This is a genomic window from Arthrobacter sp. SO5, from assembly GCF_020532805.1.
Classification (GTDB): domain Bacteria; phylum Actinomycetota; class Actinomycetes; order Actinomycetales; family Micrococcaceae; genus Arthrobacter.
Window position 1 is genome coordinate 1 of record NZ_MQTQ01000053.1, and the last position, 57671, is coordinate 57671.

A 57671-nucleotide genomic window follows, 5' to 3' on the forward strand; every position below is an offset into this window, starting at 1 on the left:
GACTGAACCGATCCCCTCCGCCCCGGGCTCCACCTCCGGGGGAACCCCCGAACGAACCCCCGCTAGCGCACCCCCGCCCCTCATGGGCGCCTCCGACATCCGCAGGCTGGCGGAGGAACTCGGAGTCCGCCCCACCAAGACCCTGGGCCAGAACTTTGTCATCGACGGCAACACCATCCGGCGGATCGTGGCCGCCGCGGACATTCATCCCGGCGAGACGGTGCTGGAGGTCGGCCCGGGGCTCGGCTCACTGACCCTGGGGTTGCTGGATGCCGCCCGAACGGTCGTCGCCGTCGAGATCGATCCTCTGCTGGCGGAGAAACTCCCCGCCACGGTGGCCCAATGGCGCCCTGACGCCGCAGAGAACTTCCACCTCGTCCTGGCCGACGCCATGCGGGTCACGGAACTCCCGGTGGAGCCCACCGCGCTCGTGGCCAATCTCCCGTACAACGTCGCCGTTCCGGTGGTCCTGCACCTGCTGCAGCATTTCCCGAGCCTGCGGCACGGCCTCGTGATGGTCCAGGATGAGGTGGCGGACAGGCTCGCGGCCGGCCCGGGGTCCAAGACCTACGGCGTCCCCTCCGTCAAGGGGGCCTGGTACAGCAGTATGCGCAAGGCCGGCGTGATCGGCATGAACGTCTTCTGGCCCGCACCCAAGATCCACTCCGGCCTGGTCGCCTTCACCCGAAGGGAACCGCCCGTCACCACCGCCACGCGGGAACAGGTTTTCGCCGTCATCGATGCCGCCTTCGCCCAGCGGCGCAAGACGCTTCGCGCCGCGCTGGCCGGCTGGGCCGGCAGTGCTGCGGAGGCCGAACGCTGCCTGCGTGCCGCCGGCGTCGACCCCACCGCCCGCGGTGAAGTGATCGACATCGCCGCGTTTTCCCGGATCGCGGAAGCGCACGCGCAGCCGGGCACGTGAACCCGGCGGCGGCCCGGGGACGATGACGACGCCGCGCGGGCAGTGCTTGGAGCCTGACCCCGCCATGCCATAGCGTGGAGCCATGAACGCAGTGAGAGGGCGCTTTGCCGCGAGGACTGTCCGGGTCAAGGCTCCCGGCAAAGTAAACGTCTCACTTGACGTCGGACCCCTGCGCGCGGACGGTTACCACTCCGTCGCCAGCGTCTACCTCGCGGTGTCACTCTACGAAGAGGTAGCGGCCACCAGCACCGACACCGGCGAGATCACGGTGAGCATGAGTCCCGCAAGCACACTTGACCTTGACGCCGTCGACATTCCCCTCGATGAACGCAACCTGGCCTATAAGGCGGCCGCCATCATGAGGGACGTCTCCGAGCACTCCACGGGTGTCCATCTCGAAATCACGAAGCGTGTGCCGGTCGCCGGCGGGATGGGCGGGGGATCGGCCGACGCCGCCGCGACCCTGCTGGCGTGCGACGCGCTGTGGAACAGCGGACTCTCCCGCGACGAGCTGGCGCATCTGGCCGCCGAACTCGGCGCCGACGTGCCGTTCTCGCTGCTCGGCGGAACCGCCGTCGGACTGGGCGTGGGCGACGAGCTCTCGCCTGCCCTTGTCAAAGCCCAGACCGACTGGGTCCTCGTCACCGCGGACTTCGGCCTCTCCACCCCGGAAGTCTTCCGGACCCTGGACGGGTTGCGCTCGGCCGAGGGCATTGAGATCGAGGAACCTGCCGCGGTGGACCCCCGGATCCTGACGGCCCTGCGGAGCGGCGATGCTGATGCCCTGAGCAGGGTCCTTGTCAATGACCTCCAGCGCGCCGCGATCGAGCTCGTGCCCGGGCTCCGGGACACTCTGGGACTCGGCGAATCCTGCGGGGCGATTGCGGGCCTGGTCTCCGGTTCCGGCCCCACCGTCGCGCTCCTGGCCCACAGCCCGGCCTCGGCCGAAGGCCTGGCTGAGGAGCTCCGACACCACGGCCTCGACGCCCTGGCGGTGCACGGCCCGGTTCACGGGGCACGCATCATCTCCGATACGCTCCTTTAATAGCTTCGGCAGCATTCGCATGACCTTTGTTGCTGCATCATCTTTTTTCTAGGAAAGCAGTTCCCAGTGGCACACCTGCTCGGCGGCGAGAACCTTACAGTCTCGTACGCAACCCGTACCGTCCTCGATGGCATCACCCTCGGCCTTGAAGAGGGCGACCGGATCGGCATGGTAGGCCGCAACGGAGACGGCAAGTCCACCCTCATGCGGCTGCTGGCAATGCGCTCCACCCCGGACTCCGGCCGGGTGACCAAGCGCAGCGAGGTCAACATCGGCTACCTGGACCAGAGCGACGTGCTCGACGGCGATCTCACCGTCGGTGCGGCGATCGTAGGGGATCAGGCCGACCATGAATGGGCCCGCAATCCGCAGATCCGCGAAGTCATGGGCGGACTCGTGTCCGACGTCGACTGGCACGCCAACGTCCACGCGCTCTCGGGCGGGCAGAAGCGGCGTGTGGCGCTGGCCAAGCTGCTGATCGAGGACCACGACGTCATCATGCTCGATGAACCCACGAACCACCTCGACGTCGAAGGCGTCGCGTGGCTGTCCCGGCACCTGAAGACCCGCTGGCGGGCCAACCAGGGCGCCTTCCTCGTGGTCACCCACGACCGCTGGTTCCTCGATGAAGTCTGCAACAAGACCTGGGAAATCCACGACGGCATCATGGACCCGTTCGACGGCGGCTATGCCGCCTATGTGCTGGCCCGCGCTGAACGTGACCGCTCAGCCTCCGTGGTGGAGACCAAACGGCAGCAGCTCGTCAAGAAGGAGCTCGCCTGGCTGCGCCGCGGCGCCCCGGCCCGGACCGCCAAGCCCAAATTCCGGATCGAGGCAGCCAACGCCCTGATCGCCGACGTCCCCGAGCCGCGCGACTCCACTGCCCTGAGCAAGATGGCCACCGCCCGGCTCGGCAAGGACGTCCTGGACCTCGAGAACGTCACTCTGGATTTCCTCGGCGGGGATCCCGGCCAGAAGCTCTTCGACAACATCACGCTGCGGCTTGCCCCGGGTGAACGGCTGGGCCTCGTGGGCGTTAACGGCGCCGGCAAAACCACGCTGCTCAAGCTCCTCAACGGCGAGATCCAGCCCACCTCGGGCAACGTCAAGCGCGGCAAGACGGTGGTCACCGCCGTGCTGACCCAGGAGGTCAAGGAACTCGACGACGTCTCGGACCTGCGCGTGATCGAAGTGATCGAGCGCGAAAAACGCTCCTTCAACGTGGGCGGCAAGGAATTCACCGCCGGTCAGCTCGTGGAGCAGCTTGGTTTCACCAACGAGAAGCAGTGGACCCCGGTCAAGGACCTCTCCGGCGGCGAACGGCGGCGGCTGCAGCTCCTGCGGCTGCTCGTGGGGGAGCCGAACGTGCTGATGCTCGACGAGCCCACCAACGACCTCGACACCGACACGCTCGCCGCCGTCGAGGACGTACTCGACGGCTGGCCGGGCACGCTTGTGGTGGTCAGCCACGACCGCTACCTGCTGGAGCGCGTCACGGACCACCAGATGGCGCTCCTGGGCGACGGCAAGATCCGCGCCCTGCCGCGCGGCGTGGACCAGTACCTCGAACTGCGCGAATCGGCTCTGGCCGGCTCCACCATCACCGGCGGCGGCAACCCCGTGACCGCCGCCAGCGGCAGTTCCACCCCGGCCGCGGCCGGCCCCTCGGAAGCCGAAAAGCGCGACGCCCGAAAGGCCAAGAACCGGATCGACCGCCAGCTGGGCAAGCTCAAGCAGCAGGAAGACAAGCTCCACGCCCAGATGACCACCGCGGCCGCCGATGCCTCGGCAGTGGGCCAGCTCGCCGGGCTCAACAAGAAGCTCAAGGACCTCGCGGTCGAACGCGAAGCCCTCGAGCTCGAATGGCTGGGAGCCCTTGAGGTGCTGGGGGAGTAAAAGCCTGGCCCCCCTGGGACATGCTCAGTGCGTTTCCGCACCGGTGGACATGTCCCTCTGAGCGATGGATACGCCCCCTCCGAACACTGAAGACCCTCCGGACATGTCCCTTGGCGCGGGCTAGGGATGGACATGCCCCTCTGAGCACTGAACTTCCTGGGGACATGTCCCGCGGTCGGGGCTCAGGATGGGCATATTGGCGATATGTCCAGTCCCTGGGACTCGAGGAGGGCATGTCCCGCGGAGCACCCCCACGCCATGACCTCGGCCCAGGCCCAGGCCCAGGACCATGACCTCGGACCAGGACCAGGACCATGACCTCCGCCCAGGCCCAGGCCCATGACCTCGGCCCAGGCCCAGGCCGGGGAGCATGCAATGTGCTTGGGAAAATGTCCCGTGGTTCAGGGCCGGGATGGACATGTCCCTCGGAGAGGTGCAATCCCGAGGGGCATGTCCATCGGTCCGGGCTTCGGGTGGACATGTTGGTGCTATGTCCATTCCTCGGTCCCGGAGGAGGGCATGTCCCTCGGAGGGCGCAAGTGCCTCACGGCGGTGGGAAAAATATGGCGCTCGCATGCCCCGGACGCAGTGTTGGCTGCTGGACTCCGTGCTGGCTCCGGACCCCGGACCCAGTGTTGGCTGCTGGACCCTCGCGCACTTTGCGGACCCGGGACCCAAGTCCGGCTCCGGACCGCGGCGCTCAGTCCTCGCTGCGGAGGCCGGGGTCCTTTTGCAGGCCGGTCAGCCCGTTCCAGGCCAGGTTGACCAGATGCGCGGCCACATCGCGCTTGTCCGGGGTGCGGCTGTCCTGCCACCACTGGCCTGTCATCGCGACCATCCCGACGAGCATCTGCGCATACATGGCGCCGTCGGCGGAGGTGAAGCCGCGGCGGGCGAATTCGTCGGCCAGGATGTACTCCACCCGGGCCGTGACGTGGGAGAGCAAGGTGGAGAACGCGCCTTCCGGCTGCGTCGGCGGGGCGTCACGCATGAGGATTCGGAAGCCGTCGGTGCGGTCCTCGATGTAGGTCAGGAGTGCCAGGGCCGCCCGCTCCACCAGTACGCGCGGCTTGGCCTCCTGGGACAAGGCTTCGTTGATGGACGTGAGCAGGATCCGGAACTCGTACTCGACAACCTGCGTGTACAGGCCTTCCTTGGAACCGAAGTGCTCGTAGATCACCGGCTTGGAGACACCGGCGGCCGCCGCGATCTCCTCGATGGTGGTTCCGTCCAGGCCGCGGAGGGCAAAGAGCCCTCGGCCGATGCCGATCAGCTGGCTGCGCCGTTGGGGACCCGTCATGCGCGGCCGGGGTACGTAGTCGGCGGCCCTCGTCGGCCTGCCGATCCGCCCCTCCGCCCCGCCGGATATCCCTGCGCTCTTGCTCACAGCTCCATCATGCACTATGTGGGGCGCAGCGGGACCCCGCACCCGGGGCCGGCGCAGTATGGCAGAATTGACTCTCGTGCCACGGGCTCAGCGCCCAGGCATGGTCCGCCCTGGTGTAATGGCAGCACCCCGGCCTTTGGAGCCGTGGAGTATAGGTTCGAGTCCTATGGGCGGAACAGTTGCGCGTCGAAGGGGCCGGGAACGGTTCCCGGCAGTCGCGGCGCGGAACACGTCCAGTAGGATGAATCTGGCGCCGTGACCGGATTCTGGTCCGCCACGCCGTGCGGATCCGCCCACCGAGGTGCACCACCCGGCCCCCAGCCGCGGGGCACCCAGATTCACCGAGCAGAGGCATGAGCTAAGCCTCTGAGCAAGGAGAGCCCGTACGTGAGCCCCGAGAATACCGGCCCAGCCGCCGTCATCGTCCTAGCTGCAGGTGCCGGTACCCGGATGAAGTCCCGTACCCCCAAGATCCTCCACGAGATCGGCGGCCGCTCCCTCGTGGGACACGCCCTTCAGGCGGCCCGGACCGTCCGGCCGCAGGAACTGGCACTCGTGGTCCGGCACGAACGCGACCTCGTCGCCGCCCACGTCGCCGCGATTGACCCTGGTGCCTTGATCGTCGACCAGGACGAGGTGCCCGGCACGGGCCGTGCCGTCGAAGCCGCCCTTGAGGCGCTGGACGCGCAGGACCCCGGGGGCTTGCTCATCGGCACCGTCGTCGTCACCTACGGAGACGTCCCCCTCCTCACCGGAGAACTGCTGGCCGAACTGGTGGCCACCCACGAGTCCGACAGCAACGCCGTCACCGTCCTCACCGCCGTCCTGGACGACGCCGCCGGCTATGGCCGCATCCTGCGGGCAGGGGACGGAACCGTCCTGGGTATCCGGGAGCACAAGGACGCCACGGAGGCGGAACGCGGCATCCGGGAGATCAACTCCGGCATTTACGCCTTCGACGCCGCGGTCCTGCGCGACTCGCTGGCCCATGTCACCACCGACAACGCCCAGGGCGAGAAATACCTCACCGACGTGCTCGGCCTGGCCCGCGCCGCCGGCGGCCGCGTCGCCGCCGTCGTCACCGAAGACCGCTGGCAGGTCGAAGGAGCCAACGACCGGGTGCAGCTCTCGGCCCTCGGCGCCGAGCACAACCGGCGCACGGTCGAGACCTGGATGCGCGCCGGAGTCACCGTCGTGGATCCGGCCACCACCTGGATCGACTCCACGGTCACCCTGGCCGAAGACGTCCGCCTGCTGCCCAATACCCAGCTCCACGGCGGCACTACGGTGGCGCGCGACGCCGTCGTCGGCCCCGACACGACCCTGACCGACGTCATCGTCGGACCGGGCGCGAAGGTGCTCCGCACGCACGGGGCCGGCTCCACGATCGGCGCGAACGCCAGCGTCGGCCCGTTCACCTACCTGCGACCCGGCACCGTCCTGGGCGAAACCGGCAAGATCGGCGCGTTCTACGAGACCAAGAACGTCACGATCGGCCGCGGTTCCAAGCTTTCCCACCTCGGCTACGCCGGTGACGCCGAGATCGGCGAGGACACCAACATCGGCTGCGGCAACATCACGGCGAACTACGACGGCGAGAAGAAGCACCGGACGGTGATCGGCTCCGGCGTGCGCACCGGTTCCAACACCGTCTTCATCGCCCCGGTGCAGGTGGGCGACGGCGCGTACAGCGGCGCCGGCGCCATCATCCGGCGCGACGTCCCGGCCGGGGCGCTGGCCCTGACCGTCGCCGCGCAGCGGAACGCCGAGGGCTGGGTCCTCACGAACCGCCCGGGCTCGATCTCCGCCGGGCTGGCCGAGGCCGCCGGCGCCACAAAATCTTCCTCCAGTACTCCGGCATCTACAGAAGAGGGCTAGCAATAATGAGCGAAATTACGGCACGCGGCGAGAAGAAGCTGGTGCTTGCCGCTGGGCGCGCGCATCCCGAGTTGGCGAAGGAGATCGCCAAGGAGCTCGGAACCGAACTGCTGCCCCTGGATGCCTACGACTTCGCGAACGGCGAGATTTACGTCCGGGCCGGCGAGAGCGTCCGCGGCACCGACGCCTTCGTCATCCAGGCCCACCCGGCGCCGCTGAACAACTGGCTGATGGAACAGCTGATCATGATCGACTCGCTCAAGCGGGCCTCCGCGAAGCGGATCACCGTCGTTTCGCCGTTCTACCCGTATGCACGCCAGGACAAGAAGGGCCGCGGCCGCGAACCCATTTCCGCGCGCCTCATCGCTGACCTGTACAAAACCGCCGGCGCGGACCGCATCATGAGCGTGGACCTGCATACCTCGCAGATCCAGGGCTTCTTCGACGGCCCCGTGGACCACCTCATGGCCATCCCGCTGCTGGCTGACTACATCCGCACCAAGGTCGGCTCGGACAACGTCACGGTTGTTTCCCCGGACACGGGCCGCGTCCGGGTCGCCGAGCAGTGGGCCGAGCGCCTCGGCGGCGCTCCGCTGGCGTTCGTGCACAAGAGCCGGGACCTTACCGTCCCGAACCAGGCCGTCTCCAAGACCGTCGTGGGCCAGGTCGAGGGCCGCACGTGCGTCCTGATCGACGACATGATCGACACCGGCGGAACCATTTCCGGCGCCGTCCAGGTGCTCAAGAACGCCGGCGCCAAGGACGTCATCATCGCGGCAACACACGCCGTCTTCTCCGATCCTGCGGCCCAGCGCCTCTCCGAATCCGGTGCCCGCGAGGTCGTCGTCACCAATACCCTGCCGATCACCGCGGACAAGCACTTCCCGCAGCTCACTGTGCTGTCCATCGCGCCGCTGATCGCCCGCGCCATCCGCGAAGTGTTCGACGACGGCTCCGTCACCAGCCTGTTCGACGGCAACGCCTGACCAGCCCGCGCGGGCACGTTTTCATGAATCCGTGCCCGCGCTGGTAGCCTAGTATCGAAACCTTGGCGAGGGAGAGCGCCGGTCATCCGTATTCACGGCTAGCCGGACTGCCTGTCTCCGTGATCGACTGGGTCTGAATCTCCCTTCGGAAGGGCGGCCGCAAGGCCACCTGGCGTTGAAGGTCGCAAACAGACCTCCGCCCTTGCTGAACACCGCTAGTCCACTAGGAGATACCCATGTCTGAGCAGAAGCTCGCAGCAGAAGTCCGCACCGAATTCGGCAAAGGCTTCGCCCGCCGCGCCCGCATGGCCAACCTGATCCCCGCCGTCATCTACGGCCACGGCGCCGAACCCATCCACATCACCCTGCCGGCCAAGGCCACCACCCTGGCCGTCCGCAAGGCCAACGCCCTGCTGACCCTGGACATCAACGGCGAAAAGCACCTCGCCCTCGTCAAGGACATCCAGCGCGACCCGATCAAGCAGATCATCGAGCACCTCGACCTCCTGACCGTCCGCACGGGCGAAAAGGTTACCGTGGACGTTCCCGTGCACCTGACCGGCGAGCTTGCGCCCGGCAACGTTTTCAACCAGGAAATGACCACCGTCTCCCTTGAGGCCGAGGCAACCCACCTGCCGACCGCCATTGAGGTCAGCATCGAGGGCCGCGCCGCCGGCGAGCACATCCACGCTTCCGACCTGGTTCTGCCGAAGGGCTCCGTCCTGCTGGCCGACGCCGAGGCTCTCGTCGTTCACGTCTCCGAGGCCACCGAGGTCTCCGAGGAAGAAGCATCCGCCGACACCACCGAAGGTTCTTCGGTCTCAGTCGACGCCGAGTAGTTCCGGAGATTTTCGGTGGCCGGGTCCCTTTGGGGCCCGGCCACCGTCGTCTCCACAGCCTGCCCCACAAAAGGACTGATCCATGACTGACAACTGGCTGATCGTAGGCCTCGGTAACCCCGGCGCGGAGTATACGCACAACCGGCACAACGTCGGCCAGATGGTCCTCGACGAACTCGCCGCGCGCGTCGGCGGAGGCTTCAAGTCCCACAAGTCCCGCGCCCAGGTCCTGGAGGGACGGCTGGGCATCGGCGGGCCCCGGATGGTCCTGGCCAAGCCAATGTCCTACATGAACGTCTCCGGCGGCCCGGTCTCGGCACTGGCAAGGTTCTACGGGATCGACCCCGGCCACCTCATCGCCGTCCATGACGAGATCGACATCCCTTTTAATACGGTAAAACTGAAGATCGGCGGCGGCGAAGGCGGCCACAACGGGTTGCGGGACATCTCCAAAGCCCTCGCCACGAAGGACTATTTCCGGGTGCGTGTCGGCGTCGGACGGCCGCCCGGCAGGATGGATACCGCGGATTATGTCCTCCGGGACTTCTCCGGAACAGAGAAAAAGGAATTGCCGTTCCTTATCGGCTCGGCGGCGGACGCGGTTGAAGCACTCGTCAGCGAGGGCCTGCTGGCCGCCCAGCAGGCCTTCCATCCCGTCAAGGCCCCGTAGCCCGGTCCGCAGAAAGTCCGCCGGCAGGCGCTTCACTTGGTGTCGCGGGCGACGTCGACGCCGGAATTCCCTTCCAAGCATCCTTCAATCCCGCTATGATCTGTCTACTCTCATGTCGGGGGATAGGGATACGCTACTTCTAAGCGGACGGTCTCGATTTCTGTCTGCAAAGCGGTACGAAGGAAACTAGATGTCGAGGGATTCGCTGGGCTGGGGGAATGTTTCCACTACATTGGCACCCGCCGAAGAAAAAGACTCTGCCGGGTCCGTGACGGGACACAGGTGGTCCGTTCTGGCGCGGGCTGCCGACGCCGACCGGGTCCGGATGGCCCTGCTGGCGGATGACAGCATGGGCGTCATCATCACCGGCGACCGCGGCGTGGGCAAGTCCCTCGTGGGCCGGACCGCACTCGCGGGTTTCGGCCCCGATGTCCATACCCTCCAGCTCCGGACCTCCGGCCCCGGCACGGCCACACCATACGGTTGCCTCGCGTTTACCCTCGCCAGGCTTCCGCAGAGTTCCCTCGGTTCGCCTACCGCCATCCTGCACGGGATTACTTCGCTGATCCGCGAAGATGCCGCGGGACGAACGTGTGTGATCTTCCTTGACAACGCCGGCGCCCTGGATGAGCCGAGCACCGGCGTCCTGCTCAACCTGCTCCAGACCGGAACGGCCAGGCTCGTCGCCACAGCCCAGCGCACCACGGACCTGCCTCCCGACTTCTACTGGCTCCTCACGTCCGGGCAACTGGCGGAGGTCCGTCTCGCGAACCTGACAGAGGTGGAAACCCTTGACGTGCTCCAAACGGCGCTCGGGCACCGGGTGTCCAGCGCCCTTGGAAGCCAGTTGCACCAGCTGGTCGGCGGTAGCCCCACCCTGCTGCAGGCTGTCGTCTCGGAACAGATCGAACGCGGAAACCTTGTCCTGTCCGGATCGGTGTGGACCCTCCTTGACGAGGTGGTCCTCGACGGGCGCACCGCGCTGGAGGACATTGTCAGGGCCAGATACGCGCGGGAAAATCCGGTGGCACGGGAGGTCATCGAGGTACTCTCCTGCGCCCGAACCCTACCGCTGTCGCGGCTCGCGAGGATGTACAGCCCCGGGATCATCGCCGACATGGAGGACTCGGGCCAGATCCTCGTCGACCGGACCGAGCAGCACCTCGTCTCCCTCGGCGACCACTACCTGGGCGATATTGTCCGGAACTGGCTGAGCGTGGAGCGCCGGCTGGAGCTCAGGGACAAGGTTCCCGGCCATCTCGAACACGAGCTGGGCGAACTGACCGTTGAGGACCTGCTGGCGTATGCGGCATGGACCCACGACTGCGAAGCGCCGCTGGCGCCGCCCCATGCGCTGGCAGCGGCCAGCGCCGCCGTCAAGCTCTTTGATCCCAAGTTCGCGCTCAAGTGCGCCGGCAGCCTGCACCCCAGGGATCCTGAATGGGCCGAAGGCCAGCTGCAGAAAGCCGCCGCCTACCTGCAGCTGGGCCTCCCGCTGCAGGCGATGTCGGCGCTCGACGATATTTCGGAACGCCAAATCCGCGACCTACCGGCCGAAGCCTTCGCTGACATCACTGCCGCGAAGGCCGACTGCATGTCATGGCTGGAGGACCGGGCAGGGAAGGTGCCCGAGCTGATCCGGCAGGCACGGATGAGGCTTCACGACTTCAGCATCAGCGAGCCCCCGGCAACACCGGACGAGCTAACCCGCGCCACGCTGTGCCTGGACCTGTGCGAATACAGCTACCTCTCCTTCATCGGTGACTACGAACCCCTGATGGAGCGGCTCGGCGCTGCGGCGTCCGCGTCGGGGAACGGCGTCGATCCTGTGCACCGGCTCAGGTCGGCCATCATTTTGATGGAGGCCTTGTGCATGACGGGCAAGGAGCTTGAGGCCCGGACGCTGATGCGCGAGATCGGCGGCCAGCTGAGCGAATGGTCGAACGTTCCCCGGATCCGCGAGAACTTCGCGTGGCGCTCCTTCAATGTGCTCCTGCTCTCCGGCCACTGGCGCCAGAGCATCGACATGTTGAAAGACGCCAGCGGCCGTGCGGGCCACGGTCTGCATTCCGGCAGCGCCGCCACCGACCTTGCCGTCGGACTTGCCTATGTCTACGCGGGCCGCGGCTACATGGCCCTGGACCCGCTCCTGGCTGCCATTGCCCAGTTGGAGGTCCGTTCCAGCCTGCAATCGCTGCGACAGGCCTACGCCGCCACTGCGTTCGCCTACGCCCAGACCGGAAACTCCATGCAGGCAAGCGTCTACCTTGACAGGGCACGCTCCACGGACGTTCCGGCCCGCTTCATGATCCGTAGCTCCGCCGACTTCTGCATGGACATGGCCTCGCGCTGGCTGGGCGACCCGGAGGCGAAGGACCGGCTGGTACGCTCGGCCGAAATGCACTTCAGGGCCGGCCGCTACACCCTGGCCGGTATCTTCATGCTCGGCGCGACGGTTAACGGCACGGCCAAGGATTTCCACTTCCTCGAAGACATCGCCACGCGGCGGCAGGGTCCACTCGCGGAATTGTCGTCCATTATTGCGATCGGCAGCCGGAAGAAGGACGCAGGGACCATGCTGGCGGCGGCCCACCTGGCCGCGTCCCTGGAACTGGACGCCGTCCAGGCGCGCTGCGCCGCCCTTGCCTTCGACTTCGCCAAGGCAGCTGGTCTGAGCGCCAGCGCCAGCGCCGCGCATACGATGCTGGAGAGTCTCGCAGAGTCTGTTCCGGCGCTGCCGGTCATTCCGCGCAACAAGGGCCCGCTCCTGACGGACAGGGAGCGGCAGATCGCTACCCTCGCCGGAAACGGTGTGTCCAACAAGGACATTGCTCTCGAAGTGGGCATTTCAGTCAGAACAGTGGAGGGACACCTGTACCAGGTGTTCACGAAGCTCGGAGTTTCCTCGCGAAGTGATCTGCTTGGACTCATCTAGGCCCCGCGCAGCCGGTCCGGGGACCGAGGTGCCCGCAGCCGCCCTGACAGGGCGGACCGATGACCTGAGGTCAGCGGTGACGGCCATCCGGGGAAGCAGCCACGTCGCCGTCATGTTGCTCGGCGACAGCGGAATCGGCAAATCAACCCTGTTGGAGGCGGTCGTAGCCGAACTCCAGCCTGAGGTGACGCCTGTCCGGATCCACGGCAGCCCATCGTTGGCGATGGTGCCCTACGGCGTCCTCGGACCGTTTATCGTCGGGCTCCCGGTGCAGGAAGCCACCTCGCAGTTGGCGGTCCTGCGGACGTTCTGGTCCCATCTGGAGGATGAACGGCGCGCCACCGGCCGGCCGCTCCTGCTCATAGTCGACGACGCCCATGATCTTGACGAGGCGACTGCCGGGATCCTGGTGGAACTCGCCGCGGCCGGCTGGGCGAAACTGCTCGTGGCGGCCGCGGCCCGTCCGGGCCTGCCCGAAACGCTGCTGCAGTTGTGGTTTGAAGGCATAGCGGTGCGGCTGGACCTGCGGCCGCTGACCCGGCAGCAGACCAACGAAATGCTGGAGCACGGCCTCGGCCCCCAGGTGCTGCCGAATGTCGGCGAAGTCCTCTGGGAAGCATCGGCCGGCAATCCCCTGCTGCTCAATGGCCTGATCGATGACGCGAAGCATGACGGAACCCTGCTCCAGCGAAACGGGGTGTGGCTGCTCACGCAGCCCCTGAACAGCCACGGGGACCGGCTGACCGACGTCGTACGCCGGCAGCTGCTCCGGCGCTCGCCGGACGAGCGGCAGGCACTGAACCTTGTTGCGCTGGCGGAGCCCGTGGGGCGGGACCTGATCGAGTCCGTCGTGGGAGAGGAGGCCGTAGGGGCGCTGATCGAACACGAGCTGATCAAGGTGACGCCCTCGGCCCGGCCGGAACTGCGGCTGTGGCACTCGGTCTACGGGGATACGCTGCGGAACCTGATTTCCCCCGCACGCAGCCTCCAGCTGCGGCAGAGCCTCCTGCGGCTCATGGACGCGGAGCCGACGTCGGCCGAGGGGCTCCTGCGCCAGGTGAGCTGGTCGATGGACTGCGGCGCGGAGGTTGATGACCGGCAACTGCTCAGGGCTGCGGTCCTCGCCAGCCGCCTGTACCAGGACGAATTGGCCCGCAAAGCCGCCGGTCGGGTCAAGGACCCCGAGCTGCAGATGGCGGCACGGTCCGTGACGGCACGCACATACTTCAACACCTCCGACTATGAAGCGGCCCGGGACATCCTGGAGGCCGATTTCGGCAAGGGCCACAGCGTGGCGGTCCTGCTCACGGGAACCCTGATGTGGGCAGCCGTGCAGTCCGCCCTCGGCAACACGCCGGCCGTCATCATGGACCGCGCCCGAGCGCTCCTGGTCGCCGGGGAACAGCTTGCGAAAACCAATCCGGAGGACGCGGAGAGCATCCTTGCAGCGACAAGGGAACGCTACCGGACCATGCGCAGCATGGTGCTCGCCATGGCCGGGGAGTACGAGGCGGATCCGGCTGGACCTCCGTTGCCGGCGGAGGATCGCCCCCCGGCCAACCACCTTGAGGCCGCCTTCCGGCTGGCCCTTGAATCGGAACGGCTCCTCGTCCAGGGCAAGTCCGCCAGTGCTTTTGCCGCCGCGTCCGAAGCCCTGACAGCTGCCGGTGCCGGATACGACGAACTGTACTTCCTCGCAGAATTCCTGGTGGTCCGTGCTGCCGCAGCCATCATTCACAACGGCGACTGGGAGGCAGCCGAAACACTCCTGTCAGGGGTCGGCGCCAGTTCGGGACCAAGCCTGATCACCTTCGGCGGGGGAGTCCACGCGGCGCACGGCATCATCCTGCTGTACCAGGGAAGAGCCGCCCAGTCCTTGAACACCCTCAGCGGAGCGCTGGAATCATTGCGGCTCGCGGATCCGCAGCAGCTCTTCGCGCTGACCGCGTCGATGGCTTTCGCCGCCGCTGCGGAAATGGGCGCAACGGACAAGGCTGCGGTGTTGCTGGCGGACTACGAATCCGCTCCCCGTGCCGTCTCGCGCTACCTGCGTACGCTCTCCGAGATGGCCGTTGTCTACGGCAAAGCCCGTCTCGGCAACTACCCCGAAGCGATCTCGGAACTGCGGCAGCTCGGCCGGCCGCGCGGCGACGGGATGACCGCAGGTCTTGAATTCGACTCGCTCTCCTTCCGCCTGGCGCTCGGTGACCGGGACGCGGCGTCCCGGTTGCTTGAGCTAGAACCCGAGCTGGAGGGCTGCAGGGCAGCGGCGCTCTGCAACTACGCCCGTGCGGTCCGCACGGACCTGGCGGCGGACCACCTGGAGGCTGCCAAGAGCTGCGAGGACGCCGAACTCTGGACTTTCGCGGCGCTGGCCTACGACGCCGCAGCGAACGCCTACCGGGCCGCCGGCGACACCCTCCGGGAACGTATGGCCATCTCGCAGCGTAAGCGCTGCCCGGACCGGGCCGACAGCATCCCCGGCAAGGGCACTGAAGTCGAGGCCGATTCGCTTGGCCTCTTGACCCGACGCGAGCGGGACATCGTGGCGCTTGCCGTCCGTGGCCTCAGCGACCGGCAGATCGCCGTCGAGCTCCAAGTGTCCATCAGGACTGTCGAAGGCCACCTGTACCGCAGCTACGCGAAGCTCAACGTCAAGGGCCGTGACCAGCTCCCCGGCCCGGCCGGAAGCCAGTAGCTCCCCTTCGGGAGTGCCGGGCCGGCCGCGGGACGACGGCCGCATTGGAGTGCCAGCGGGCAGCCGGCGCCGCGGCTGACCGCTCCCCGCGGGGCCACTCGGAGTATTTCCCGGACTACTTGGTTTGGCCGCTCAAGCCGGCAGGCCCATCTGAGTACAGCCACGTATACCCCGACCAAGTACCCGCTCAGGATTCGAGTACTACTTACGCATCCCGAAATGTTGCCCAGTCCATAGCTTGGAGTTATCACTGGTCTACCATTGATTGCGAAGGTCTCACTCATGTTTCAGCACGACGTCGGCCTGCCTGCGGGCAGCGGCAAAACAGATGCGATTTCACCAGCACAGCGCTTCTCACAGGGGCGCTACGACAAACCCTTCACCCGCCACCAGATTGTTTCTGACGTGATCGACACGCTGACCTCTGGCTCCGGCTGCGGGGTGGTACTTGTGGGGGAACACGGGGCTGGAAAGTCCTTCATCGCCCAACGCGCCCTCGAGCAGCTTGGCGAGGACTATGTCGTGGTCCAGGTCCGCGGCAGCTCGATTTCCTCAAAACTTCCCTACGGCGCCCTGAGCGTTCTGCTGAACGATCTCGACGCTTCCCACCTCGAACACCCGCTCATGGTGCTGCGGGGCCTCACCCAGCTCCTCCACACGAAGGCCCAGGGACGAAGCATCGTGCTCTTCGTGGACAATGCCCACGATCTGGACGAACTCTCCAGCATGATGGTGGCGCAGCTCAGCGCCGGCGCGCACGTCACCCTGCTGGCAGCGTGCGTGGACCTGCCTCATGTGGGCGGGGACATCATGGGGCTCTGGAAGGACGACCTGCTCCGGCGCGTTGACCTCGGCCCGTTCGATTTCACGGAGACATCAGCGACACTCAGCAATGAATACGGCGGCCGGTTCTCCCTCACGGCGGCACGCGCCCTCTGGAATGCGAGCGGCGGAAACGCACTCTTCCTCCACTCCCTGGCCCGGGAACAGATCAAGATCGGCAGGGTCGTCCGCCAGGACGGTACCTGGATCCTGGGTAATGGCCCGATTGCCCTGACCGGCGAGATCCGCGACGTCGTGAAGGCCCGCCTCAACAAGCTCAGCTCGGGCCAGCGGGATGTCTTCGAGCTCTTGGCCCTTGCCGGCGCGGTCCCCTTGCAGATGCTCATGAGCGTCGCCAATCCCCAGGACATGGATGCCCTCCAGGAGCGGGCCATGATCCATGTCAGCCATGACCACCCGCCCATGGTGAGTGTCGCCAACCAGGTGACCGCAGGAATCGTCGCCAGCGTCGTGCCACCGGGCAGGAGCGCGGAACTCCGGCGCCGGCTCAAGGCGGTGCTCGAGGACTCGGACCAGGCGGAGTTCGGGGGTTCAACCGGCGTCGCCTGGGCTCTGGACTGCGGTGAGCAGGTCAGTCCGAACGTGGCCCTTGCCGCAGCCCACACGGCGAATGACTCATCCGATCCGGTGGCCGCATTGCGGTTCCTGCACGAGATCCAGGGCCGCGAATCGATTCCGGGGGTGGCCGTGGAATCGGTGCATGCCCACATTTCGGTCAACAACGACGAGTCCGCACGCCGGGTCCTCGCCTCGCTGGATCACCTCGCCGGCTCGGATTTTTCACTCGCTGAATGGACCTCGCTGCAGTTGCTCCGAACCGAGTTGGACAAGCGCAGCGCCGTCTCGGCGGTCAACGCGCGGGCCACGCTGCAGACCATCGCACAAAGGCTTTCGGAGGAATGCGATGCATCCGATGTCCACGGGTCCGACGCAGCGGCAGCCCGTGAGCACCTCCGCATCGCCGAAATCGACCTCGCTGTCTTCGAGGGCCGATACGCCGATGCCTTGACAATGACCGAGGACACCGATGCCGGGGAACTCGGCACCGAATCGCGAATCCTCTCCGCCAGCCTGCGCTGCGAGGCCATGGCGGTCACCGGGAATATCGTCGGCGCCCTGGACCTCGGCGGCCAGGTCGTGGCCGCCGCCTCCGCCGTTCAGCTCTCGGACCGGGCCATGCGGGAAATCAGGGGCCGGTTCCTGATCCTGATGCTGCTCTCGGCCAAGTTCCGGGAAATGTCGCTGTTCCTGTCGGAGTCCTACGCGACTGCAGACCCGCAGGCCCGGCTCGGCGGGATGTTCGAGATCTGCCAGGGAGTGATCGATGTCCATGCGGGTCTCCTCGACGAGGCGCTGCCCCGTCTCCGGGCCGGGATGGGGCAGCTTCGGACACAGGACCCCGATGCCGTGGCGGCCCTTGCCGTGGCGGCCTGCGCCTATGCCGCGGCCCTTCATGGTGACGAGGAGCAAGCCAGTCTCCTGCTCGCCGAGCTGGCGCAGCTGCGTACGCCGTGCTCGTGGCTGGTGGGCCGCGTGACGCGCTATTTCGAGCTGTGCGCTCTAGCCGAACTCGGCCAGCGGGCACTGGCGATCCGCTCGCTCGTCGCAGAAGCGGACAACGATACCGAGGTGTCGGCCCTGGCGCCGGCCCTCTTGTTCCTGTCGGCGGCGGCACGGCTCGGCGACCGCCAGGTCGGCCTGAAGCTGGGCACGCTGTCCGGGCGCGTGTCCGGGCAGTTCGCGAGTCAATGCTCGCGGCTGGCGGAGGGCGTGAAGGACACCGACAGCGACCAGCTGCTGGCTGCCTCCAAGGATTCCGATGCCGCAGGCAACGCTGTTTTCGCCAGGGACGCGGCCCGCAAAGCCGTCAGCTTCGCCAACGACGCCGGAAACCGGATCGCCTTGCGGATCGCCCAGCGGGCACAGCAGTCCCTCGACGACAGGTTTGGCAGCCCCAAGAACGGTCTGCACTCGCTCACGACCTCAACCCTGACAGCCAGGGAATGCGAGGTGGCCGTCAGGGCCGCTGCCGGAACCTCCAACCGCAAGATCGCGGAACAGATGCATGTTTCGGTCCGCACGGTTGAGGGCCACCTTTATCAGGTGTACTCGAAGCTGCATGTGGCCAGCAGATCGGAACTCAAGGATGTCATCTCCACACCGACTGAAAGTGCCCGCTTGGGCTGAGCCCGGGCAATCCCTCTCGACTCCGCGGCCGCAGCCGAGTGCCGGGGAAGGAACCGGGGATGGAAAGCCTCGCTGAGACCGCCCCTCTGATAGGGCGGTCCGGCTTGGTCAGGGACGTTGTGCGCTGCCTCCGCGACGACGGCCGGTCCGGTGCGCTGATCGTCGGAAGCGCGGGGACCGGCAAGACCGCCGTATCGAAAGCTGTCGTCCGGGAGCTCCGGCCCCGGGGAAAAGTGATCCGGCTGACGGCCACACGGGCGCTGGCCGCGGTCCCGTTCGGAGCCCTGGCCCCCTATCTGGCGGAGCTGCCCGATCATGAGCTGGACTCCTACGCCTCCGTCCTGGCGGCAATGACAGGAAGCCTGAAGTCAGAGGCCAGCCGGCCTCTATTTGTCATCGACGACGCCCACAGCCTCGACCGGGGAACCATCCAGCTGCTCGCACGGGCAGTCGCCACTGGCGCGGCGGGAATCCTCGCCACCAGCAGGCCGGGCCCCATGATCCCCGAGGAATTCCTGGCCCTATGGGACGACGGGATCCTCTCAAAATTCGACGTGTCCCCGCTGACCAGGACAGGCGTCCACCAGCTTTGCGAACAGCACCTGAGGGGCGACGTCTCGCCGTGGGCCAGCGCCGTCTTTTTCACCGTAACCGAGGGCAACCCGCTGATGCTCGTGTCCCTCATCGAACACGCCCGGGCAAGTGGTGCCCTTGAACGGCGGAACGGTGTGTGGTTCCTGCTGAGGAACCCGGACCTCGCCGAGGTGCCGGCCGCCGACGTCGTGGACCAGCAGTTGCATCTCATGACCCAGGAGGAGAGGACCGCCGCCATGATCGTGGCACTTGCCGGGCCCCTCTCGCTGGGCCAGATTCTCAAAGTCAGCAGTCCTAGGGCCGTCGACGCGCTCGAAACCGCCGGGATCATCAGCGTTTCGCCCGGGCATGACCGCATCGTCCGCCCCGCCAGCGCGTTGCTGGCCGAGATCATCCGCCGCCGCGTTCCCGCAGGACAGAGCGCGGCCCTGCGGTCAAGCGTGCTGGTGCTTCCCTCGGCGCATCCCCTCCGCCCGGATGCCTTCTTGAACCAGGTCCGCTGGTCCATGGACTGCGGGGCGGACGTCCCGGCCGTGCAGCTGATTCACGCCGCCATGCTGGCCAACACAGATCTTGACCCGGTCACAGCAATAACGACCGCCAGCGCCGTGCGGGACGAGCGTTTCCTTCCGGACGCGCGGATCCAGCTTGCCTATGCCGCGTTCGTCCTGGACCGCCCGGAGGCGGCAGCCGGATACCTTCTGGCTGCCGTTCCCCTGCGGTACGGCCGAATGTCCTATCTCGCCGCGATGCTCGCTGCGCGTCTGCCCACGACCACGAAGCTTGCCCCGGCCCTGCTTGAGTCGACGAGAATTCCCGCTGTGCAAGCTTCAGCGCAGGGCAGCGCGGCGGCTGCCCTCGCGGACTCCGCGGGCGCGCCCCCGGACACGCTCGCAGACGATGCCCGCTGGAGGCAGTCGCCCGCGGCGGCCATGGCAGCGGACCTTTTGACTGGTACCAGCGGCAACCGGTATTTCGACGTCGAAGCGGGGTTGCAGGAGGTCATGGCAGCGGCTGAAGCAAATCCGGAAATCCGGCTTCCGGCCGCCTCTCTGCTAGCCGAGCTCTGGACGTCCCAGGGCCGACTCCGGGAAGGACTGCGCCTGGGTGGTGACGCGTGGAACGGCTTGGCCGGCGCCGGCCTCACTATCCCGCTGGCCCACGAAGACATGCTGCTGCGCCACGGCCTGAACCTCATCCGGGCCCGGGAATGGGAGGAGCTCGCAGAGGTCCTGGACCGCTACGCCGCCGACCACCCAGGCCGTCTCCTCCACAGCGGCGGGATGCTCAACGTCCTCCAGGGATTCTCCCGGTTGAGTCAGGGCCGGATATCCGAAAGCCTGGCCGAAGTTCAGCTCGGCGTGCAGCAGCTCACCATCTCCGATCCCTTGCACCTGCTGGCTTTCGCGCACGCCGTCGCAGCCTATGCTGCGGCGCTGCTCGGCCGCCCCGACGAGGCCCGCGAGCACGCGAGCGCGTACCGCGCCGCGGCCGACGGCGAACCGAAGACTCACCGGCTACTTGCCGAGGCCTACTGCCGGACGGCCGAGCTGCTGACGGTCCCGGTCAGCGGCCGGGGGAAGGTCCGGCCGGGCCACCCTGACAGACCCGCCACCGGCAGTCCGCGCGGCCTCGATGAACTGGCGGACGAGGCGCGCCGGCAGGGGCTGCGGGGTGTGGAAACGGACATCAGAAGACTCCTCCTCCGCAGCGGCGACACCGGGAGCGCGCAGGCACTGGCCCTGAGCAGCGGCGCCGTTGACGGGTCAGAGGCGCGGCTCCTGGAGGCCTTCGCCCATGCGGTATCCGCAGGCGACGCGGCAGGACTCATCGGCATCAGCGACCAGGCGCAGGCGGCAGGCCACACGCTGCTGGCCCTGGAAGCCGCGCAGCAGGCCGCGTGGTGCCTCGAACGCAACCCGGACCGGTGGAAGCTGACGGCGGTCCAGCGCCGCGTCCACCATCGCATGGTGGAGGCGGGAATGTCGGCGAACACGGACGTTGTGCGCACCGAGTACGGTACGGAGCTGACCGGACGGGAAGCGGAAGTCCTGGAGCTCGTCGCCGGGGGAGCCACTAACGCCGAGGTGGCCGCTGTGCTCTGCGTATCCCAACGGACGGTCGAAGGTCATCTCTACCGCATCTTTGCCAAGCTCGGTGTCACCCGTCGCGCGGAACTCCTGGACACGGGCCGGGACGCTCCGTCGTTCTGATCCGTGCATTCAGGTGCCGGCCACAACACTAGGGAAGCGGCGTTGCCCGAGGCAACTGCAGGCGCACGCATCGGTCGCTGAACTGGGGCGATACTAACCGGCCCAGAGGTCCTGGCCGTCGCAGCGAGTGTGTCAGCGTACTACTCGGGTGGTCCGCTGAGAGTCCGGGAGTACCTCCAAGTAGTGCTACCCCAGAGGCCGCTAAGGAAGTCGGGTAAACGCTACTCGTGCGCTGATTGGGCGCTGGCGATTCACTTAAGTCAGTCCTACGAACAACTCACAAAGGTCTCAAAATGAGTAACTTCAGGGCGGTGATCGGCCGCGGGCAGCACCAGCACAAGAGCATGGAAACGTACTATCTCTTCACTGCTGAGGATGCCCGGTCCACCTGCGAAGGTGGTCGCGCCGGTACCTCCCTGTTCCGAACTCCTTCATTGGATTCGCGCAGTGCCTTCGCCGGCAACTGCGCGCCAAGGTCGGAGCCGGCGGCGTCAGAGCCTTCTGAGACCGAGGCTCTCCCCCCAGCCGCCGCCGGCTCCCTTCAATCGTCCGCACACTGGCCCGCTCCACTGAAAGAGGTGGAACGGGCATGAGCGCCGTCGACGAGTACCGCCCCGGGTACCGCACCAAAGGCAGCCGGTGGCTCCGCCGCCCCGCCCGTGCCCTGGTTGCCCTCACCGGGCCGCTGGATCAGCCCTGGGCCCTCGAGAATGAAGTCCCCGCCGCTGGTGTGGATTCAGGGAAATCGTGGGCCAGGCGTTACCGTCGCTGGCTGCGGTTCACGGACATCGCGATCATGCTGCTGGCCGTGACGGCCGCCTACACCGTGCGCTTCGAAGCCGGCGAGGCCCTTTTCGCGAAGTCAGCCTCCGGCAGCCCGTATCTTGCGGTGAGCGGGGTCATCCTGCTGGCCTGGATTCTCGCGCTGGAAGTCCACCGGACCCGCGACGAGACGGTCCTTGGCATCGGCTCAGAGGAATACAAGCGGGTAGTGGACGCGACTCTGGGTGCCTTCGGCGCCATTGCCGTCCTCTTCCTGGTCCTGGACATCAACGTCGTCCGTGGCTACTTCGCCCTGGCCCTGCCGGCCGGCGCCCTGCTGCTGCTGGTGAACCGGTGGCAATGGCGGGCATGGCTGAACCGCCAGCGCCACTTCGGCCACTACCTCTCGAAGGTGATTGTCGTTGGCGAACCCGGCGACGTCGAATACGTAGTCCGGCAGTTGGGCAAGGTTTCAGGGGCGGCCTATGAAGTCGTGGGGGCGGCGCTCCCTGCCGGATACACGCAGACCCACCTCCAGATTTCAGCTACCCGGGTCCCGGTGCTGTGCGACGTCGAGTCCGTGGCCGGGAAAGTGGCAGAAACAGGAGCTAACGCGGTGGTCGTGGCGGGGCGGCTGGAGGGCGGCACACGATCCATCCGGCAGTTGAGTTGGGCCCTGGAAGGCACCCACACCGGGCTCGTTCTCGCATCGAGCCTGACTGACGTGGCCGGCCCGCGGATCCACTGGCGGCCGGTGGAGGGCCTGCCCCTCATGCACGTGGAACTGCCCCAGTTCAGCGGCGTCAAGCACACGCTTAAGCGCCTCGTGGACATCGTGGCCTCGGGCGCCGCACTCCTGCTCCTCTCGCCCCTGCTCGGCGTCCTCGCCTGGGTGATTGTCCGGGACAGCAAGGGTCCGGTGTTCTTTCGCCAGGAGCGGGTCGGCCGGAACGGCGAACGGTTCCATATGGTCAAGTTCCGTTCGATGGTCCAGACGGCCGAAGAAGAGCTGGCGGACCTCAAAGAGCTCAACGAAGGCGCCGGACTGCTGTTCAAAATGAAGAATGATCCCCGGGTCACGAAGTGCGGGCACTGGCTCCGGAAGTACTCACTCGACGAGCTGCCGCAGTTCTGGAATGTCCTGAAAGGCGATATGAGCCTGGTGGGGCCGCGGCCCCAGCTGCCGGGAGAAGTGGAGGGATACGACGGCGACGTCGGCCGGCGGCTTCTGATCAAACCGGGCATCACCGGTCTGTGGCAGGTCAACGGACGATCAAATCTTGGCTGGGAAGAGAGCGTCCGCTGGGACCTCTATTACGTGGAGAACTGGTCGCTGACCGGAGACATCATGATTCTGTGGCGAACCCTCAAAGTCATCCTGCATCCGGTGGGGGCATATTGAAGGCTGGTCTGGGGCCGGCTCAAACGGAAGGTGATAGGACATGGGTCTCAAAATTGGATATGCACCAGGGGCGTTCGATCTATTTCACATCGGACACCTCAATATCCTTAAGCATGCCAGAAGCCAATGCGACTACCTGATTGCGGGAGTCGTATCAGACGAAATGCTGGAGCGGGCCAAGGGCAGATTGCCTTTGGTCCCTTTGGCCGAGCGGATGGAGATCGTCGGCAGCATCGGCTACGTCGACAAGGTCTACGCCGAGCTTCTGCCGGACAAGCTGCAGGTCTGGGAGGAACTGCGGTTCAACATGTTTTTCAAGGGCGATGACTGGAAGGGAACTCCGCAAGGCGACCGCCTGGAAAGCGCCTTTAACGCAGTAGGCGTCGAGGTCGTCTTCTTTCCCTACACCGTCCACACTTCCAGCACGGCCTTGCGGACCGCTCTCGAACTCATCAACCAGGCGCCGGAATCGGCTCACCGCCGGCAGGGGGCACGGAGATGAGCGGGCTACACATCGCCATGGTGGGGACGCGCGGTGTTCCCGCGCGTTATGGCGGATTCGAAACCGCCATCGAGGAAATCGGGCAACGGCTCGTCCAGCGCGGCAACCGCGTGACGGTGTACTGCCGTGATCTGGTCGGGGGGGCCTCGGACAAACCGTCACAGCACCTCGGGATGGATCTCGTCCACCTCGGGGCCATGCGCAAGCGCTCGCTGGAAACGTTGAGCCACACCGGACTCTCCGTTGCCCACATGCTCCGGCACCGGCCGGATGCGGCGATTGTGTTTAACGCAGCCAACGCGCCCTATCTCCCGGTGATCCGGGCGGCAGGCATCCCGGTGGCCACTCACGTTGACGGCCTCGAATGGAAGCGCGCCAAATGGGGCAGGGCTGGCCGGAACTACTACCAGTTGGTGGAGCGGCTCGCGGTCAAGTGGTCCGACTCCCTGATCGCCGACGCCGCCGGAATCCAGGACTACTACCGGCAGAAGTTCGATGCCGAGACGGTCTACCTGGCTTATGGGGCTCCGCTGCTGGCCAAGGGTCCGGCCGACAAACTCGCACAGCTTGGCCTGAAGCCCCAGGGCTACCATCTCGTCGTGGCCCGTTTCGAGCCCGAAAACCACGTCCACCTCATCGTCGAAGGATTCGCCCAAAGCGCGGCACGTCTTCCGCTCGTCGTCGTGGGTTCGGCGCCCTATTCGGACCGCTATACCAACCTCGTGCACGGACTCGGAGACGCAAGGGTGCACTTTGTGGGCGGCGTGTGGGACCAGGAACTGCTGGACCAGCTCTACTCGAACGCCCTGGTGTACTGGCACGGCCACTCCGTCGGGGGCACGAACCCCTCCCTCCTGCGGGCCATCGGCTCCGGTACCGCCACCAACGCCTACGACGTCGATTTCAACCGTGAAGTCCTCGAGGAGTCCGGTCGCTACTTCACCCGCCCCGAGGACGTGGCACGGCTCGTCGCGGAAGCGGAAGGCCCCGATTCGGATGTGTCGGTCCGGGGCGGGCAGGCGCAGCGCCTCGCGGCCCGCTTCAACTGGGACCTGGTCGCGGACGGCTACCAGCAGCTCTGCCTGGAGCTTGCCGGGTCCCGGGCCCGCGCCCCCCGCAATGTCCCGCGGTCCTTCTCCGAGGCCCCGCAACAGAGTCTGGGGGCCGGGCAATGACCGCCATCGATCCCGGACTCGGCGCCGCCGGCAGCACCGCAACCGCTGGCTACTGGGCCACCGTCAAGGAATTGGCCGCAGCCCAAAAGACGGCCGCGCGCGGAGCACCCGCCTACTCGCGCTACGTCAATCGCCGGCTGGGCCGACTGCTGGCGGCAGTTGCCCTTCGCGCCGGACTCGGCCCAAACGCCATCACCGCGCTCAGCGCGGTGTTCACCTTCACCGGGATCGCGCTGCTGGTGCTCTTTCCACCCTCGGGTGGACTGGGCGTCGGGGTGGCCCTTTGCCTGATTGTGGGATACGCCCTGGACTCGGCGGACGGACAGGTCGCCCGAATGCAGGGCAGCGGATCACCTGCCGGGGAATGGCTGGATCACATGGTCGACGCCGTCAAAACTTCGCTCATGCCGCTGGCGCTCGCCGTCGGACTGTACCGTTTCGGCGCGGTCGACACGTGGTGGCTCCTCGTACCCCTGGGGGCCGCCGTCGTGTCTGCGGTGCTGTTCTTCAGCATGATCCTCACGGAGCAGCTGCGGCGCCAGGCTGGCCGCAGCTCGGTGGCCAGCACGGCCGGACGGTCGTGGGTCCGGTCGGTGCTCGTCGTTCCGATGGACTACGGCATCCTGTGCCTTTCCTTCGCCTTCTACGGCATGCTGCCGCTGTTTGTGGTCATCTACACGTTGATCTTCGCCGCCACGGCAGCATTCCTCGTCCTGGCGTCGATCAAGTGGTTCCGTGAACTCTCCACCGTCCAGCCTGCCTCGACGCCAGCCGGCAAGCACCGCCAGCACGAACCGGTGGCAGTAACGGCCGCAGCAGCAAGCAATACCCTTGGAACTGGAGTCCCGCGATGAAAAAGCCAGGCAGCACCGAAGCAGGGACGGCTGGGACGGCGGGTCGCCGTCGGCGGCTTGTGGCCGCCTCGATCGGAGTATCGGCACTTCTTGCCCTCGGCGGCGTCGCCTGGGCATCCGGCCAGGGTGGAGCCGCCCGGGCGTCCGACACCCAGGGCGGCGCCGGCAATTCCGCGAGCCCGCCGTCCGACGCTGCAGTGAAAAAGGGCACGACGCCGTCCGCGGTCCCGGGTCCCGCCGTTTCTTCCCCGGAAGCCGCTCCCACACCGGCCGCACCGCCTGCCGCAGCTCCCGCCCAGGCCGCGCCGCCCGCCGCAGGTCCCGCAGATCCGGGACCGGTGGACCGCAACGGCAAGTCTGATCAGGAACTGGCCGAGATTCCTCAACCTACCGCGGCGCCGGTCGAGATCAAGGCCAAGAAGGCCGTGAAGGGCGGGGTCTCCGCCACCATCACGGAATTGGAGGCAGTGCAGGGTGAAGCCACAGGCATCGGGGAAGTCGCCGGACCGTCCGTCCGCTTCAAGGTCACGGTGACCAACGACACGGCAAAGGCCATTTCCCTGGATGCCGCCGTCGTGGACGTGAGCTACGGCAAGGACGAGGAACCGGCCGGGCAGCTCAGCGGTCCGGACGGCGTGGTCTTCCCCGCCTCGGTCGAACCCGGCACCAGCGGCGTCGGCGTGTTCGTGTTCTCGGTACCCCCGGACGCCCGGGACAAGGTGAAAATCCACTTCAACCTCGAGGCCGAAACACCGGTCGCAACGTTCGAAGGAAAACTGCCATAGCTGCCGGCGCTGCAAGGTTGTCCGCAGAAAAACCACAGGAAGAAGTCCGCCAGGAAGCAGTCCGCAGGAACCGACAGGAAGGAATCAGGCCATGACAACGACACTCGACAGCCTGCCTTCCCCGTCATTGGTCCGGGGCATGGCACGCCGGGGCAAGAAACTGGCAAAGCGGCTGCGGGCCAACCTCGCGACGGCATACTTGCGGCTCAGGAATGTGGTGGCCCGCGGACCGGCCACCGGGTCCGCTCCCGTCGTGGTCTCCCTGACGAGCTATGGCGACAGAATCCATACGGTTTCGGTCGCCATCGAGTCCATCGCCAGGGGGAGAACCAGGCCGCAGCGCCTCGTGCTGTGGCTGGATTCCCCGGCGCAGTTTGAGGACCGGCCGGCGTCCCTGCGCCGGCTTGAACGCCGCGGCCTGGAAGTGCTGCTCACCTCCAACTACGGCCCCCACACCAAGTATTTCCCCTATGTAAAGTCGGTGGAGCACCACACCGTGCCTCTGGTCACGGCCGATGACGACATCATCTATCCGCAGAACTGGCTGGCCCTGCTGATAGCCGCGAACCGGCGGCATCCCAAAGCCATCAGCGGCCACTGGGTCAGCATCATGGGCGTCTCGGAGGACCGGGTGGCTGCGTACGGAACGTGGGCCCGGGCACATGACACGGCCGTGCGGCCGACAAATTTTTCCCCCGGTGTTTCCGGGGTGATCTACCCGCCGGCGATGCTCCAGGAGCTGAGGCTGCGCGGGGAGCGCTTCCTGTCCGTATGCCCGAGTGCCGACGATATCTGGCTGCACTGGGTGGCTCTCCGTGCGGGCATACCGGTCCGGCAGGTTGGCAGAGTGCCACGGCACTTCCCGATTATTCCGGGAAGCCAGGGCCAGGCACTGATGACGAGCAATGTCGGAGAAAACCGCAATGACCACTGCATCCAAGGCCTCTATGCGGCCGAAGATGTGGCAGCGCTCAACCTGAGCGCCGCCAGACATCGATTGGACTAGAAGGGAAAAAAATGTTCCGGAACGCCACGCTGGGGAGCGCTCAGACGAGAAACGCAGGCTGCACTGCGCATCCTCACACCACAAACGCCAGACAGAATTCCCGGCACGACTTCACCGTGAAGATCCCGTAGGCCAAGGGACCGGGGGGAGTCATGAACATCTCAAAGTCGCCGAAGGCGCAGCCACCGCAAAACCAGCCACGGCAAAACCAGCCACGGCAAAACCAGCCAGGGCAGCCGTCCCTACCTGGCCTGCTTCCTGCCCCCGGTAGTCCGCCGACCACCGGGCGTGACCGGCCTGCCTCGTCGCCGCAGGGGGTCCGAACGAACGTCCCGGCCGAGTCAAGCTTCGACGATCCGGCCAAGCCGTCCGCTCAGAGCGGGCCCCGTGAACTACGGGAAACTACCACGTACCAGCGAAGGGACACTGCCATGGCCTGGCCCCCAAATTCCGTCCACGGGGCTCCAATGCCCACCGGATCCAGGACGTGGCGCCCCCGTCTGCTGAGGCAGGCGCACCGGGCTGCCGCCCTGTTTCTCGCGACGCTCGTCTTTGCGGCGGGCGCCGTGGTCTGGGCGCCCGCTGGCGTGGCGGATTCAGCCCCAATTGACCCCAACGATCCGAAGACACCGGTCACGGTCACAGCCGACAGCCTGCCGACTGCACAGCACGACGGCGTCGCGTGGAAGACGGCGATCATCGGAAACACCGTCTACGTGGTGGGAAAATTCAACAACGCCCGGCCGTTTGGTGCCGCCGCCGGCACGCAGCAGGTGGCCAGGGGGAACATTTTGGCCTTCGACCTGACCACCGGAAAGCTGATCCTTGGTTTCGCGCCGGTGCTGAATGCCCAGGCCCTCTCGGTCGCAGCGGCGCCGGACGGGTCCAGGCTCTACGTCGGCGGAGACTTCACCACAGTCAACGGGGTCCAGCGCCTCCGGGTCGCTGCCCTCGACCCGGTGACAGGCAGCCTGATCAGCTCCTTTGCACCGCAAATGAACGAGAGCGTTCGGGCCATTGCCACCAAGGGCAACACGGTCTGGCTAGGCGGAAGCTTCACGGCCGTCGGGTCAGCAGCCCGGGCCAAGCTCGCCGCGTTGGACGCTTCGAACGGGGCCCTGCTGCCCTGGGCGCCGAATGCCGCCGGCGGGAGGGTCAATGCCCTGGCCGTATCCCCGGACGGGGCGAAAACAGTGGTCGGCGGTTCGTTCACGACGCTGAACGGATCCAACCGGCCCGGCTACGGTCTCGGAATGGTCGATTCCGCCAGCGGTGCCAATCTCGCAATCCAAGCCAACGACGTGGTGCGCAACGCGGGCACGCAGTCGGCCATCCTCTCGCTGCACTCGGATGGGACCAATTTCTACGGCACCGGCTATATCAAAGGCACGGGCGGCAACCTGGAAGGCGGGTTCTCCGCTAACTGGTCTGACGCCCGGATCAAGTGGGTGGAAGACTGCCACGGCGACTCCTATGGGGTTTTCGCCTCCGACACGGCTGTCTACATTGCCGGTCACCCGCACTACTGCCTTAATCTCGGCGGCTTTCCCCAGACATCGCCGCTGACCTGGCACCGTGCCGTGGCCTTCAGCAAGGCCGCCACCGGGACGCTCACCAAGGACACCAAGGGCTTTCCGTCCTTCACCGGCCAGCCCGCACCCACCCTGCTGAACTGGTTCCCGGACATGGACACCGGCACTGCCACCGGCCAGACCCAGGGTCCGTGGGCGGTGACCGGCAACAGCAACTACGTGGTGATGGTTGGTGAGTTCCTGAACGTTAACCTCAAACCGCAACAGGGCCTGTCCCGGTTCGCGGTCAAGGCAATCGCCCCGAACCTCCAGCAGCCCCGCGTCAACCCGACGAACTTCGTGCCGACCCTGGCGAGCCCGGCCGCCGGTCAAGTCAAGGTGGACTGGCAGTCCAACTGGGACCGCGACAACTCCAACCTGGCGTACACGGTGCTGCGGGACGGCAATCCCACCCCGGTGTACTCCGTGTCCGGGCTCTCCACCTTCTGGCAGCGGCCCAACCTGACGTTCACCGATACCGGACTGGCAGCCGGCCAGCACAGCTACCGGATTGTTGTGAAGGATCCGTTCGGCAACACCGTCACGGGGGACAGCCGGAGTATCACAGTTGCCGGTGCCGGCAACGTGGCACCCGAGGCCTCGTTCACCAGCACCTCCAACCAGCTGGCGGTGTCCGTGGACGGCTCCGCGTCGGCGGATCCGGACGGGACTATCAGCAGCTACGCGTGGACCTTCGGCGACGGCGGCACCGCCACGGGTGCGACGGCGTCGCACAGCTACGCTGCGGCCGGCACGTACACAGTCACTCTCACGGTGACGGACAACGGCGGGGCCACGGGCAGCATCACCCGCAGCGTCACGGCCGCCGCCGCCGGCAACGTGGCACCGGCGGCGTCGTTCACCAGCACGGTCAACCAGCTGACGGTGGCGGTGGACGGCTCGGCGTCGGCGGATCCGGACGGGACTATCAGCGGCTACGCGTGGACCTTCGGTGACGGCGGCACAGCCACGGGTGCGACGGCGTCGCACAGCTACGCTGCGGCCGGCACGTACACGGTCACTCTCACGGTGACGGACAACGGCGGGGCCACCGGCAGCACCACGCGCAGCGTCACGGCGGCCACCGCCGGGGGAGCGCTGGCCAAGGATGCCTTCGGCCGCACCGCGGCATCGGGCTGGGGCTCGGCGGACGCCGGCGGGGCGTGGTCCTTGAACGGGACCGCAACGCCGTATTCCGTGGCCGGAGGCCAGGGCATCATGAGTCTGGCGGCCGGAAAGGGCCCGTCGGCGTACCTGCCGGGAGTGTCGGCGACAGCCAGCAACTCGCTCGTCACCTTCTCGCTCGACAAGATCGGAAACGGCGGCGGGTCCTACCTCGGGGTGATCGGCCGGCGGGTGGGGACCGAAGAATACCGGGGCAAGGTGAAGGTGGCGTCCACCGGCGTCACCACCCTACAGCTGACCAGGTTGTCCGGCGGGGCCGAAACCACGCTGGCACAGTTCTCCCCGGGCATCACGATCACGGCGGGGCAGCAGCTGCAGCTCCGCGTCGAGGTCACTGGCACAGCCCCCACCACCGTCCGGGCGAAGACCTGGCGGACGGGAACGGCGGAGCCAGCAGCCTGGAGCGTGACCATCACGGATGCCACCGCGAGCCTGCAGAACGCAGGGTCCACCGGGCTGCTGTCCTACCTGTCCAGCACCGCCACGAACGTGCCCGTGCTGGCGCGGTTCGACGACCTCGTGGTGGGGCCGGCCTAGCGCGCGGCAAGTTCCGGACGGCGGAGGGGCGGCCGCCGTCCGGAACTATGTCAGGAACAGCTGCATGCGTGGTGCGCCGCTCAGGGCGCCCGGTCCAAGCCGAAGTCCGGCAAGGCCGCGGCCCTGAGCCGCTGAGCCGCCCGCCCAATGCCAACTGAGCAAAGGAATGCAATGAAACGTCCATGGAGGAATTGGGGCCTGCTGAGGCATGGCTCCCAAGGATTGCCGCCCGGCACCGAACACCCGCTGCGCCGGTCGCCGGCCGGCTTCGGCGCGGCCGCCCGGATCACTGCCGCGGGTGCCAGCGCCGCGCTGGTCGCGGCAGTGGTCCTGACGACTGCCCCGGTCGCAGGTGCCGATTCGGCACCTGCTGACCCGGGCAACCCGGCAACCCCCGTCACCGTGACGGCGGATGCCCTGCCGACCGTGCAGATCGACGGGGTCGTCTGGCAGCAGGCCATCATCGGGGACACCGTCTACGCGGTGGGCAAGTTCAATACCGCCCGGCCTGCCGGCGCAGCCTCAGGGTCGCAGACTACGACCCGGAAGAACATCCTGGCGTTCAGCCTGAGCACGGGCAAGCTGGTCACCACCTTCAACGCTTCCCTTAATGCCCAGGGCCTGACGGTCGCGGCATCCCCGGACGGCAGCAGGCTCTACGTCGGCGGCGACTTCACGCTGGTAAACGGCACGGCCGCCAGCCGCGTGGTGGCGCTCAACCCGCAGACCGGGGCGATCATCCCGGGCTGGGCCCCGAAGGTCTCCGCCACTGTCAGGGCGATCGTAGCCACCCCGGACACCGTCTACCTCGGCGGGATGTTCAGCGCCGTCGGATCCAGTACGCGGTCCAAGCTGGCTGCCGTGCGAGCGTCCGACGGCGGGCTGCTGGCCTGGAAGCCCAACGCCGCGGGCGGCCGGGTCAACGCCTTGGTGCTGGCGCCGGATCGGAGCAAGCTGGTCGCAGGAGGTGCCTTCACCACCCTGAACGGCAGCAACCGGCCCGGGTTTGGCCTGGGCGCCGTGAACGCCACCACGGGTGCCAGCCTGGCCACCCCGGTGAACGACGTGGTGCGCAATGCAGGCTCCAATGCCGCCATCACCTCGCTGTCCAGCGATGGTTCGAACTGGTACGGCACGGCCTATATCTTTAACGCCAGAGGCGGAACCGGGAACCTGGAGGGATCGTTTTCGGCGAACTGGTCCAACCTGGGCATTAAATGGATTGATGACTGCCACGGCGACTCCTACAGCATGTTCGCCAGCGACACCGCGGTCTACAAGGCTGGCCATTCGCACTACTGCCTGAACCTCAAGGGCTTCCCGCAAACGGATCCACTGTCCTATCACCGGGCACTGGCCTACAGCAAGGCAGCCACCGGGACCCTGACCAGGGACACCAAGGGCTTCCCCAGCTTCACGGGCAAGCCGGCGCCCTCGCTGCTGACCTGGTTCCCGGACATGGACACGGGAACCGCGACCGGCCAGAGCCAGGGTCCCTGGACAGTGACCGGAAACAGCAGCTACGTCGTCATGGGCGGTGAATTCAAGAAGGTCAACCTCAAGGGCCAGCAGGGACTGGTTCGCTTCGCGGTCCGCTCCATCGCCCCGAACAAGGAAGGACCGGTGTCGTCGTCGTCCCCGATCAACCCGGCGCTCACCTCGCCGTCGGCCGGAAAGATCCGGGTCCGCTGGCAGTCGAACTGGGACAGGGACAACACCAGCCTGACCTACAAGGTGTACCGGGACGGCGCATTGATCAACACGCAGTCCAAATCGACCACGTTCTGGAACCGGCCCACGATGGAGTTCACCGATACGGTGACTGCCGCGAGTACCCACCAGTACCGCATTGTGAGCAGTGACGTCTTCGGCAATACCAGGACCTCCGCGACCCTGAGCCTGAAGGCAAAGTAGGCCGACAACGATAGCGTTGCTGCTGGCTCGGTTGAGGAGATAGCAGCACCCGCAGACGGAGAAAGGGCCGGATCCATTCAAGGATCCGGCCCTTTCGCCGGGCTCTAGAGCCGGGACGGTGAGCTTAGGCGTTGTAGCGGATGCCGCCGGTCTTGCCTTCGACGAGGAAGGAGAGGTTGTCTGCCCAGCGGTTGGTCGCCAGGCCCGGAGTGGTGCTGGCGGCGCGGCTGATGATCCGGACGGGGTACTTCGAGCCGCTGCCGAAATCGAACTGGTTGCGGCCGAGGTAGTTATCCGAAACAGTCACGGTGATGTTCGCGTACTTGCCGTTATCGATGTTGATCGAGGTCTGGCCGTCGTCCACCCAGTTCTTCTCCACCACGACGTTGGCGAGCTTTGCAACGTTCTGCTGCAGCATGATGCCGATGCCGGCATGGTTTCCGCGCGGGTTCGCTGCGCTGCCGGCACCCGGGTTGGAGTTGGCGACGACGGTGTTCCCGGCGATGCGGATGTTCTCGCCGCCCTGCACCTGGATGCCGTCATTGTGCGTTCCGTTGCTGTGCGCGGGGTCGTTGGACCAGTACGTCAGCGAGTGGATGTAGTTGCCCTCGGCCCTCACGTTGGCCGTGGCCGGACCACCGGGGCGGTTGAAGATGCCCAGTCCGTCGTTCGTGCCCTGGATGTGGTTCCGCTGGGCCGTGTAGTCGTGGCCGACGATGCCGTCGCGGTAGTAGGACGGGCTGTCCGGGATGATCGTGCTGTCCTGGACGACCAGGTTGGCAACAGCGGCGCTGTTGGCATCAATGACGCCGGTGTTCGCGCCGGGGGTGCCCTTGCCGCCGTGCAGGCGGCTGTTCTTGATTGTCACGTTCTTGGCGCGGACCTTGATATCGCCGTAGATTTCCAGGCCGTCCAGGACGGTGCCGTCCTGGGTGATGACCAAGTCTGCGCCCGAGGTGTTGTGCGGCTTCAACGCGGTGCCTGCAACGACGCCGGTGTTGGCGCCGGAGGGCTGGTACGTGCCCACAGCCTGCGCCGTGCGGGCCGCGGGGGCAGTGGTCGCGGCGATGTTACCCTGCGCCTGGATGGCCGTGGCGCGCTGAACAACCGGCGCGGCCCCCGCCCCGGCGGCCGGAGGTGCGGCCGGAGCTGCAACCGGAGCAGCGGCCCCCGCCCCGGCGCCCGGAGCTGCGGAAGGAGCCTGGGCCGCGGCGCCGGAGGTGTCAGTGGCTGCGGACTTGGATTCCGCGGCGGGGGTTGCCGGTGCTGCTTCAGTTGCAGCAGACCGGGCGCCGGCATCCGACGTCGTACCCGGTGCATCCTGGGCTGCAAGCTGTCCGCAGCCGGTGAGCGTAAGCGCAGCGGCCGTCAGTACGGCGGCGCTCAAGTAGGCCGGGCGGATGTTCATGTTCTGGGGGCCAATGGCCATAGTGTCTTAACCTCTTACGTCTCGATTTCCGGGCACGGGGAAGTGCACTAAGACATAACGGAAGTGGCGAGCGGCTTGGGCCTGGTTTGCCAGCGGCACTGAAGCCGAATCGGTATGTTGCATGGTGCGGTGTCAGTGCAGTACCCGGTACCTGAGACCTAGGCATGGGCGAACCCGAGGTAGGTGCAGCACTGACGTTCCGGAAGGCGTCCCCGACCCCGGCTAATGAATCATCACGCTATCCGAGGCACCAAAAGGTTGCAAATCAATAACGGCAGGATATGCAACATTGCACCTTGGTAACGTTTGGGCGTGTCGCAGGCGGCATGGCCGAATATTCCCCGGCAACTCAGGGATCTTCCATCCCCACGGAACGCTGACTTAACTGCTCGTAAACTTATCGCCGCCGGTACTCGCTATAGACGTATCCGAAGGCCCCTGAAGCCATGCCCAGGCCTCTCGCGGCCGTCCTCAGGCCCAACGCCTTTCGCGCTTCGGATCCGCTGGCCATGCCCGCAGCGAGCCTGGCCGCACCTCCCAGCAGGCGGAGGGATCCGGACGCGAGCGCGGCGCCCCTGGCGGCAAGCCGGACGGCTGCATTTGCGCGGAGCTCGAGACTGACCCTGGTGGCCGTGTTGCCGCTCCGCAGGGCGCGGCGCAGGACCCACCCGCGGGTGAGCCGGGACGCCGGGACGCGGTCCACCACGACGGCCTCGTCGCACCACAGCATTGTTCCTCCCCGCTGCACGAGCTGCCTGGTGAAGAGGGTGTCGGAGCCGCCGCTGAGTCCGAAACGTTCGTCGAAGCTCAACCGCAGCGCCCGGATCTGGTGCAGGTCCAGGAGCAGGTTGTTCGTGGCGGCCACGTCCAGCCGTGCGCCGGTGGGCAGCCGGCGGCGCCGGAAGAACCGGCCCGCTTCGATCCACGGCTCCGGCTCGTGTTCGTATTCACTGATGACCGGACCGACGACGGCGGCAGCGCCACTGGAGTGCTGCAGCTCCACCAGCTGCGCAAGCCAGCGCTCGGACGGCGTCTCGTCGTCGTCGATGAAGACAAGCAGTCCGCTGGGGCCGGCCTCGGCAAGGGCGCGGTTGCGCGCGGCCGCAATACCGGGCTTCGGCTCATGGACGTACCGGACGAGCCCCCTCGGCAGCGTTCCGGCGAGTTGCTCCACCACCTGTCGGGCGCTGGCGGCAGGGTCGTTGTCGATGACGAGGACGGTGACGGCTGTGCCCGTCCCTGAGCCTGGGCCTACGCCGGTGGGGTCGGCGCCGGCCTGGGCCGCCAGCCGGGGCAGCGCGAGCGCGATGTCCTCCGGCCGCCGGTAAGTCAGCACCGCAATGACTGTGCCGCCAGCCGGTAGCCCGTCCATGTCCGCTCGCTCCAACCTGTGCCCGGGTCCGCGCTCCGGCCCGGGCTCGACCCCGGGCTCGAATCCCGCCCCGGCTCCGGCGGACGTGAAGTCATATTCAGTCATTAGTGTCCTCTGTCTTCTTGCTTCGCGCCTCAGGGGGCCTGTGGGTGTGCTGCAAGCGTTGCCGCGTGCCCGTCCGGCCGAACAATGCCAGCGCTTGGGCAACATAGCCGGACAGCATCCGGCGGTGGAAGAGCCAGAGTGCGGCGAGCGTCAGGGCCACGAAGATGGCCAGGCCGCCGAGCAGCTGCCATACGCCGTGGACACCGGTGAGCGACCACGCCCAGTAGCCCGCAGCGCCCCACAGCGCCGAGTGGACGGCGGGAAGAATTGATAGCAGCTGCGAGGCCGCCGTGACACCGGTCAGCCGGGTCTGGATCCGCAGCAGCACCGGAGTGAGCACAAAGCCGGCGCCCGCGTAGCCCACAGCGACGCCGAAAACGCCGAATTGGAGCCCGATCACGATGCCGCCGACCTGCACCACGGCGGCCAGGATTTCATAACGGATGATGAGTGAACTCTGGCCCAGGCCTTTCATCAGGGACGGCGTCACGTAGAAGACGGTCTCACGGGCACCGCCGACGGCGAGGACGCTGACCAGGGCGGCGGCTGGCAGCCATTCCGGGCCAAGGACCAGGTTCACGAGTTCGGGGGCGGCACAGGCCACGAAGGTCATCAGGGGAATGGCAGAAATTGCAAGGATCCGGGTTGCGGCGGTCAGGTTCCCGGCCACAAGATCGCGCCGGTCCGCGGACCGGGCAAAAGCCGGGAACATGACCCGGTTGACTGTCTGGCCGATCAGTTGCACGGGAACGACCAGGATGCGGTAGGCCATCCCGTAGAGGGAAAGCGCCGAGACGCCAAGCACGCGGCCCACCAGGATGTTGTCCACATTCCGGGAGAAATAGGCCAGGAAATCCGTCGCGAAAACGCTGATGCTGAACTTGAACAGCGGCACGACGGCGCGGAAGCCGAAGTTTGGCAGGGGGCCCCGGCTCGCCGCGAGCAGCATGGCGCTGCACACGAGATCGGTAGCTACCACCTGGTACACCATGGACCAGGGGCCGGCGCCGGCCAGGGCCGCGCCGATTCCCGCGGCGCTGCCGGCTGCGGCCGCTGCAATGTCTGCAGCGCCCACTCTGTGCAGTTGCATCTCGCGGGACAACATGGCCCGCGGCGTAATCGCGAGGGCCTTCAGCGGGATGGCGAAGGCCAGCACCCGAAGGATGGGCTCCAGTTCGTCAACCCGGAAGAAATCAGACACCCACGGTGCCGCAAACCAGGTGACAGCCGCGAGCAGGGCGGCCACCAGCAGGTTCAGCGTGGCGGTGGCGCCGGCCATGCGGCGGGTCACGTCCGCGCGCTGGATGAGTGCGGCGGAGAGGCCCTGATCGAGCAGCAGCGCCACAAGGCTGATGTAGACGGTGGCGGCAGCAATGACGCCGTAGCTCTGCGGCCCCAGGATCCGGGCGAGCACCACGGCGCAGACAATCTGGAATCCCTGCCGCGCCAGGACGGCCCCGAAGCTCCAGCGGACGCTCCGGGCAGTCTTCCGCTGCATCCCGCCGGAGGCCTCCCCTGCGGGTTGCGAGGTGGCCCCGCCGGTGCGGCCGGCGGTGTCCCCCTTCACCTCGGGCCGCCTGCAGCCTCGGCCAGGTGTCCGGCGATCAGCTTGCCGTAGAACTCCGGGCTGTGCCGGTGCTCCGCCGCAGCCGCGTCCAGCCGGGCCATGGCCCGAAAGTCCTGCCACTGGTCCGAGACGCGTGCCAGTGCCGCCGCGAGCCCGGCAGCGTCCCCGGGCTCGACGAATTGAGCCGAGCGATAGCCGGCGGCAGCCTCGCGGAGCCCCGAGGTGTTGCTCACCACCACGGGCCGGGACGCCAGCACGGCCTCTACCGCCGTGTTGCCGAACGGCTCATCGAGCCGCGACGGCACCACCAACACGTCTGAATCTGCAAGGAAGGGCCAGACATTGTCTTGGAAGCCGTGGAACGTCACGCGTCCCTCCGCCGCGTTGTCCGCCACCTGCTCGCGGAGTCCGGCTTCGTAGTCCTCGTAGCCGGGGAACACCGCGCCCACCACGTCCAGCCGCGCTTCGACGCCGTCACGGAGCAGCCGGCGGAGCGCGTCCACGGCCACGTCCACTCCCTTGCGGTGCGAGAGCCTGCCGATGTAGAGGACGCGGAGGCCGCCGTCAAGCACCTCCCGCGGCGGCACCTGCTCGACCGGTCCGGGGACTCCGTTGTAGATAACGGTGGCACGGCCGCGCAGTGCCGGGAGAGCGGCGGCCAGGGTGTCCGCGCTGAACTGGCTGTTGGTCAGGATGCCGTTGGACAGCAAGAGGGGAAGGGCCAGGGCCGTGCGCAGGGCCCGGGAGGCGTGGGCCTCGGCTTCGTGAACATGAGTGACGACGGGAACCCCCGTCAGCCGGCCCGCGACGGTCCAGAGCGGGACCGTGATGGTGTTGGCCAGGATGACGTCCGGCCGGGCACCGCGGATCACCCCGATGCTGCGCAGCAGCCCGTCGACGGCGGCGGCGGTCAGGCGCAGCAATCCGGCGCCTGTCAACATGCTCTTCCGCAGGACGGGTGTGGGGGAGAGGATTACCCTTGCCCCGCGGCGCTGAAGTTCCGCAACGAGTGGGCCCGGCGCCGGGAGCGTTACCAGGACGCGTGCACCGGCATGAACCAGTCCCGCGATGGTTTCCAGCAGGACCCGGTCCGAGCCGTAAAGGTCGGCACTGGGATGTGCCACGAGTACCGATAACTGCTGCCCAGAATTGTTCAACATGCCCCCCTGGCTCCGAACCCGCGGCGGACAGTCACCCAGCGGCTCGGATGAGGGGGAATGCCGCCCGTGTTTTTCCCGGATTCCGCCGCTGGAACGAGTCGCTGAGACCTGTGGATCCGCTCTGGCTTAGGGCAAGACTACGGCCGACTTCGCGGTTTGGCTAGGATTTGAACCGCCCGGCCCACGGGCTTCGGGATGGCTGTGCGGCGGCGGCCCGGCCGGCGACGTCGGACTGTACTCAACACGTGTTGCGAAAAAGCTTCCGTCCGGCAGATTTGCAGTAAATAATGGGCCTTCAGGGGACCATGAAGTACCGTGCCGGTGCCGGCATGGCGTGGAAGCCGCATGGGGGTTCCTTTGGAGCTAGCAGAATACGGACGCGCGATCGTACGGGGCTGGTGGATCGTGCTCGTGTGTGTGGTGATCGGCCTTGCCGCCGCAGCCGTCGCCACGGCCCGGACGCCGGCCGCGTATCAAAGCAGCATCAAGTTCTATGTGGTCACGGCACAGGGCACGGGGCAGTCAGCCTTGCAGGCACTCGAACTCTCGCGGGGCCGCATCGCGGCCTTCGCCAGCCTCGCCAAGAGCGACAAGTTCGTCGACGGACTGGTCAGGAACAGCAATACAGGTCTTTCCGCCAAGGACATCGCCGACAGCATCAGCGCCTCGGGAGACCAGGCCACGCTCATGCTCTCCATCGTGGTGAGCCTGCCGGATCAGGCCAACACCGTGGCCGTAGCGCGGGCTGTCGCCGACAATCTCGGGGCCTCGGTCACCGAATTCGAAGCCGCTCGAACGGCGGCCGGCAGCGGCCCGACAGTACTTAACCTGGTGGCGGGCCCCACAGTGGAGACCGCGCCGGTGTCGCCCCGTGTCGGCCTGAACCTCGCGCTCGGGGCGCTCCTGGGCTTCGGCGCCGGCGTCGCGATTGCCGTCTCCCGCCGGCTGATGGATAAGACACTGCGGACTGCCGAGCAGGTCGAGGAGGCATCCGGGCTGCCCCTGCTCGCCCGCATCCCGGTCAGCCCCGATGCCCGCAAGGCGATTCGGATTTTGGAACAGCGTCCCGTCTCGCTCCTGGACGAGGCCGGGCGCAGGCTTCGAACCAACATCGATCATTTTCCCGGCATGCCGTCATCCGCCGTGGTCGCGGTCACCTCCACGCGGGTGGGGGAAGGCAAAACCAGTGTTGCGCTCATGCTCGCCCGGGCCTGGGCCGACGCCGGCGAACGGGTCCTGGTGGTGGAGGCGGATCTGCGCAACCCGCGGCTCGCGGCAGAGTTGGGCCTGGCCGACGGACCGGGCCTCGCGGATGTACTGGCAGGCCGCGCTGCACTGGGCGCCGTCATCCGGCCCACGGTGCACGAGCGGCTCCAGGTGGTCGCCGCAGGCACGGTGCCCGCCAACCCCACAGAGCTGCTGGGCAGCCGATCAGCGGGCACGGCGTTGGGGCAGATGCGGGCCAAGTACAGCCGGGTGATCATCGATACCCCGGCCATGCAGCCCTACAGCGATGCGGCACTGCTCGCGGCCGCCGCAGACTGCACCGTCCTTGTGGTGATGCACCGGCGGGTCACGCCGGAATTGCTTAAGGCCACGCTCCGGAACCTCGAACTGGTCAACACCAGGGTGGCCGGGGTAGTGCTCAACGCCTTGCCGGCCCGCCTCTCGGAAGCCTACAAACAACCGTCCGAACGGTTCCGGGCCGAGGAACAAACGACCGACTGGGCTCCCGTGGACATGCCGGCGGTACCGCCCGTCCCTCACTCCGCCCCGCGGCGGTGACGGATGCGTCGCCGCAACAGCGCCGCTGACCGAAGCCCGGCTCTAGGGTGGGGGGCCTGAATGCAGCTCGCAGCGTGGATCGTGCTCTGCCTGACGGCCGCCTTCCTGCTCCGGACCCGGGTCAGGGTGCTGATCACGTCAGTCCTCTGCCTGTGGATGCTGGTTCCGGCAGTGGGCAACTCGCTCATCACCGGCGTGGGCTCGGGCCCGTTGTCGCTGCATGCCGCATCGTGGTTGATACTGGCCATCTTCGTCGTCCGGATGCTCCATGACCCGTGGAGCATCCATGTGGCCCTGGCCCGGCATTTCTTTCTCTTCCTCACCCTCGCGTTGGTGATGGCGGCGGCTTTCCTGGCCTCCGCGACGTCGCAATCCGGCGGAGGATTTGTGCTGCTGGTGGACCAGATCGTGGTTCCGGTCGTGTTCTGCCTCATCCTGCTGGCGGAAGCGAACCGGGCCGGCGGGCTGGTGGCACTGCTCCGCACCGTGATCCTGGCGCTCGTCGCGATCGTCTGCGTCGTCGCTATCGCCCAGTGGCTCACGAACAGCTTCCTGTTCTACGAGTTCGGCTATAGCAATGTCTACTGGTTCGGCCGGGATTCGGGCCGCTGGATGGCCACCCTGGATCAACCCCTGGCCCTGTCGCTGGTCATCGCGCTGTCTGCACCGCTGGTGGCAGGCCTGAAACGCATCTGGCACCAGGCGCTGTTGCTGGCCCTCATGGTGGTCGGTGTGCTCATCACCCAGTCCCGCATGGGGCTGGCGGCGCTGGCCGTGACGGTGGCCGCGACGCTGCTCTTCGCCAAATTGCGGGTGTGGATCAAGGCGGCAATGCTCGTGGGGGCAGCCGCCGTGGCCGCCGTGATCATGGCCTCCCCGCTGGTTGCGGGGGTGGCGGCAAGGGTAGTGGACGATTCCGGTTCCGCGCAGGCCAGAAGCCTGGCGCTGGACTACTTCCTCAGCCGGTGGAGCAGCTACGCACTGGCCGGCGAGGGCATCGGTTCCAGCTACCGGCTGGCAAACCAGATCGGGCTGGAAACGAGCTTCGAGAACCCGATCCTGATGTACAGCATCGATTTCGGACTCGTCTTCGCGCTGCTCTACTTCGGGGCCATGCTTGCCGTGGTGGTCCGCAAGGGACCGGGGAACGGTTACCCGGGCCTGATGCTGGCTGGAATCATGGCCGTGATCATGCCGCAGACGTACAGTTCGCTGGCCACCAGGTCAGCGGCGGGCATCATCGTCTGGACGGTGCTGGCCATGGTGATCATCGCCGGGGACGAAGCGCAGGACCGTAAGCGGGAGCTCCGTGCCCGGCAGGAACGCGACGAGGCGTCGACCGCGGCAGCCTCGAATCCCCGCGATGCCCTGACGCCGGCCGGACCCGCGGGCTGAGCGTAGTTCTCCCGCGCAAGAATTACGACGCCGGCCCTCCCGTTGGGTTTCGGGGCGTTCCGGTCCGCGCGGGAGCTGAAAAGGACGAGTGCCGGAACGTGGGATAATTAAGATCAATCTGTGTGACGTAATAGCACCGCCCGGCCGGCGGCCCGCGTGCGTTGCAGCGAAAGCCGATCCAGGAGTCCCGCCATGGTTGCCACCCCAGCCCATCTCCTCCGCTCAGCCCAGGCGCTGGGCAACGAGGAGGTCTTGCGGATCCGCAATGACTTCCCGATCCTGCACCAGAGCGTCAATGGCAGGCCGCTGGTCTACCTGGATTCCGGGGCCACCTCGCAGAACCCCCTCAGCGTGCTCGAAGCCGAGCAGGAATTCTACGAACAGCGGAATTCGGCGGTGCACCGCGGCGCCCACCATCTGGCCGTGGAGGCCACCGAGGCTTTCGAGGACGCCCGGGAAACGGTCGCGGGCTTCATCGGGGCGGAGGCTGAGGAACTCGTCTGGACCTCGAACGCGACCGAGGGGCTGAACCTGCTGAGCTACTCCTTCCTGAATGCCTCCCTCCCCGGGGCCGCTCCGGAATCCGCCCGCTTTTCCCTCTGCGCCGGCGACGAATTAGTGGTCACGGAGATGGAGCACCACGCCAACCTGATTCCGTGGCAGCAGCTGGCCGAGCGCACCGGTGCCACGCTGAAATTCATCCCGGTCGACGACGACGGCGCCCTGGACCTGGAAGCCGCCGGCCGGATCATCGGCAGCCGGACCCGCGTCCTGGCCTTCACGCACGCCTCCAACGTCCTGGGCACCATCAATCCTGTCACCACCCTGGTGGGGCTGGCCCGCGCCGTCGGGGCCCTCGTGGTGCTCGACGCCTGCCAGTCCGCCCCGCACCTGCCACTGGACGTCAAGGCCCTCGACGTGGACTTTGCAGTCTTCTCCGGGCACAAGATGCTGGCACCCACGGGCATCGGGGGCCTGTACGGGCGCGCGGAGTTGCTCAACGCCATGCCGCCGTTCCTTACCGGCGGCTCGATGATCACCACCGTCACCATGGAGCGGGCCGGATTCCTGCCCAGCCCGCAGCGGTTCGAGGCCGGAACCCAGCGGATTTCGCAGGCCGTGGCCTTCGCAGCAGCCACCAATTACCTGAGTGAAACCGGCCTCTCCCGCATCCACGCCTGGGAATCGGAACTGGGGCAGCGGCTCGTGGAAGGGCTCGAAGCCATCCCCGGGATCAGGGTATTGGGGCCGGCCGCCGGGCAGGAGCGGATTGGACTGGCGGCGTTCGACGTGGCCGGCGTCCACGCGCACGACGTCGGACAGTTCCTGGACAGCCGCGGCATTGCCGTGCGCGTCGGTCACCACTGCGCGCAGCCCCTGCACCGCCGGCTGGGGCTGACGGCGAGCACCCGGGCGAGCACCTACCTGTACAACACCACCGACGATGTGGACGCGTTTCTCGATGCCGTCGCCGGTGTCCGCGGATACTTCCAAGCCTGAGGACGGCAGACATGAGTCTCGACCAGCTTTACCAGCAGATCATCCTGGAGCATTCCAAGGCCCGGCACGGCGCCGGACTGGCCGGAACGTCCGTTCCGGGCGGGGCAAGCAGCGGCCAGTCGCACCAGCTCAACCCGGTGTGCGGCGATGAGATCACCGTCAGGGTCTCGGTGGCCGACGGAAAGGTCAGTGAACTGCGCTGGGACGGAGACGGCTGCTCGATCTCGATGGCCTCGGCTTCCGTGCTGAGTGACCTGGCCGAGGGCATGACCGCCGAGGAACTCCGCACAGTCATTGACAGCTTCCGCGAAGTGCTGCGCTCCCGCGGAAAAGTGGCCGCTGATCCGGACGTGCTCGGCGATGCCGCCGCGTTCGAGGGTGTGGCCCGCTACGCCGCCCGGGTCAAGTGCGCCATGCTTTCCTGGGTGGCCGCCGAGGACGCGCTCGGGCAGGCTCTGGCGAACTGAAGGGCGACCCGGCGACCTGGCGACCCGGCGACCTGGCGCGCGATGCGCCGGCCGCTCAGGGCCGGCCGAGCCCCCGGTACGTCCAGCCGGCGGCCCGCCATTTTGCCGGGTCCAGGACGTTGCGTCCGTCGAGGATCCGCGGCGACGTCACGAGCGACTTGGTGCCGTGTGGATCGAGCTCGCGGTAGGCCTTCCACTCGGTCAGCAGGAGCACCGCGTCCGCCTTGTGCAGGGTAGCCTCAAGGTCCGGTTCCATCTGGAGTTCCGGGAAGCGCTTGGCGGCGTTGGTGAGGGCCTGCGGATCGGTAACCGTCACCACGGCGCCCTGGAGCTGGAGCTGGGCGGCCGCACTCAGGGCCGGTGAATCGCGAACATCGTCACTTTCCGGCTTGAAAGCCGCGCCCAGCACCGCGATCCGCTGGCCCATCAGCGAACCGCCGCACAGCTCGCGCGTCAGTTCCACCACGCGGGTCCGCCGCCGCATGTTGATGGCGTCGACCTCCCGCAGGAAGGTCAGGGCCTGGTCCGCGCCCAGCTCGCCGGCCCGAGCCATGAATGCTCGGATGTCCTTTGGCAGGCAGCCGCCGCCGAATCCGATCCCGGCGTTGAGGAATTTCCTGCCGATCCGGTCATCGAGGCCGATCGCGTCGGCCAGGCGGGTGACGTCGGCGCCGGTGGCCTCGCACACCTCGGCCATCGCGTTGATGAAGGAGATCTTGGTGGCGAGGAACGAGTTGGCGGCGGTCTTGACCAGTTCCGCCGTCGCATAGTCCGTCACGAGCCGCGGTGTGCCGCTGGCCAGGGGAATCTCGTAGAGCCGGTCCAGCACGGCGACGGCGGGATTGTCCTCGCTGCCGTCCGGCACGCCGTAGACGAACCGGTCCGGGTTGAGGGTGTCCGTCACGGCGTGGCCTTCACGAAGGAATTCCGGGTTCCAGACCAGAGTGGCGCCGGGTTCGGCTTCCGCGATGACCTCGGCGAGCCGGGCCGCGGTGCCCACCGGCACCGTGGACTTCCCTGCGATGACGTCCCCTGCCGAGACGTAGGCGGCCAAGGACTCGACGGCGGCATCCACGAAGCGCAGGTCCGCCCCGTTTTCGCCGCGTTTCTGCGGCGTCCCCACGCAGATGAAATGGATCTCCGAGCCGCGGGCGGCGGACATGTCGGTGGTGAACCGCAGCCGTCCGGATTCTTCGAGCTCGCTCAGGAGGTCATCCAGCACCGGCTCGTAGAACGGGGCATGCCCCCCGGAGAGCTGGGCCACCTTGTTCTCGTCAACATCGATGCCCACGACATCGTGCCCGAGCTTCGCCATGCACGCGGCATGCACCGCGCCCAGATATCCGCAACCAATTACCGAGATCCGCATGATTCCGACTTCCTCCCCACAGGGGTGTTCAAAAGAGCAAGATCAGCTCACAGCGTACGTGTCCGGGCGGGGTTTCGCACAGACGCGCCGCGCTCCATGACCAGCAGGATCAGCAGGCCGCCCAGGGCGGCCCCGATTGTATTGGCCAGGACATCAGCGACCGACGGATACCGGGCCGGCAGGAAGACGAACTGTGCCAGTTCGATGGCGGCGGACAGCAGCAAGCCGGCGGCCCCGCCAACCCACCAATAGCTGCGCCCCATGATCCAGACCACGAGGGCGCCCAGCGGCACAAACAGCAGGATATTTGAGGCGGCCTCCACGAAGCCATAGTCGACCCAATCGGGGATACCCCAGCGGTGGAGCCTGCGCAGCACTTTCATGAGCAGCTCGCCCCCGCCGCCGCGGTCGACCGGGGTTGGCCACAGGGTGATGAATCCCAGGATCACCACGTATCCGGCGAGCTCCCAGCTGGCGACGCGATGGGGTTGCACCGGAAACCCTTTCAGCAGAAACTGGCTTTTCCCTGATTCTAGCGCCGGGGCGCCCGATGCTTCAGGGAAGGAAACCTTGCCGTGGCGCATAGCCGCACCGATCACAACAAGTGGTGGTCTTTGTCCGGCATCAGGGCTCGCCGCGCCACGGAGTTGGGAAAACGCAGCAGCGCGAGGGCGACGGTGACCGGGAACACGCAGGCCGCAACAAACTCAACAATCTGCGGCACGCTGTCCGGGAGCAGCCAGAGGGGCACCGCGTGGAGCAGGATGATCGGGGTCCCCATCTGGACAATGCGGGAAATCGTGCGTCCGCCCTTTTCGGGCAGGGCGTTCGCCAGCGGCCGGGCCAGGGACAGCGCGGCGAGGGCGATCAGCACGGCGACGGCGATGCTCAGCACGGGGGTCCCGAAGTCGGCCGACTTCAGCGTCATCCGGGCGCTGGTCCCGGTGGCAACCAGGACGCCGCAGAGGACGATGACGGCCGCGGCGCCGGCATAGAAGCGGCCGACCGTGGGCTCGATCTTCCGGTAGGCGTACCCGGCGGCCATGAAGAGGATGGAGACGGCGCCCACATCCACGGCAAAGGGCAGGCCGCCGAGGAGCCGATCGTCAAAGATACTCGCCGCGAGCGCCAGGCCGAGGCAGCCGTAATACACCCAGCGGGGTGCGAACATGAGGATGCGGAACAAGATGGCGGCCACAAAGATCGCAGTCATGAACCAGAAGGCCGTGAACGGGCTGGTCGCCCTTTCCCCGCCCCAGAGCAGGTCCAGGGCACGTGAGCCCAGGCCGACCTCGTCCTTGGTGCCGATCAGTGTCCGGGCAAAGTACGGGACCGAGAGAATGGCAAGCCAGGCAAAGTAGGGGACAAGCAGCTTCCACGACTGGTACCGGAGATCCTGGGCCACGGACCGTTTGGCGGACCACAGGTAGCCGGAAAGGACGAAGAAGATGGCGACGTACCCGCCGATCGGGTACTGCACCCAGACGTGCCCCGCAACGACGACCAGCAGGCCGATGAGGCGAACGATATCGATCCGGACGGACCGCTTCTGTCGGGCCGAAGCTGCGTCGGCTGCCGCCGGTTGATCTGTGATCGGACGTTCTGTCATCGGAGCCCCGCAGTCCGGAGGTATGGGACGCCAAATGGCCGCTGAGACCGGCACCCTGACTGGGATACTAGCAGTGGATCCGGGACCTCACTAGAGTGTTTTCTACGTGTTTTTGCCCCGCCGGGGCGTACCCTTGCCAGCCGGCCCGGGCAGCCGGGCTGCCGGGCAGGCTAGCCGAGCAGGCCGGCTATTCCGATGGCCGCAGTCGCCGCCCCGAGCAGCATGGAGATGCCCACAATGACGAAGTGGACGGTGAGGAAGCGGGTGGCCTTCCCGCCGGTATCGCGTGATCTTGGATCCTTCATTACCCGGCGCAGGAACTGCGGCCAGACCGCCAGGGACCAGACGCCGGAGATGATCAGGACGACGGCCAGGGCTGCCGGCAGCTGCACGGGCTAGTGGCTCTCGAGCCAGGCCTGGGCCTGGCTCGACTGGATGTTCAGGGCCTTGCCGACCATCGGCTCCGCGGCCTCGGCGATTTTGCCGCCCAGGAACGGCACCGAGGAGGTGACCGTGCCGACAAGTTCGATCCGGGTGCTGCCGCCGTCGGCGACAAGGCGCTGGACGGCATTCACGTCGAGGGGAGCTCCGGCGATCTTGAGTGAGATGTTGCTTTGCCGGGATCCGTCGGCGGCCGGCGCGTCCCAGGCCTCAAGCTGGGTCACCTTGAGGCTCTCACCGAGGAACTTCCGCGCCATGTCCGGCATCCGGGTGGTCGGGATGGTGCGCACGGTGGTGGTGCTGAATGCGCCGGCCGGATCGCCGTCCACGGCAAAGGATTCGAGGGTGCCGCCGACGAGCTCGCTCGCGTGGCGCAGGAAGTCCTCGTTCACGAACACTGCGGTCACGCGGTCGACATGGTGCGGAAGGGTGGTCGAGGCACTCAGGGCCATGGGGGTCCTCCGTGGGGTGGAACTGGACGATTCGGGCTCCAAACATCCTACGGGGTGTGCCCGGCCCGCTCCGATTCGAGGTCCTGGAGCTCCCGCGCAGCGGCCGTGATATTCCGCGACATGGCGGGAAATATCACGCTGTGGAACGGCAGCACGGCGAGCCAGTACAGGCGGCCACTGAGGCCCTTGGGGAAGAAGATGGCGCGCTGGCGGTAGCGGCTGCCCGCGCCGTCGGGCTCCACGGAGAGCTCGAGCCAGGCCCGTCCAGGCGCCCGCATTTCGGCGCGCAGCCGGAGCAAATGGCCGCGGTCTATCCGCTCGACGCGCCACCAGTCCACCACTTCGCCGTCGGCCAGCAGATGCGGGTTCCGCCGGCCGCGCAGCAGCCCCGCCCCGCCGGTGAGCTTGTCCAGCCAGCCCCGCACCTGCCAGGCCAGCGGCAGCGAATACCAGCCGTTGCGGCCGCCAATGCCTTCGATGATGGTCCACACGTGTTTCGGGTCGACGTCGCTTTGGAAGCTGCGCTCGTCCAGGTTCACCGTGTGGCCGGACCAGTCCGGGTCGCTCGGCAGGGGATCGGCGTCAACGCCGGCGCTGGCCCACGTTGTTTCGACCTGGCCGTCGCGTTCCTTGCCCAAGGCGAGGGCCACGGCACTCCGGTAGGGCGTCAGGCCGCCCGCCGGCACCGGAATGTACCCGTCGATGTCACGTTCCCGGGTGACGGCGTCGTGCTGGAGCGATTCCACCAGCGGCAGTGACATGGAAAGCGGGATCGGCGTGGTCAACGCCACCCACATGCCCGCGAGCTTGGGCGCGGGAATGGGGAGCGCCAGGACCACGCGGTACGGCAGGCCTGCCTCGGCGGCATATTCCTTCATCATTCCCGCGTAGCTGAGCACCTCGCGGCAGCCGATGTCGAAGGTGCGGTTGATCGGGCCGTCCAGGCTCGCCGCGGCTACGAGATAGTACAGGACGTCCCGGACGGCGATCGCCTCGATCCTGTTGCGCACCCAGCTCGGCGCGGGCATCAGCGGGAGCGTCTCGGATAAGTGGCGGATCATTTCGAACGACGCCGAGCCGGAACCGATGACGACGCCGGCCTGGAAGACCACCGCGTCCACCGGGCTGTCCAGGAAGACTTTCCCTACCGCCTCACGGGAGCGCATGTGGGTGGACAGTTCGGCGCCGGACGGGTGCAGGCCGCCCAGGTAGACAATCCGGTCCACCCCGGCCGCGGCCGCCGCCCGGGCAGTCATCCCTGCCATCGCCTGCTCCTTGGCCTCGAAGCCGGCCCCGGCGGCCATGGAATGGACCAGGTAGTACAGGACGTCGACGCCGTCGAGCGCCTCGCGGAGGGCGTCGCCGTCGTCCAGGCTGCTCTGGATGACCTGGACGCGGTCCAGCCACGGGACTTCGGCGATTTTGGCGGGCGTTCGGACGAGGACCCGCACCGTGTGGCCAGCCTCGAGGAGCCGGGGTACCAGCCGCCCGCCGATGTAGCCGGTGGCGCCGGTGACGAGCACCGTCTTCGGATGCGCTGCCGTGGGGTTCCCGTTCATGGTTGGCTCCTCGTGATTGCCCGGAAATACGTCATTGGCCAAATAGTCATTGCCCATATAAAAGCCATTCGGAGTGGCAGCTGCCCCGGACTGCCCGGGACCTGCCTCTGGTGCCAGCTTAGTCCCGCGGGGCAGACCGTCCCCGGCTCCGCGGTAGGCTTGGACTACCCGGGATTCGCCAGAATTCCGGCTATTCGTGTTGCCTGCGTCCCCGTGATCCCTTCAGGAGCAACAGCTATGAGCCTCAACGGCCCCTCTCTCACCGGTCTGCGCCGTGTCCTTGCCGAAGACCGGAGCTACACCCGCGTCCGGGCCGAGGCCGCGCGGGGTTTCGGCGTCCGCAGCGAGGACTACCAGATCAGCGCACCGGCCGGCCTGCGCTCGGCCCTGCTCGCGGAGATGGCCGACGGCCTGGCCGTTTCAGCCGCCGACGGCGGGCCGGCGCCCGTGGTCCTGGCCGTGACGGCTACGGGCCGGGAGGCGGAGGACCTGACGGAGGCGCTGCGCGCGTTCCTGCCGGCCGAGACGATCGCCGAGTTCCCCAGCTGGGAGACCCTGCCGCACGAACGGCTTTCCCCGCGCTCGGACACAGTGGGCCGCCGACTGTCCGTGCTCCGCCGGCTGGCCCACCCTGACGCCGCCGGCGCCCTGCGCGTTGTGGTGGCCCCGGTCCGCGCGGTGGTCCAGCCGATCGTGGCTGGCCTCGGCGAACTGGTCCCCGTCACCCTGAAAGTGGGCCAGGAGATCCCGTTCAGCGACGTGGTCCGGAGCCTCGCCGACGCCGCCTACGCCCGGGTGGACATGGTGACCCGGCGCGGCGAGTTCGCCGTGCGCGGCGGCATGCTGGATGTCTTCCCGCCCACCGAGGACCACCCCATCCGGGTGGAGTTCTTCGGGGACGAGGTGGACCAGATGCGCTGGTTCGCCGTCGCCGACCAGCGCTCGCTGACCGCGCCCGGAGTGCACCATCCCGCGGAACTGCATGCCCCGCCGTGCCGCGAAATCCTGATCACGCCCTCTGTCATGTCCCGCGCCGCCACGCTGAAGTCCCAGCTGCCGGCCGCCGCGGACATGCTGGAGAAGATCGCCGGCGGCATCGCCGTCGAAGGCATGGAGTCCCTGGCCCCGGTGCTGGTGGACGCCATGGTGCCGTTCCTGGACAGCTTCCCGGCCGGCTCGATGGCTGTGGTGATTGAGCCCGAAAAGGTCCGGACCCGCGCCCACGACCTCGCCGCCACCAACGAGGAATTCCTCGAGGCCGCCTGGTCCACGGCGTCCGACGGCGGGACCGCACCCCTGGATCTGACCTCCGCTGCATCCGCGGCGTTGCACTCCGCCAGCTTCCGCTCACTCACCGACACCCGCTCGGCAGCCCTCGAACACGGCATGTCCTGGTGGTCCATCACCTCGCTGGCCACCGACGAGGAACTGCTGCCCGACATTGACGTACTCAACCTGCACGCCCGGGAACCGCGCGGCTACCAGGGCGATGTGGCCGAAATGATGGACTTCATCGGCTCCCACATCCGGGACCAGTGGCGGATCGTCGTCGTCACCGAAGGCCCCGGCCCGGCCCAGCGGCTCGCGGAGCTCTTCCACGACAACGACATCCCCTGCGCCCGGGTCGACTCCCTCGCCGACGACCCCCAAGCCGGGCTGATCGAGGTGACCACGGCCGCCGTCGGACGCGGTTTTGTCCTGGATTCGCTCAAGCTGGCACTCCTGACCGAGGCCGACCTGCTGGGCAGGACCTCCGCGGGATCCACCAAGGACATGCGCCGGATGCCGTCCAAGCGGCGGAACGCCGTCGATCCGCTGCAGCTCGTGGCCGGCGACTCCGTAGTGCACGAACAGCACGGCATCGGACGTTTCGTGGAACTGATCCAGCGCAAGGTCGCCGGTGGCGGGGACGGGGTGCGCGAGTACCTGGTCCTGGAATACGCCCCGTCCAAGCGCGGCGCCCCGGGCGACAGGCTCTTCGTGCCCACGGACCAGCTGGACCAGGTCACGCGGTACGTCGGCGGGGACACTCCCGGGCTGAGCAAGATGGGCGGCTCGGACTGGGCCAGCACCAAGTCCAAAGCGCGCCGGGCCGTCAAGGAAATCGCGGGCGAACTCATCCGGCTGTACTCTGCCCGGATGGCCTCCCGCGGCTATGCGTTCGGCCCGGACACCCCCTGGCAGCGCGAACTCGAGGAAGCCTTCCCCTACGTGGAGACCCCGGACCAGCTGACCACCATCAATGAGGTCAAGGCCGACATGGAGCGCGAGATCCCCATGGACCGGCTGATCTCCGGCGACGTCGGCTACGGCAAGACCGAGATCGCGGTCCGGGCCGCGTTCAAGGCGGTCCAGGACGGCAAGCAGGTCGCCATCCTCGTGCCGACCACCCTGCTGGCCCAGCAGCACTACGAGACGTTCACCGAACGCTTTTCCGGCTTCCCGCTCGTCGTCAAGCCGCTGTCCCGCTTCCAGGGCGCGAAGGAAACCAAGGAGACCGCGGAGGGGGTCAAGAACGGCTCGGTCGACGTCGTGATCGGCACGCACCGCCTGCTCTCCAAGGACTTCGCCTTCAAGGACCTCGGCCTCGTGGTGGTGGACGAGGAGCAACGCTTCGGCGTCGAACACAAGGAGGCGCTCAAGAAGATGCGCACCAACGTGGACGTCCTGGCCATGAGCGCCACTCCCATACCCCGGACCCTGGAGATGTCGCTGACCGGCATCCGGGAGACCTCCACGCTGGCCACCCCGCCGGAGGAACGCCACCCGGTGCTGACCTATGTGGGCCCCTACACGGACAAGCAGACGTCAGCGGCGATCCGCCGCGAACTGATGCGCGAAGGCCAGGTGTTCTTCGTCCACAACCGGGTCTCCACGATCGACCGCACAGCGGCGAAGATCCGCGAGCTGGTCCCGGAGGCCCGCGTGGAAGTGGCGCACGGACAGATGTCCGAGAGCCGGCTGGAACAGATCATCGTGGACTTCTGGGAAAAGCGCTTCGACGTGCTGGTCTGCACCACCATTATCGAGACCGGCCTGGACATCTCCAACGCCAACACCCTGATCGTGGACGGCGCCGACAAGTACGGGCTCTCCCAGCTCCACCAGCTGCGCGGACGCGTCGGCCGCGGCCGCGAACGCGCCTACGCGTACTTCCTGTATGCCGCGGAAAAGCCGCTCGGTGAGGTGGCGCTGGAACGGCTCAAGGCCGTCGCCACCCACAACGAGCTCGGCGCGGGCATGCAGCTGGCCATGAAGGACCTTGAGATCCGCGGCGCCGGCAACCTGCTCGGCGGCGAGCAGTCCGGCCACATCCAGGGCGTGGGCTTTGACCTCTACATCCGGCTGGTCGGCGAGGCCGTGGCGGAGTACCGCGGCGACGCCGAGGAGAAGGCCGCCGAAATGAAGATCGAACTGCCGGTCAACGCGCACCTGCCGCATGACTACGTGCCGGGAGAGCGGCTGCGCCTCGAGGCGTACCGGAAGCTCGCGGGCGCCATCTCCTATGAGGGGATTGACGAGGTCCTCGCCGAGCTGGTGGACCGCTATGGCGAACTGCCGCTGCCCGCGAAGAACCTGATCGACGTCGCCCGCTTCAGGGTGGGGGCCCGCGAGGCCGGGCTCAGCGACGTCGCGCTGCAGGGCAATTTCATCAAGTTCTCCCCGGCCCAGCTGCCGGAGTCCAAGCTCATGCGGCTCACCCGGATGTACCCCGGCGCGCAGTCCAAGCCCGCCCTGGACGCGGTGCTCATTCCGAAGCCCAAGACCGCCCGGATCGGCGGCCGGGACCTCCAGGACGCCGAGATCCTCGAGTGGGCCAACGGGGTCATCCGCAACATCTTCTCCGACGCGCAGCTCGCGGTGAAGTAGAGAATGATGGGAGGCCATCACGCCGCGTCGGGAGCCGCGGCGTGGGTAGCTATCGCCTCGACCGGGCCCTACGCGCTGGGCTGGTACCCGCTGGACCCCACGGGAATCGTGATCGGCGCCATGGCGACGGCGGGGACCGCGCTGGTCTGCGACTGGGACCACCGCGCCAGCACGGTGGCACACGCGCTGCCGCCGCTGTCCAACCTGGTGGCGCGCGGCATTGAGAACGTCAGCGGCGGCCACCGGCAGGGCACGCATTCGGTGCTGGGCGCGGCGTTCTTCGTGCTGCTGGCCACGATCGCCGGGCAAGTGCAGGTGCAGACCCAGTGGGGGCTGCTGTCCGTGGGGGCCGGCCTGCTGTGCATGTTCATGATCAACATCGCGGCGAAGGCCCTCAAACTGTTTCCGAAGCACGGCTGGCTCAGCAACTGGGTCTTCGCACTGCTCATGGCGGCCCTGGTGACGTGGTTCGCGCCGCACCAGTGGACCTGGCTGCCGGTCTCGATGCTCACCGGTGTGCTGGTGCACATCGCGGGGGACATGATCACCACCGGGGGAGTGCCGCTGCTCTGGCCGCTGGTGATCAAGCCGCCGAAGGCCCTGCGCAAGGTGCCGCTGCTCAAGAACGTCTGGAAAGCCAACGGCGCGTTCTCCCTCCCGCTGCTGGGCCGGGCGGGATCGCGGCGGGAATGGTTCGTCCTCATCCCGGTGAGCGGCTACGCGCTGGTGGGCATGTTCGGCGCGGGACTGGCCGTGGCCGAGACGCACTTCCCGGCCGCCCTGGCGCTGGGCACGGGGCTGGTCAGGAGCCTCTTCGCGCTGGCGGCCGCCACCTGATCCGTCGTACCCGCGGCGCTTCCGCTATCACCGGCGTCGGACATCGTTGCTTTCTGCTTGTGCGGCGGTACTGTGAGGCGCATGGAGATGCATCTTGAGGTTGTACAAGTGCCGGTGGCCGATGTCGGAGCGTCAAAGTCGTTCTATACGGAGAAGCTGGGCTTCGTCCTGGACCATGACGTGGAGCACATCCCCGGAATGAGGGTCGTTCAGCTGACACCGCCGGGTTCCGCCGCTTCGATCGTCATTGGCACGGGCATGACCGGCATGCAGCCTGGCAGTCTGGAGGGGTTGCAGCTGGTTGTCACCGATATCGTCGGGGTGCGCGCCGAACTCCTGGGCCGGGGCGCCGCAATCAGCGAGATTCAAGACCTGGGGGGAGTGCAATTTGCCTTCTTCGCCGACCCCGATGGCAACCGCTGGGTCATCCAGGGCGCGACGCCGCCCGCTCTCAGGGATGCACATCTGGACCGGTAGCGAAAAAGGGAGCAGCGATGAAACTGGTGACAGTGGTGTGGACGGCGGCTGCGACCGCCGCAACGGCGGCGGCCGGCGGAGTGGCAACGGATCCCGACGGCGCCTGGTATCGGCAGCTGCGCAAACCCCACTGGCAGCCGCCCGCCGTTGCGTTTCCCGTGGTCTGGACAGCACTTTACGCGGACCTCGCCGTGAGTTCCGCCGTCGCGCTGGACAGCAACGGTGCGCCCGACGCCGCCGGCGGCAAACGCCGACAACAGGAAATAGCCGCTTACCGGGGTGCCCTGGCGGCCAACCTCGTTCTCAACGCCTTGTGGAGCTGGCTCTTCTGGCGCGCCCGCCGGCCATGGGTGGCCGCGGCGGAGTGCGCCGTCCTGACAGCGAGCAGTGCCGACCTGGTGCGGCGGACGTACAAGCTGAACCGCAGCGCCGGCGTGGCCCTTGCCCCCTACGCCGTGTGGTGCGGATTCGCCACCGCATTGTCGACGGCAGTCGCGAAACTCAACCCCCTTAAATGACTGAAGCCCCGGACATCCGGAGCTTCAGTGTTTTGCGGAAGCCTAGTTTTCGCCGGCCGAATCCGAGCGGCCCAGAATGGTCTGCGGAATCCAGAAGGCCGCGGCGAAGAGGATCAGGCAGGCGGCCATCGGCCACGGGTTGCTGAGGGTCAGGAAGGACAGCGAGTAGAGGGAGGCCAGAAACAGGACCATCATCAGGACGAAGAGGATGATGGTGGAACCAAGCTTGTTCTCGGTCTGCGGCGTCTGGGTCTCGACGGTGTTACTGGACATTCGTTCCTCCTCGGCCCCGTGGGGCTCAAAACTGTGGCGGCTGCCGGAGCGGATCAGTACGCGGATGAACCCTGTTCACCCTTGACGATCGCAATGCCGGAGCTGGCGCCAATACGTGTTGCACCTGCAGCAATCATAGCCTGTGCATCTGCGAGCGACCGCACCCCGCCGGAGGCCTTGACGCCGAGGTCCGGGCCGACTGCGCGGCGCATCAGGGCGACGTCCCCGGCGGTGGCCCCGCCGCCGTTGAATCCGGTCGAGGTCTTCACGAAATCCGCTCCGGCCTCGACTGCGGCTTCGCAGGCCAGGACCTTCTGGGCATCGTCCAGCAACGCCGTTTCGATGATGACCTTCAGGATGGCCCCGCCGTCGTGGACGGCGTCGGCGACTGCGGCGATGTCATCGACGAGGGCGCCCCTGTCGTTCGCCCGGGCTGCGGCGATGTTGATGACCATGTCCACCTCTTCGGCGCCGTCGAGGACCGCCCCGCGGGCCTCGAAGGCCTTGACGTCGCTCGGGGTGGCGCCCTGGGGGAAGCCCACCACGGAGCACGTCAGCACGCCGGAGCCTTTGAGGGCCTTCTTGACGGTCTTGACCCAGATCGGATTGACGCAGACCGACTTGAACCGGTACTCGGCAGCCTCGGCGCAGACCCCGAGGATCTCGGCCTCGCTCGCCTCCGGCTTGAGCAGGGTGTGGTCGATGTAGGAGGCGATGTTGCTCCCGCTGCCCGACGTGGCGGGGGCAGCGGTGGAGGCTTCGTTGCTCATGGTGGTCCCTTTCCTGGCTTCTCAGGTGTCCATCTTGCCACAACTGGGGCTCCAGCCGGCGGGCCCGGGCGGTCCCTCTGGGCGGCCTTAGGCGGCCTCGGCGAGGGGTTCGGCGAGCAGGGCCTGAAGTAGCTGGGAGGCGCAGACGGACGCGGCGGAAGCGGCGGCCACCAGCAGCCCCAGCCGGACGCCGTCGAACACGGCAGCATCGCCGATGGCCCAGATCCCCGGCACGGAGGTGCGGAAGTCCTGGCCGATCACGATGCCGCCCCGGCGTTCAGTCTTGAGCCCGGCGCTCACAGCGAGGGCGTCACAGGCGATCCGTTCCTCGGCCAGCACCACAAGGTCACCGGCCATGCTTGAGCCGTCCGCGAAGACGATCCCGGCCGCCGGCAGGAGGGAGCCGGCCAGGTTCGGCACAACGGCGGTGGGGCGCAGGGTTGTGCGGATCGGCCGGACGCCGCGGGAAAGCAGCACTGCCTCCGCCTGGCCCGCGGCTGTGCCGGTTCCCACGAGGATACCGAGCGGTCGCCGGCCAAGGACGCGGGTGACGTCCCGCACGGCGTCGCCGAGTCGGCTTGCGTCATCGATCGTGGCGTAGCTCAGGCAGCGGCCTTCGCCTTCCAGCGGCGCGCCTACGGGAGAAGCTCCGGTGGCGATGACCAGTTGGTCGTAGCTGAATTCCAGGCCGTCTGCGGTGGTCACATAGCGGCTGTCCGGATCGATGTAGCTGGCCGGCTGGCCGAACCGGACGGAGACCTGCGGGAGGGCGGCCAGTTCCAGGAGCCCGGCGGGGGCGTCGTCGCGGTTGCTGAGCACCGTGATGCCGCCGGCGAAGTCGCGGTTGCTGAGCACCGTGATGCCGCCGGCGAAAGGGGTCCTGGTGAGCTGGCGGACCAGGGCCTGGGCGGCCGGACCCGCACCCGCGATGACGATCCGGGGGCGGTCCGGGGAATCGGGGGTAATGCTGGTGGCAGACATGGTGGCCTTTCGCTGGTGGCCGTGGGTGTGGCCGGTTCTGCTGATGGACCCCAGCGTAGACGTATGTTTTTTCGGGCATGTTTCCCGGGTGTTGCCGTTTTTTCGCACCCCGTTCGCCACTGTTAACGAGCCGGTAACACGGCAACGCGGGGTCACTTAGCGCCCGAAAATGACGGTTGGATGGGCGCTAAGTGACCCCGCGTTGCGGTTGGATCCGGACCAGGTACATGGAGCTCGCGCTCTAGAGTCCCAATGCCTCGCGGACGTCCGCCAGGACGCTGTCGAGCGCGGCACGGGCCTCGTGCCGCGCCGCCGGCAGTTCCGCGGCGGAACCGACGCTGCGGATGACTTCCAGGTAGCACTTGAGCTTAGGCTCCGTCCCGCTGGGGCGGATGATGATGCGGCTGAGGTCCCGCGTGAGGTACAGCAGGCCCTCGGTCGGCGGGAGGTTTTCGCTGCCTTCGGCCAGGTCGGTGACCGTCTCGACGGCGGAGCCGCCGAAGGACTCCGGCGGGCTGACGCGCAGCCGGTTCATCATGGCATCCAGCAGGCCCAGGTCCGCGACCCGGATGCTGAGCTGGTCGCTCGCGTGCAGGCCATGCACAAGGGACAGCTCATCCAGGGTGTCGAAGATCGTCTTTTCCGCGGCCTTCGCCGTTGCCGCGAATTCGGCGATCAGCACGGCCGCGGAGATCCCGTCCTTGTCCCGGACCAGGGACGGCGCGACGCAGTAGCCCAGCGCCTCCTCGTAGCCGTAAAGCAGGCCGGGGACGCGTGCGATCCATTTGAAGCCTGTGAGGGTTTCCTCGTGGGCGTAGCCCGCCGCGGCAGCGATGCGCGCGAGCAGCCGCGAGGACACGATCGAATTCGCGAAGACCCCTCCCGGAGCCTCGCCGCCGGCTGCATCTTCACCGGCTGCCAGCCGGGCCACCATGTGGGCGCCCAGCAG

The 57671-nt window shown here is 67.3% G+C and carries 42 protein-coding genes and 1 tRNA gene (1 of these 43 running past the window's edge); 28 read left to right on the forward strand and 15 right to left on the reverse strand.

Annotated elements, in window-relative coordinates:
- The first annotated feature begins 82 nt into the window (after positions 1–82).
- From rsmA to BJG92_RS08775, 3 genes are all read left to right on the forward strand, one after another.
- Complete coding sequence (gene rsmA / locus BJG92_RS08765) at positions 83–922, forward strand: 16S rRNA (adenine(1518)-N(6)/adenine(1519)-N(6))-dimethyltransferase RsmA (RefSeq protein ID WP_232083839.1); 840 nt, start codon at positions 83–85, stop codon at positions 920–922.
- Between the two features lie 82 nt (positions 923–1004).
- Positions 1005–1967: a 4-(cytidine 5'-diphospho)-2-C-methyl-D-erythritol kinase gene (locus BJG92_RS08770; protein WP_232083647.1), complete on the forward strand. Its 963-nt coding sequence runs from the start codon at positions 1005–1007 to the stop codon at positions 1965–1967.
- Positions 1968–2033: 66 nt separating this feature from the next.
- The gene (locus tag BJG92_RS08775) at positions 2034–3863 is read left to right on the forward strand and encodes an ABC-F family ATP-binding cassette domain-containing protein (protein ID WP_232083648.1); all 1830 of its coding nucleotides are present in this window, start codon (positions 2034–2036) and stop codon (positions 3861–3863) included.
- Positions 3864–4563: 700 nt separating this feature from the next.
- Here BJG92_RS08775 and BJG92_RS08780 read toward each other — a convergent pair.
- Positions 4564–5163, reverse strand: a complete 600-nt coding sequence (locus tag BJG92_RS08780) for a TetR/AcrR family transcriptional regulator (protein ID WP_232083840.1) — start codon at positions 5161–5163, stop codon at positions 4564–4566.
- A gap of 191 nt (positions 5164–5354) precedes the next feature.
- Between BJG92_RS08780 and BJG92_RS08785 the strand changes: the two genes are divergently transcribed.
- From BJG92_RS08785 to BJG92_RS08865, 17 genes are all read left to right on the forward strand, one after another.
- Positions 5355–5426 (forward strand) — tRNA-Gln (locus tag BJG92_RS08785).
- A gap of 211 nt (positions 5427–5637) precedes the next feature.
- The gene (gene glmU, locus BJG92_RS08790; protein WP_232083649.1) at positions 5638–7128 is read left to right on the forward strand and encodes a bifunctional UDP-N-acetylglucosamine diphosphorylase/glucosamine-1-phosphate N-acetyltransferase GlmU; all 1491 of its coding nucleotides are present in this window, start codon (positions 5638–5640) and stop codon (positions 7126–7128) included.
- A 5-nt stretch (positions 7129–7133) separates the two neighbouring features.
- Complete coding sequence (locus tag BJG92_RS08795; RefSeq protein ID WP_232083650.1) at positions 7134–8114, forward strand: ribose-phosphate diphosphokinase; 981 nt, start codon at positions 7134–7136, stop codon at positions 8112–8114.
- A gap of 236 nt (positions 8115–8350) precedes the next feature.
- Positions 8351–8953 (forward strand): 50S ribosomal protein L25/general stress protein Ctc, encoded by a 603-nt coding sequence (locus tag BJG92_RS08800; RefSeq protein WP_232083651.1) that lies wholly within the window; start codon positions 8351–8353, stop codon positions 8951–8953.
- 82 nt (positions 8954–9035) lie between these two features.
- Positions 9036–9623, forward strand: coding sequence for an aminoacyl-tRNA hydrolase (gene pth / locus BJG92_RS08805; protein WP_232083652.1), 588 nt, complete (start codon positions 9036–9038; stop codon positions 9621–9623).
- 268 nt (positions 9624–9891) lie between these two features.
- The gene (locus tag BJG92_RS08810; protein ID WP_308011642.1) at positions 9892–12558 is read left to right on the forward strand and encodes a LuxR C-terminal-related transcriptional regulator; all 2667 of its coding nucleotides are present in this window, start codon (positions 9892–9894) and stop codon (positions 12556–12558) included.
- Positions 12545–15256: a LuxR family transcriptional regulator gene (locus tag BJG92_RS08815; RefSeq protein WP_232083654.1), complete on the forward strand. Its 2712-nt coding sequence runs from the start codon at positions 12545–12547 to the stop codon at positions 15254–15256. The genes BJG92_RS08810 and BJG92_RS08815 overlap by 14 nt, the downstream gene beginning before the upstream one ends.
- 282 nt (positions 15257–15538) lie before the next feature.
- Positions 15539–18286, forward strand: a complete 2748-nt coding sequence (locus BJG92_RS08820; RefSeq protein ID WP_232083655.1) for a LuxR family transcriptional regulator — start codon at positions 15539–15541, stop codon at positions 18284–18286.
- Positions 18287–18345: 59 nt separating this feature from the next.
- The gene (locus BJG92_RS08825; protein ID WP_232083656.1) at positions 18346–21093 is read left to right on the forward strand and encodes a LuxR C-terminal-related transcriptional regulator; all 2748 of its coding nucleotides are present in this window, start codon (positions 18346–18348) and stop codon (positions 21091–21093) included.
- A gap of 589 nt (positions 21094–21682) precedes the next feature.
- Positions 21683–23257 carry a sugar transferase gene (locus BJG92_RS08830; RefSeq protein WP_232083657.1) on the forward strand — a complete coding sequence of 525 codons (1575 nt, stop codon included), beginning with the start codon at positions 21683–21685 and terminating at the stop codon, positions 23255–23257.
- A gap of 40 nt (positions 23258–23297) precedes the next feature.
- Positions 23298–23759 (forward strand): adenylyltransferase/cytidyltransferase family protein, encoded by a 462-nt coding sequence (locus BJG92_RS08835; protein WP_232083658.1) that lies wholly within the window; start codon positions 23298–23300, stop codon positions 23757–23759.
- Positions 23756–24934, forward strand: a complete 1179-nt coding sequence (locus tag BJG92_RS08840; protein ID WP_232083659.1) for a DUF1972 domain-containing protein — start codon at positions 23756–23758, stop codon at positions 24932–24934. Before BJG92_RS08835 ends, BJG92_RS08840 begins: the two co-directional genes overlap by 4 nt.
- Positions 24931–25788 carry a CDP-alcohol phosphatidyltransferase family protein gene (locus BJG92_RS08845; RefSeq protein ID WP_232083660.1) on the forward strand — a complete coding sequence of 286 codons (858 nt, stop codon included), beginning with the start codon at positions 24931–24933 and terminating at the stop codon, positions 25786–25788. The genes BJG92_RS08840 and BJG92_RS08845 overlap by 4 nt, the downstream gene beginning before the upstream one ends.
- Positions 25785–26573 carry a hypothetical protein gene (locus BJG92_RS08850; protein WP_232083661.1) on the forward strand — a complete coding sequence of 263 codons (789 nt, stop codon included), beginning with the start codon at positions 25785–25787 and terminating at the stop codon, positions 26571–26573. Before BJG92_RS08845 ends, BJG92_RS08850 begins: the two co-directional genes overlap by 4 nt.
- A 91-nt stretch (positions 26574–26664) precedes the next feature.
- Positions 26665–27579 (forward strand): hypothetical protein, encoded by a 915-nt coding sequence (locus BJG92_RS08855; protein ID WP_232083662.1) that lies wholly within the window; start codon positions 26665–26667, stop codon positions 27577–27579.
- Between the two features lie 467 nt (positions 27580–28046).
- Positions 28047–30872: a PKD domain-containing protein gene (locus BJG92_RS08860; protein ID WP_232083663.1), complete on the forward strand. Its 2826-nt coding sequence runs from the start codon at positions 28047–28049 to the stop codon at positions 30870–30872.
- Positions 30873–31043: 171 nt separating this feature from the next.
- Complete coding sequence (locus BJG92_RS08865; protein WP_232083664.1) at positions 31044–32786, forward strand: hypothetical protein; 1743 nt, start codon at positions 31044–31046, stop codon at positions 32784–32786.
- 124 nt (positions 32787–32910) lie between these two features.
- On the opposite strand, the gene BJG92_RS08870 is transcribed toward BJG92_RS08865, so the two are convergent.
- The 4 genes from BJG92_RS08870 to BJG92_RS08885 all read right to left on the reverse strand — a co-directional run bounded on the left by BJG92_RS08870 (position 32911) and on the right by BJG92_RS08885 (position 38419).
- Positions 32911–34215 (reverse strand): hypothetical protein, encoded by a 1305-nt coding sequence (locus tag BJG92_RS08870; RefSeq protein WP_232083665.1) that lies wholly within the window; start codon positions 34213–34215, stop codon positions 32911–32913.
- Positions 34216–34612: 397 nt separating this feature from the next.
- Complete coding sequence (locus tag BJG92_RS08875; protein WP_232083666.1) at positions 34613–35692, reverse strand: glycosyltransferase family 2 protein; 1080 nt, start codon at positions 35690–35692, stop codon at positions 34613–34615.
- Positions 35685–37259, reverse strand: a complete 1575-nt coding sequence (locus tag BJG92_RS08880; protein WP_232083667.1) for a lipopolysaccharide biosynthesis protein — start codon at positions 37257–37259, stop codon at positions 35685–35687. Before BJG92_RS08880 ends, BJG92_RS08875 begins: the two co-directional genes overlap by 8 nt.
- Positions 37256–38419, reverse strand: a complete 1164-nt coding sequence (locus BJG92_RS08885; RefSeq protein ID WP_232083668.1) for a glycosyltransferase — start codon at positions 38417–38419, stop codon at positions 37256–37258. The genes BJG92_RS08880 and BJG92_RS08885 overlap by 4 nt, the downstream gene beginning before the upstream one ends.
- A 357-nt stretch (positions 38420–38776) precedes the next feature.
- On the opposite strand from BJG92_RS08885, the gene BJG92_RS08890 reads away from it, so the two are divergent.
- The 4 genes from BJG92_RS08890 to sufU all read left to right on the forward strand — a co-directional run bounded on the left by BJG92_RS08890 (position 38777) and on the right by sufU (position 43566).
- Complete coding sequence (locus BJG92_RS08890; RefSeq protein WP_232083669.1) at positions 38777–40204, forward strand: polysaccharide biosynthesis tyrosine autokinase; 1428 nt, start codon at positions 38777–38779, stop codon at positions 40202–40204.
- 60 nt (positions 40205–40264) lie between these two features.
- Positions 40265–41599 carry a hypothetical protein gene (locus BJG92_RS08895; protein WP_232083670.1) on the forward strand — a complete coding sequence of 445 codons (1335 nt, stop codon included), beginning with the start codon at positions 40265–40267 and terminating at the stop codon, positions 41597–41599.
- Positions 41600–41791: 192 nt separating this feature from the next.
- Positions 41792–43099, forward strand: a complete 1308-nt coding sequence (locus BJG92_RS08900; protein ID WP_232083671.1) for a cysteine desulfurase — start codon at positions 41792–41794, stop codon at positions 43097–43099.
- Between the two features lie 11 nt (positions 43100–43110).
- Positions 43111–43566, forward strand: coding sequence for a Fe-S cluster assembly sulfur transfer protein SufU (gene sufU / locus BJG92_RS08905; protein WP_232083672.1), 456 nt, complete (start codon positions 43111–43113; stop codon positions 43564–43566).
- A gap of 55 nt (positions 43567–43621) precedes the next feature.
- Here sufU and BJG92_RS08910 read toward each other — a convergent pair whose 3' ends face one another.
- The 6 genes from BJG92_RS08910 to BJG92_RS08935 all read right to left on the reverse strand — a co-directional run bounded on the left by BJG92_RS08910 (position 43622) and on the right by BJG92_RS08935 (position 48996).
- A complete protein-coding gene (locus BJG92_RS08910; protein WP_232083673.1) occupies positions 43622–44935 on the reverse strand; it encodes a UDP-glucose/GDP-mannose dehydrogenase family protein in 1314 nt (437 codons plus the stop codon).
- 47 nt (positions 44936–44982) lie between these two features.
- Positions 44983–45429: a VanZ family protein gene (locus BJG92_RS08915; RefSeq protein ID WP_232083674.1), complete on the reverse strand. Its 447-nt coding sequence runs from the start codon at positions 45427–45429 to the stop codon at positions 44983–44985.
- A 101-nt stretch (positions 45430–45530) separates the two neighbouring features.
- Positions 45531–46544, reverse strand: coding sequence for an acyltransferase family protein (locus BJG92_RS08920; protein WP_232083675.1), 1014 nt, complete (start codon positions 46542–46544; stop codon positions 45531–45533).
- Positions 46545–46714: 170 nt separating this feature from the next.
- Positions 46715–46936 carry an SCO4848 family membrane protein gene (locus BJG92_RS08925; protein ID WP_232083676.1) on the reverse strand — a complete coding sequence of 74 codons (222 nt, stop codon included), beginning with the start codon at positions 46934–46936 and terminating at the stop codon, positions 46715–46717.
- Between the two features lie 3 nt (positions 46937–46939).
- Positions 46940–47437, reverse strand: a complete 498-nt coding sequence (locus BJG92_RS08930; RefSeq protein ID WP_232083677.1) for a DUF2505 domain-containing protein — start codon at positions 47435–47437, stop codon at positions 46940–46942.
- A 47-nt stretch (positions 47438–47484) separates the two neighbouring features.
- Positions 47485–48996: an SDR family oxidoreductase gene (locus BJG92_RS08935; protein ID WP_232083678.1), complete on the reverse strand. Its 1512-nt coding sequence runs from the start codon at positions 48994–48996 to the stop codon at positions 47485–47487.
- Positions 48997–49233: 237 nt separating this feature from the next.
- Between BJG92_RS08935 and mfd the strand changes: the two genes are divergently transcribed.
- The 4 genes from mfd (at position 49234) to BJG92_RS08955 (ending at position 54698) form a co-directional block, all read left to right on the forward strand.
- Positions 49234–52866 (forward strand): transcription-repair coupling factor, encoded by a 3633-nt coding sequence (gene mfd, locus BJG92_RS08940; RefSeq protein ID WP_232083679.1) that lies wholly within the window; start codon positions 49234–49236, stop codon positions 52864–52866.
- A gap of 3 nt (positions 52867–52869) precedes the next feature.
- Positions 52870–53703 carry a metal-dependent hydrolase gene (locus BJG92_RS08945; protein WP_232083680.1) on the forward strand — a complete coding sequence of 278 codons (834 nt, stop codon included), beginning with the start codon at positions 52870–52872 and terminating at the stop codon, positions 53701–53703.
- An 81-nt stretch (positions 53704–53784) separates the two neighbouring features.
- Complete coding sequence (locus tag BJG92_RS08950) at positions 53785–54180, forward strand: VOC family protein (RefSeq protein WP_232083681.1); 396 nt, start codon at positions 53785–53787, stop codon at positions 54178–54180.
- A gap of 17 nt (positions 54181–54197) precedes the next feature.
- Complete coding sequence (locus BJG92_RS08955; RefSeq protein ID WP_232083682.1) at positions 54198–54698, forward strand: TspO/MBR family protein; 501 nt, start codon at positions 54198–54200, stop codon at positions 54696–54698.
- Between the two features lie 42 nt (positions 54699–54740).
- On the opposite strand, the gene BJG92_RS08960 is transcribed toward BJG92_RS08955, so the two are convergent.
- The 4 genes from BJG92_RS08960 to BJG92_RS08975 form a co-directional block, all read right to left on the reverse strand.
- A complete protein-coding gene (locus tag BJG92_RS08960) occupies positions 54741–54971 on the reverse strand; it encodes a hypothetical protein (protein ID WP_232083683.1) in 231 nt (76 codons plus the stop codon).
- 53 nt (positions 54972–55024) lie between these two features.
- Positions 55025–55741, reverse strand: a complete 717-nt coding sequence (gene deoC, locus BJG92_RS08965; RefSeq protein WP_232083684.1) for a deoxyribose-phosphate aldolase — start codon at positions 55739–55741, stop codon at positions 55025–55027.
- Between the two features lie 87 nt (positions 55742–55828).
- Complete coding sequence (locus tag BJG92_RS08970) at positions 55829–56722, reverse strand: FAD-dependent oxidoreductase (protein WP_232083685.1); 894 nt, start codon at positions 56720–56722, stop codon at positions 55829–55831.
- A gap of 241 nt (positions 56723–56963) precedes the next feature.
- On the reverse strand, positions 56964–57671 hold the 3' end of the coding sequence (locus BJG92_RS08975; protein ID WP_232083686.1) for a phospho-sugar mutase. 1047 nt of this gene lie beyond the right edge of the window; 708 of the gene's 1755 nt are visible here — the last part of the coding sequence; its start codon lies beyond the right edge, outside the window; its stop codon occupies positions 56964–56966.

Excerpts from the sequence above, each read along its gene's own strand:
- rsmA (WP_232083839.1), top strand. The coding sequence starts at position 83 with ATGGGCGCCTCCGACATCCGCAGGCTGGCGGAGGAACTCGGAGTCCGC.
- BJG92_RS08770 (WP_232083647.1), top strand. The coding sequence starts at position 1,005 with ATGAACGCAGTGAGAGGGCGCTTTGCCGCGAGGACTGTCCGGGTCAAG.
- BJG92_RS08780 (WP_232083840.1), bottom strand. The coding sequence starts at position 5,163 with ATGACGGGTCCCCAACGGCGCAGCCAGCTGATCGGCATCGGCCGAGGG.
- BJG92_RS08795 (WP_232083650.1), top strand. The coding sequence starts at position 7,134 with ATGAGCGAAATTACGGCACGCGGCGAGAAGAAGCTGGTGCTTGCCGCT.
- BJG92_RS08800 (WP_232083651.1), top strand. The coding sequence starts at position 8,351 with ATGTCTGAGCAGAAGCTCGCAGCAGAAGTCCGCACCGAATTCGGCAAA.
- pth (WP_232083652.1), top strand. The coding sequence starts at position 9,036 with ATGACTGACAACTGGCTGATCGTAGGCCTCGGTAACCCCGGCGCGGAG.
- BJG92_RS08820 (WP_232083655.1), top strand. The coding sequence starts at position 15,539 with ATGTTTCAGCACGACGTCGGCCTGCCTGCGGGCAGCGGCAAAACAGAT.
- BJG92_RS08825 (WP_232083656.1), top strand. The coding sequence starts at position 18,346 with ATGGAAAGCCTCGCTGAGACCGCCCCTCTGATAGGGCGGTCCGGCTTG.
- BJG92_RS08830 (WP_232083657.1), top strand. The coding sequence starts at position 21,683 with ATGAGCGCCGTCGACGAGTACCGCCCCGGGTACCGCACCAAAGGCAGC.
- BJG92_RS08835 (WP_232083658.1), top strand. The coding sequence starts at position 23,298 with ATGGGTCTCAAAATTGGATATGCACCAGGGGCGTTCGATCTATTTCAC.
- BJG92_RS08840 (WP_232083659.1), top strand. The coding sequence starts at position 23,756 with ATGAGCGGGCTACACATCGCCATGGTGGGGACGCGCGGTGTTCCCGCG.
- BJG92_RS08845 (WP_232083660.1), top strand. The coding sequence starts at position 24,931 with ATGACCGCCATCGATCCCGGACTCGGCGCCGCCGGCAGCACCGCAACC.
- BJG92_RS08850 (WP_232083661.1), top strand. The coding sequence starts at position 25,785 with ATGAAAAAGCCAGGCAGCACCGAAGCAGGGACGGCTGGGACGGCGGGT.
- BJG92_RS08855 (WP_232083662.1), top strand. The coding sequence starts at position 26,665 with ATGACAACGACACTCGACAGCCTGCCTTCCCCGTCATTGGTCCGGGGC.
- BJG92_RS08860 (WP_232083663.1), top strand. The coding sequence starts at position 28,047 with ATGCCCACCGGATCCAGGACGTGGCGCCCCCGTCTGCTGAGGCAGGCG.
- BJG92_RS08865 (WP_232083664.1), top strand. The coding sequence starts at position 31,044 with ATGAAACGTCCATGGAGGAATTGGGGCCTGCTGAGGCATGGCTCCCAA.
- BJG92_RS08870 (WP_232083665.1), bottom strand. The coding sequence starts at position 34,215 with ATGGCCATTGGCCCCCAGAACATGAACATCCGCCCGGCCTACTTGAGC.
- BJG92_RS08875 (WP_232083666.1), bottom strand. The coding sequence starts at position 35,692 with ATGACTGAATATGACTTCACGTCCGCCGGAGCCGGGGCGGGATTCGAG.
- BJG92_RS08885 (WP_232083668.1), bottom strand. The coding sequence starts at position 38,419 with ATGTTGAACAATTCTGGGCAGCAGTTATCGGTACTCGTGGCACATCCC.
- BJG92_RS08895 (WP_232083670.1), top strand. The coding sequence starts at position 40,265 with ATGCAGCTCGCAGCGTGGATCGTGCTCTGCCTGACGGCCGCCTTCCTG.
- BJG92_RS08900 (WP_232083671.1), top strand. The coding sequence starts at position 41,792 with ATGGTTGCCACCCCAGCCCATCTCCTCCGCTCAGCCCAGGCGCTGGGC.
- sufU (WP_232083672.1), top strand. The coding sequence starts at position 43,111 with ATGAGTCTCGACCAGCTTTACCAGCAGATCATCCTGGAGCATTCCAAG.
- BJG92_RS08910 (WP_232083673.1), bottom strand. The coding sequence starts at position 44,935 with ATGCGGATCTCGGTAATTGGTTGCGGATATCTGGGCGCGGTGCATGCC.
- BJG92_RS08920 (WP_232083675.1), bottom strand. The coding sequence starts at position 46,544 with ATGACAGAACGTCCGATCACAGATCAACCGGCGGCAGCCGACGCAGCT.
- BJG92_RS08930 (WP_232083677.1), bottom strand. The coding sequence starts at position 47,437 with ATGGCCCTGAGTGCCTCGACCACCCTTCCGCACCATGTCGACCGCGTG.
- BJG92_RS08935 (WP_232083678.1), bottom strand. The coding sequence starts at position 48,996 with ATGAACGGGAACCCCACGGCAGCGCATCCGAAGACGGTGCTCGTCACC.
- mfd (WP_232083679.1), top strand. The coding sequence starts at position 49,234 with ATGAGCCTCAACGGCCCCTCTCTCACCGGTCTGCGCCGTGTCCTTGCC.
- BJG92_RS08945 (WP_232083680.1), top strand. The coding sequence starts at position 52,870 with ATGATGGGAGGCCATCACGCCGCGTCGGGAGCCGCGGCGTGGGTAGCT.
- BJG92_RS08950 (WP_232083681.1), top strand. The coding sequence starts at position 53,785 with ATGGAGATGCATCTTGAGGTTGTACAAGTGCCGGTGGCCGATGTCGGA.
- BJG92_RS08955 (WP_232083682.1), top strand. The coding sequence starts at position 54,198 with ATGAAACTGGTGACAGTGGTGTGGACGGCGGCTGCGACCGCCGCAACG.
- BJG92_RS08960 (WP_232083683.1), bottom strand. The coding sequence starts at position 54,971 with ATGTCCAGTAACACCGTCGAGACCCAGACGCCGCAGACCGAGAACAAG.
- deoC (WP_232083684.1), bottom strand. The coding sequence starts at position 55,741 with ATGAGCAACGAAGCCTCCACCGCTGCCCCCGCCACGTCGGGCAGCGGG.
- BJG92_RS08970 (WP_232083685.1), bottom strand. The coding sequence starts at position 56,722 with ATGTCTGCCACCAGCATTACCCCCGATTCCCCGGACCGCCCCCGGATC.